Source organism: Mucilaginibacter ginsenosidivorans (genome assembly GCF_007971025.1).
Taxonomy (GTDB): Bacteria; Bacteroidota; Bacteroidia; order Sphingobacteriales; family Sphingobacteriaceae; genus Mucilaginibacter; species Mucilaginibacter ginsenosidivorans.
Genome location: NZ_CP042436.1, coordinates 3,114,264 through 3,171,934, shown reverse-complemented (window position 1 = coordinate 3,171,934; position 57,671 = coordinate 3,114,264). Strand labels below are relative to the sequence as shown.

Below are 57,671 nucleotides of genomic sequence, written 5' to 3'. Positions count from 1 at the left end.
TTTATATACTGGGTATCCCGGACAAAACGTACCTGGCCCAAACCTATGGAAAAGAACTGGGCAAAGCGAGTGTGACCGGGTATTGCATCAAGTTCAAAAACTTAAAAGATATAAACCTTAACGTACTGGAAACAGCGATACGCGATGGGGTGAAAATCACCGGCGGCGACCCGATTTCAAACTAACACATTCCAGCCGTTCAAAAGGGAAAGACTTCAAAATATCTTTACTAATTTTGCAGCATGCCAAAAATTTCAAAAAAGGGGCTGCATATGCCGGCCTCGCCCATACGCAAGCTAACCCCCTTTGCCGATAAAGCTAAGCTCGACGGCAAGAAAGTATATCATCTCAATATTGGTCAGCCGGATATTGAAACACCGGAGGGTATGCTGAATGCCATTAAGAACATCGACTTTAAGGTTTGGGCCTATACGGCTTCGGAAGGCACTTTGGTGTACCGCAAAAAGCTGACCGAGTACTATAATAAACTGGGCTATAATATCACCCCCGACAATATCCTGGTAACCACGGGCGGTTCGGAAGCTATTACCATAGCAATGATGACCTGCCTCGACCCGGGTGACGAGGTGATCATACCGGAACCGTTTTATGCCAACTATAATGGGTTTGCCTGCCAGAGTGATATTGTGGTAAAACCGATACTTTCCTATATCGAAAATGGTTTCGCCCTGCCCCCTATCAGCGAATTTGAAAAGCTGATAACCGAACGGACCAAAGCGATCATCATCTGCAACCCGAATAACCCAACCGGTTACCTGTATTCGAAAGAAGAACTGGATGAGCTGAAAGAACTGGCACTGAAGCACGACCTTTATATTTTTTCGGACGAGGCATACCGCGAATTTTGCTACGATGGCCGGTCATTCATTTCACCAATGCATTTGGACGGACTCGAACAGAATGTGGTGGTGATGGATACCGTAAGCAAACGCTACAGCGCCTGCGGCGCACGTTTGGGCTGCCTCATCACCAAAAACAAAGAGATATGGAACGCGGGGCTAAAATTTGCCCAGGCAAGGCTAAGCCCCGGTATGGTGGAACAAATTGCCGGTGCTGCTGCGGTGGATACCCCGGACAGCTATTTCGAAGCTGTAAATAAGGAATATACCCATCGCCGGGATACATTGGCAAGCGCGCTCAATAAAATGGAAGGTGTATTTTGCCCGAACCCGGGCGGCGCTTTCTACGTGGTGGCGCAATTACCCATAGACAACGCCGACAAGTTTTGCCAGTGGATGCTGGAGACATTCAGCTACAACAATCAGACGGTTATGATGGCGCCGGCGACCGGCTTTTACAGTACACCCGGCGCAGGACAAAACGAGGTACGCATGGCCTACGTTTTGAATAACGATGACCTGGAAAAAGCCATGACCTGCCTAAATGAAGCATTAAAGGTTTACCCGGGAAGGGTTGTTGAAGCTGAAAGCAAAAAGGCGAAAGCAGAAAGCTTTTGATAATACGAATGGGGTAAAAGCCGTATATTTGAAAGCTTTTAGCTTTATTCTTTCAGCTTTCTGCTCCAAATGGGGTCGACCGGAATTGACAGGATGGAGATAAGTAGGTAAGCATGCAGCGCGTTGGGTGAATTAGCGCTATAATCTGAACGCTCAAACTTACAAATGGCGAAAATAACTACGCCTTGGCTGCCTAATTTAGAATTAGCATAGCCTTTGTCCCGCCGGTTCTCCGTTTCATTGGACCGGCAACCGGGGCATCGAAAAATGAGACTGGCCCGCTGGCGGTGCGATAAGCGGGTAAGATAAAGCACCTAAGGAAGACGGTACAGGTGAGCCACTGACCTTCCCCTTCCCGACAACCTAACAGGGCTAAGCATGTAGAAAGCTTACCTTATACCATGTTTGGACGAGGGTTCGAATCCCTCCGGCTCCACTTAAAAATAAAGAGACTGGCCTGGAAGGTCGGTCTCTTTATTTTTTATATGAACTTGATGATTCGAACCCGGCAAGGAGGGTTCGAACTCTTCTCTTGAGCGGGTCGTGCCTGGACGGCGGGTGCGAAAACTCCCTCCGGCTCCACAAGTTTAAACCAGGCGCCGGGCAAGCGCGATTCCTTCCCACGGGAAGGAGGAGGAAGGGGTCAGCCGATGTAAAAGGTCACCCTCCGGCACCCCTCCCCCTAAACCATGGTTAACATGGTTAACACATTTTCACCCTTTTTCAAGTTATATAACTGAATATCAATCAATTAATAAAAATAGGTGTTAACCATGATATTGCCACCTCTTTTTACTAAATAAATTAGTAAATTTAAAATCTATTGCTTATCTTTATAGTCAACACCGGGCAACTCTGCGCCCGAAAACGCCTCCTCTTCTTTTACTTCTGTTAACAGCCGCCAAATTAATGGCAACAACAGGCAACACTATTTTCAAAATTTACGCATATCATAAAAAAACCTGGACAAACCACCATGACAAACCTTCCCGCTACAAAAGTCGAACACCTGCTTTCGCTCGAAAAGATCACCACCCACGACATCGGGGACCTAAACCAGCTCGAACGCCAGCAGCTTGCCGAAACCGCCACCCAAACCCTCGCACAGTTAAAAGGTACCGAACGCGACGACTTTCTAAACAAGATCGACCTCATTATTCCCGCAAGCACTAAACAGGATATCTGGGAATACAACCACTCGCTCATCAACGCCGCCGTTGCCCGTTATATGGGCCAAAACGGGGTAATGCCCGATAAAAGCACCATCGCCCGCGAAACCGGGCTCAGCCGCCAAACCGTGGCCAAACATTTTGCCGCTTATCAAAAGCACCCCGGCCATGCCGCCCAAATGGAGCAATTTAAACTGATGGCCCCCAACGTGCTGGCCCATGTTTTCAAACACGCCCTCAATGGCAATATGCGCGCCGCCAAACTCTACCTCCAAATGGTGGGCGCAACCCATAAACCGCCCGCCGGCGCCATCATCACCGAGCAAAACAACTACATACAGGTAAACAACACCATCCTGAGCCAGGAAAACCTCGCCAACCTAAGCGCCGACCAGCTAAACCAGATAGAAAACATCATCCGGAATAATGGTTAAAAGGGGTTTTTGACCGGGCCGGGCTCGCGGGTGTCATATATCCTGCCGTCGTTGCTGTGTCAAAGAAATTTTAAAAAGCGGTGGACGGTGCGATTCCTTCCCCCGGGGAAGGGCAGGAAGGGGTTGACGCGTCGGCTACAAAAAGTCGGAACGCCCTCCCCAAATCCAAGTGCCACTGCAACTAAAAAAAGAAGGGCGTTCCCCGCGCGCTGTCACGCTGAGGGCCCTCGAAGCGCGGGTCAGGCTATCCGCTTATACTGCGCAGGCATTAGCCACAGGCCGGTATACCTGCCTGCCGGCAGGCAGGCACTCCTATCCTTAACGCAAAATATGTCTTTAAACCACCGCTGTCCGAAGTTGCAAACTTCGGATAGCGGGTAAGTTGAACGGATGTTTGGCTTACGTTTTTTTGTTATTAACTACAACATATAATTATATTCGTACTATATCAAGAAGGCCAAGAATATATACCTAAATCATGCATGAACATATATGAGTTACGATTTACTTTTTTACAAACAAAAAGGCAATGAAATTTCAACAGATAAAATTTCTAAATATTTGTCAGATAATTTGGTTCCTGTAGATGAAGGTGGCACACAATGGTTTTTTGAAAACAAAGACACAGAGGTTTATTTTTCATTTGACTACAATGAACCCGATGACGATTATCAAGTTGAAGAAGATGTGGTGCCTATTGATGATTTCGATGACACAAACTTTTCCTTCAATCTAAATTTCATGCGTCCAAGCTTTTTTGGGAGTGAAGCTTTCATTTTTGTAGAACAATTTTGTAAAGATTTAAATCTATTTGTTTTAAATCCCCAATCTGATTCTGAGAATCCTTATAAACCAAATAAACAGGAGCAATTTGACATTTGGAACAAAACAAATTTGTGGGCAAGTAAAGATCATTTCAGCGAAATGCAAAGTTGTTACTTGGGTGAGCAGGAATGTTATAAAGTTTGGGAATACAACTTCAACAGGCAGAAATTGCAGCAAAAACTTGGAGATGGTTATTTTGTTCCGAAAGTTTTCTTTTTTAAAATCAAACAAAACAATCAGCCGATTACGTTAGCCACCTGGACTGAACACATCCCTATCATTTTGCCAGCCACCGATTATATTTTATTAGTCAGACAATACAAGAAACTTTTCCGAACAGTTAAAGACACCGTTTTAGTTTCCCGGGACAACCTTTTAAATGAGTTTGGTAACTACTTTGACGAATACGATTTTCCTAACTGTAAGATAATACATCAACGCAAAGCCGATCAGGTCAAAAACAAATTCAATTCGATAAAGCCAGAAAAGGAACTTGGCGAATTTGCGGAAAGATTAGCGATGGAACACTTATTCAATGCTAAACCTGAATAAAGCGTTAATTATCAATGATGACTTTCCGGCGCTGTTCGACGTCCCCCCCACTCGTTTAAGAGTTTAGCGAAGCGACTCTTAAATGATCAAGCAAATGCAGCACTCCGTGCGGTTCCCCTGCACAAACATCGTTCAAACTAACAACACCACCGGCAATAAGCCATTCTCCTGCCTGTAATAATCAATGGCGCTGCTATATTTATAATCAGCAGGCTCCCAAACCAACCCGGCTTTAACCGGGTTATTATGCAGATAGTCCAGGCGTTGGTCCATCATTTCCTTAATTCTTAACTCGATAGGGTGATTATCCTGCTGCCAAAACTGATTCTCGTTATTATTACTGTTTTTCGCAGCTGCACTTTTAAACAACCACAACATCCAATGTTTACGGCTTTCCTTCGAGCTTTCCTCTATCGCCTTAATTATCATGCGGCTCGTAAATTTCTTTACATCACGCATAATGCCGCTAAGGTCGTTCCCTGGCTGTGCGGATATGACCAGGTGAACATGGTTTGGCATAATCACCCAGGCATGTACAATTAGCCCTTTATTTTCAATACTATACCGAAGGCTGTCCACCAATATCTGTTTGTAATCTTCACGACTAAAAACATCTATCCATTCCACAACCGAAAAAGTGACAAAGTGGGCGCGCTCGCAATCGCCAAAACGGTATCTTGTTGCCATCGTGGCCGAAAGATAATCATTCACCGAATAATATTGTGCTTCATTAACCGCACGAGTGCTTGTTTTACTTCCCTGATTTTTTCGCTTTTGTTTGTTTTTAAAAGCGCTCAAGAGGGCTACGCCGTTAAGAGCGCTGCGCTGAACTCTTAAACCAGAGAGGGAATTTCGTTATCGAAACAATCTTTAATTTCTATCTTTAGTGGCTTGTAATGTTCATATGGACTTAAACAAAATCGGGTATTTGGTTAATGAGGGTCTTTATTACCCGGCGGTGCTTAATGAAGTAGGCAAAAACGGTGTACCACTTCAGCCTTTGTTTGAAGGTTTTACCAACGCTATTGAAGCAATTGCTGGATTGACGAGCCCTGCATCTCAACATCAGATTACAGTACGGGTTTATTATGATCCTGATCTGTTCGACGAAAAACAGATGAATCAGATTATTATTGAGGATACAGGTATCGGTTTCAATGACCAGGAATTCCAGCGCTTTCTAACCTTTAAAGATACTCGTAAAGGATTTCACAACCGAGGTTCTGGCAGGTTGCAACTTATCCATTTCTTTTCTAGCGTTCAATACAACAGCGTTTTTGAAGAGAATGGGGTATTAAAAGCAAGAAAATTTCATCTAAGTAAAAGCGCACCTTTCCTGAAAGTAAATGCAATTGCCTACCTCGATGAATACGGTTTAAGTGAAGATTCGTATTCACATACTTCGTTAAGTCTATCAGGGTTGTTGTCCGCAAAGGACCAGGCTGCCTACAATATGACGTTAGCGAATTACAAGGAGGCGATTATCAATAGATATATCCAATATTTTTGTATACATAGGAATACCTTACCCAAAATTATATTACAAGCTTACAAGGGGAATGTACCGGATGAGCTACTCGAAATAACCGCCGCCGATATTCCGGCACTTGATTCGCAAAAGGATTTTTCTTTAAATTATCAAACGCTTGACGGCCTTCGGTTCCAAGAAAAAACGGAAGAATTTACTGTCCAGGCATTCCGGATTCCCAAAACAAAACTTGGCAAAAATGTAATTACTTTAACAAGTAAGGGGGAAATTGTAGAGGAGAAAGATTTCCAGTTAACACTTGACATCTTAAGGCCTGAAGACCATGTCGGGGACAACCGCTTCTTATTCCTTGTCTCCAGTCCTTATATCAATGATCGAGACTCCGATATCCGTGGTCAACTGCGCATCCCTTGGCGTAACGACGACCTTTCTCTATTCGATGGAGACATCATCTACATGGATGATATTGAGTCAGGGACTAATGAGACGATCGTAAAGATGTATGATGAGTTAGCAGATAAGGCGGAAGAAAAGTTGGCACGGCTGTCGGCTTTAAAAGAAATGTTTTTATTAAACGATCATTTCCTGAATAGCCTGAATATTTCTATTAACGATACTGAAGAAAAAATATTAGAGAAGGTTTACGTACACGAATCAAGACTGGCAGCAAAAGGTGATGCCGAACTGAAAAAGCAATATGATCAACTGACGCTGTTAGACCCGAAAGCCAAAGACTACGACAATGAATTGAACCGGATCGTCAATCAACTAGTCAAAGAAATCCCTCATCAGAATCGGGCGGCGCTAACTCATTATGTGGCTCGCCGGAAATTGGTTTTGGAGCTTTTCCAACAAGTACTGGACAGAAATTTAGAAATCCAGCAGAAGGGCCGGAATGAAGACGAAAAGTTATTGCATAATATCTTATTCACCCAAGGCGGAGAGGCGGCGGAGCAAAGTGACCTTTGGATCCTGAACGAAGACTTCATTCTATTTAAGGGTGTTTCCGAAACAAGATTAGAAGATATAACTATAGCGGGCGAAAAAATCTTTAAAGAGACACGTACTGCCGAGGAAGAAGCTTTTGTTAATGCCAATCGGGAGAAAAGGCTGACTAAGCGCCCGGACGTTTTGCTGTTTCCAGCTGAGGAAAAATGCATCATACTTGAATTTAAAACACCGGATACAAACGTGGCGGATCACTTAGCAGAGATCAATTATTATGCATCCCTAATCCTGAATCTGACCAAGGATCAATTTCCGTTTAAAACATTTTACGGTTACCTTATTGGCGAAACACTAGAACCTTTGGACATAAAATTTAATGATTCAGATTTTCAGGACTCGGCTCATTTTGATTATGCGTTTAGGCCCGCTAAACGCATACTGGGCGTATTTAAGAACTTTCAAGGATCGCTATATACGGAGGTTCTTAAATATTCAACATTGTTAAGACGAGCCAATAAAAGAAACGAAGCTCTGATAAGCAAATTATTTCCTTCAGCCGACGATAACGATGAACCTTTTTGATAAACCTCCTTCCCCCACTCGTTTAAGAGTTCAGCGCAGCGACTCTTAAATGCAATATGAGATACAGCACTCCGTGCGGGTGCTTTGAACAAACACCGTTTATCGCCCCACCATCACTCGTTTAAAAACTTAAGCACGGCGACGCTTGAATGCAATAAATATTTTCATTTTCCTTAAAATGTTTTTCCATCCCGCCCGTCTATATCAATATGGAAACACATGACAACCTGCAGAAAAGGAATTTTACCTTCCTGCCTGCTTTTACTGATACCGATAAACAGCTGCTGATGCTGTACCATGATATATGCGATTACTTTGGCTGGCCTGCGGGCCAGGATGAGCGGGTTGCCCCAAACCCAAGTGATCCGGCCAACCAGCTCGACTACCTGCTGGCTATTTCCGGCTAAGCATACTTTTACCCTGCGGTGGCACACGCGCGACGAAGTCTGCCCCATTATTCCCTACCTTTGCCCCACCATGAAAAAGATCGGATTCCTATCATTCGGGCATTGGTCAAACCACCCCTCCTATAAAACCCGTACCGCAGCCGATACCCTGCTTCAGTCTATCGACCTGGCCGTTGCCGCCGAGCAGATCGGTCTGGATGGCGCTTATTTTCGCGTCCACCATTTTGCGGCGCAGCTGGCATCGCCGTTCCCCCTGCTGTCGGCCATAGGCGCCAAAACCAGCAAAATAGAGATAGGCACGGGCGTTATCGATATGCGTTACGAAAACCCGATGTATATGGTGGAAGATGCCGGCGCTGCCGACCTGGTATCGGGCGGGCGCCTGCAACTGGGCATAAGCCGCGGCTCGCCCGAGCAGGTGATAGAGGGCTGGCGCCATTTCGGGTACGAACCTTTACCCGGCGAAACCGATGCCGATATGGGTCGCAGGAAAGCGTTGGAATTTTTGAATAAACTGGACGGTGAAGGCTTCGCCGAGCCAAACCCCTATCCTATGTTCCCCAATCCGCCGGGCCTGTTACGTTTAGAGCCCCATGCCGAAGGATTGCGCGAACGCATCTGGTGGGGAGCCGCATCCAACGCAACCGCGGTTTGGGCTGCCGAAAATGCCATGAACCTCCAAAGCTCTACCCTCAAATTCGACGAAAGCGGCAAACCTTTTCACATTCAACAAGCCGAACAGATAAGACTTTATAAGGAGGCCTGGAAAAAAGCAGGCCATCAGCGCGAACCGCGGGTTTCGGTTAGCCGCTCTATTTTTGCGCTGGTAACTGATCTTGACCGGGCTTACTTTGGCCAGGCCAAAGGCGCCGACAGTTTCGGTTATATCGAACCCAACAAACGCGCCGTCTTCGGCAAAAGTTATGCCGCCGAACCCGACCAACTGATCAAAGAATTAGCCGGCGACGAAGCCATCCGGGAGGCGGACACCCTGTTGCTCACCATACCCAATACCCTCGGCGTGGATTATAATGTGCATGTGCTGTCAATGATACTGCAGCATGTGGCACCGGCCCTGGGCTGGCGTTAGGTTGATGCCGGCAGTGTACGGACGTAAAGTTATTGTTTTATCAGCCCTTCCAGCCGTTTGATGCCGGTTTGGTATTGTTCCGACCGTTCTTTATAATCATCAGCATTTTTATCCAGGTTTGCCAGGGCTGTTTTGAGCGCCGATATGGCAGCCGGATAATTTTTCAGGTTTTCTTCTGCTTCGCCCAGGTCTTCGCTATAGCCGCTGCTGCCCGGTTTCATTTCCACCGCTTTTTTTAGATACGGCAGAGCCTCCGCGTATCTTTTTCTCAATAAAAGCTGCCCGCCCACATTGTTCTGGATACGGTCGTCGGTTGGGTCCTCGTCAAACCCATACAATTTTTTGATGAGCGCGTTCCTTTGGTTGTTGGCGGCAACAGGCTCCACACTTTTATCATAAAACAGGCCCCGGTACCATTTGGCAATATCCCAGTCGGAAAATACAAAGCCGAAAGCGTCGAGCATAGTGTATAACGGTGTGTTGTTGTGGTATTTGCCGGGCAGATCAACATATTTATACTTTAGGAGTGGATTCGGGTTATCCGCCAACAGTTTACCCAGCACCCCGGACGCCGGCCTGAATGTAACCTCGTTGATACCATCAGTGCCTGACGACCAGCAGAAAAACGTTTGCCTATCAAGCTTTGAACGAAGGGTTTTTTGCAGGTTGCTGAATAAGGTGCTGTCGCGGTTCATCTCCAATGCCGGGCTGAAGGCCACAATGGCATTAAAAAATCCCGGGTCTTTGGTGAAACTATTCAGCAAAAAAAGTCCGCCTAAGGAGTGGCCTATACCAATTTTAAAGTCCTGTGTCCGGTAGTTCTTTTTTAATTCTGGCAAAAGTTCCTCTTTCAAAAAATCAAAAAATTTATCACCGTTTACCTTACTGCTGTTCGGGTTTGATTTTACGGCATAAAGCGGCCCGAAATCCAAAGCCCGGTTTCTTTGAATAATCCCCACTATAATGCAGGGCGGAATCTCTCCTGTTTTGGTTAGCTGGTCGGCATCAAACAAAATTAAGTTCCTTAAAAACTGTTCATCGCCGTCAAAGAGGAAAATTATAGGGTAGCGGTCGGTGGTCTCGTTGTAGTCTTTAGGCAGGCTAACCCAATATTTCCTGACGGTGGGGATCATTTTGGGTGGCATTTCATAATCTTTGGGCTGCTGGTACATCATTAATTCCTGGGCATTAACGCCGGCAAAACCGAATAAAAGGCAGGTTAGGGTGATCTTTAAAAGTAAGTTCTTCATATTTTCCTGCACAAAATAGCAAATCTGCGCACATAAACCGGGTTCAAAACACCGGTTTTATAAACTGTAGCGCTTATACGCTAAAAGTCAGCGGATTGAGCACAAACTGTCATTACAGGTGGGTATTCTCTGTTTGTCCGATTATGAAAAATAAAATTCCGGCTCTACCCCAAAAAAAAAGCCCTCGGAGAATGACCCCGAGAACTTAAAAAAGAAATAAACTTAGTCTTGCGACATCGTAAAAACACGAGAAATTTCGATAAGTTGCCTTGCTGCTGTTCTTAACTCTAACGAGCGCTATACGTTTTCACGCTTCGCGTAAACCCCAACCAAACTATATACCAAATCAAACAGTATAAAGATAAGTTTTTTTTAAATTATCAAGAAATTTAGACATCAAAAATTCTGCTCTGATTGATCCTGTAATAATAGGAAAGGGACCCATCGCCAATTACTGTTGCACCATCGTGAAGTAATACAAATGTCCCCCCTTTCGGAACACCGCCGGTGTACTCCAAACCGGCAAGATCCTTAAGCACAACTATTTTTTTCACATTCGGATCGTTAACTTCAACAAGCGCATCGTTATACCCTTTAATCAGGGCCAATACCTTATCTTTATTAACAGCAGCGTTATATTTGGCTATCACATTCGGATCGGACAATGGATTGGTAGCGGTGCCGGCAGCAGCGGGCTTAGCCAAACCCGGCTTGGCATTGCCTGCATTGTAAAACACGTGCGAATAGGCATTCAGATTGTCTACAATACCCTTTATCTTGTCCGGTTGACGATAGCTGGTTTCTAAATTGTTGGCCACCATTTTTTTAAACGGGTCATAAGCATAAGTTGTTTTAGGCTGATTCGGGTCTGCCATTGCTGCCTTTAACGCCTTTAAACTATCATTTAAAAAAACAGAGAAATCGTTATACCAGTTGTTCCATGAGGTGGGCCCCTTGTAATTCACGTTGCAATCTATCAATTGAATTGGCAAATCATCGGCTACTATCATTTGATTTAACGCAGAAATAACGGCGTCCTTTTGAAGGCCAAGATGGCCCTCTATCCTGAAAAAGCCCTGGTTTGTCCAATCGGCCATAGAAAGCTTCGCCGCCATATTAGGATTGGTATTTCTTGTCGGTATTTGCGCGTCGTAATAACAGAAAATATTCTGGAGGTCTCCGCTTTGGGGGTTCCAGTTATTTAAAATTTGATTATTGGCAACCAGCACATCGTAATAATAAGGAATAGCGCGGTGAGCAAGCTGCGAGTCGCCTGCAACAGACGGAATAGCCAACACTTTATTTATTTTAGCGGCCTGCGTTTTGATGATATCCTGTGTTACAAAATTATTCACCAGCGAAACGGCACGCATAAATAATTGCTTAAGGCGGTTTCTGTCAAATGTAAATGCCGGCTGATCGCCTGCGGGTAAAAAATAATAACGCCACTTATCAACGCTACCCTGCTTTAGGCCGCCAAGCACTAAAGCACCCTCTATCCTCGCCTGCGGATAGTTGGGATATTTTTTTGCATAATCATTGTAAAACTCAACCAGCTCATTTATCGCTGCTGATAGATCAGAGGCAAAAGCATTGTAATATTGCTCGCACTTGGCTGCATTTGCCGATGCAACAATGGCGGTAAACTTAGCGACGGCTGCCGTAAAGGCCGTTTTCTCGGCAGAATCGAGCAGCGTTGAAATAATACTCAGCTGTTTTCCTGAGCTTGCAACGGCAAAATAAGGCTGAAAGATTGTAAAATTTGTGCTCCATGCGGTAAACGAATTTTGATAAAAAGCAGCGGTACTGCCTACCTGCGAAAGTCCCTTTATGCGTGTTGCCATACATAAAGGCATCTGGGGGCTTAACGTATTTGATGGCGGAACCGGCGCTACGCTGAATTGGGCGGCAAGCACCAGGAATAATCTGGTCATATAACTTCTTTCGGTACCCCTGTCGTTACAATCGCCTTGCTGGCAATTATCATAGCTATCATCTTTTACAAAAACGCCCGCGAAAACGGTATAATCAGAAACAGCCTTTGCCGCCGGGATAGCCATAGAGTCCAGGGTATTTGAGCCGTCGGGCAGATCGGGCAGGTTACTTGTAACGTTAAATATTTCAATTGCATTCAATATTTTTTCGGTAGCGTTCAATTTATCCTTCACTTTATCGTAGTCGGCCTTCTCCATCAGCTGCTGAGAATTATCCGGCAAAGTAATTAAGCTTAGATCGATCGCATGACCTTTATCAAACACCTGGTTGCCGGTTTGCTGAATGATATAACCATCAACCGTGCAGCCGCTTCCTGCTGTAATGCTGATCTGTTTAAGCGAAACGCCATCTGTAAAGCTTAAAGCAAACCCTTGTAGTATGCCGTTCCCTTTCAGCAGGTATCTCGCAGCCTTTTCCTCCTGCCACAAAAAATCGGTTGTCTCATTAAGCTGTTTACTTGTAAGGTATTGGCTGCTTACATAAACAGGGAAAGAATTTGGTCGGGTTTCCATATTAAAAGTTTTAAATCAACATGAAAAAAATCAATTACTACATTGTTTTTTTAGCGTTTTTGATGTTGCCTTTTGCGTTTTGGCAGGTTTAACAACAACTATTTATTCAATAACTCAGGGCTGTTTTTTTTCAAAAACAAACCATTCTTCTTTACCATCGCTGCCAAGCGCCGAATAATCAAGTATAACCGGCACCTTTATTTTGTCTGCTTCTTCATTGTAATTAATGTCGTCACATTCGTCAAGGATAGATGGCAGGTACATATTTTTCAGTAAGCCCATCATGGTATAAACGTCGAGCAGGGCGGCATTAAAATCCGTAATATCCTGGGCAACAGGCACTGCTCCGGCAGCTTCTACTTTTGCCAGCGCGGTAAAAAACACCCCGGTTGTCTGCTCAAACAGGTACATCAGCGCCGGATCGAGCCAGCAAATTTTCAATGTTACGTGCGCCGGCGCCTCGGTGCGTATAAGGCTTTCGGTAAAGGCACGAAAATCCATATTGTTGCTGATAGAAAGCCATCCCGGTGCAACAATGGTCATCTGCATGCTATAATTATCAGGTGTCAGGCATTCCGCGTGTTCGTTATTTGTTCCGTTGCCGCATAATGGCAGCAATTTATCGAGCGGCGCCGTGCTTTTATAAAGGGGTCGTAACAAAATATGTTCTAAAACATGTATCCCGAAATTTGCGTCAAAATCGTCAAAACGATTATCGGTAATAACCAATTTATCCGCCGCCGTAGGTACCACCCCCGTAGCTATATTCTGCAGTAATAATTTATAGTCAACCGCATTGGTAGGTACCGACAGTTTTTTATTTTGGGAACTGATAATACCCAGCATTTTCTGGACCCTCAATTGCAGCCCGCACACATTATCTGCACTCTCATAAAAGGGTTTTGTATAATCAAAAGCGCGGCTTCGCCCGCAACTAATTTCAGGATACACGCTCAGGAACTGGATCTTGTCATTGATCAGCTCGTCTGCGGTCGCCTCATCAAAAAAATCGCCCGTCTTGTTCTGTTGAAATTTAAAAACCGAATAATCAACAAACAACTCGTTAAACCGTGCCAGTAAATGATCTAAAAGCCTGTTGCGCCTTTGCTTTTGCTGATCGGGGGTTTCAATTAATTGTGCATACGAAGTATAAGTTGCATCAAATTTGTTTGGATCTGTATCCGACTGAAGCAACATACCCAGATCTTTTATTATGTCCTCACTTAGCGGTAAAGGCAGCAATACCGGCGAGGTTACGCCCCCGCGCCATGTGAATATATTTTTAAGCTGATCCAGCTGTTTCAGGTAATCGGCAAGCAACTGATCAAAAAATAACAAGTAGGCTTTTGATTGAAGCCTTTGCGCTTTGCGAAGGTTGGTTTCCCCCTTGGGTATGCCATCCATACCGGTGTAATAAAATAAGGGGAAATCATTTTGTACGGAATAATAATTTAAAATATCCCGGTTTCCCCCCGCAGGTATCGGCAGATCGTTTTCAAAGCCGGCCGGTAACTCAGGATAGTCGATAAAGTCGTACGTGCTGTATTCCGGTTTTCTTTTGGGCGTAAAATAGATGAGCCCTTTAGAAAAGTTTATGCTATTAAATATTTTGGTTTTATCCTGCGCATCGGCGTCAAGCATAAATTGGAATACGGCATTTGAAGTATCCTGCAGATGTAAACAGTATTGCTGCGCATTTTGCAAAACCGAAAAAGTACCGTCACCGTTGTCCTTATAACTACTTAGATGTATTTTTTTTATTTGCAATATTTCGGGTATATCCATCAGCCGGTTAATAATATCGCTGACATATAAAACATCGAGGTGGCCGTGTGCATTGAGTTCGTCTTCGTCAATGAAACCGCGTGTGGCAGACGGCCCGTTGAAGATATCTTCGGTGCGCTTTTGCTTATCAATAAGCTCTTTAAACGAATAAAATTTGAGGTTGGGGTTTATATAGTTATATAATTCACTGTATATTTTAAGAAAAACAACATCCGCGTTTGCATCGGGCTTTAGTTCAATATCCGCGCATACCGCCACAAATTCCGCATTCGGAACATTGATTACTTCAAAGTCTTCGCACAGGTTACGGTTCTGGCTCAGCAGGTCCTTTACATAATTCTCTAAACAGATCTTATATTCGTCGGACTGAACCACTGCTTCTGTATGGGCCGAATCCTTATTCCGGAATTGCGCAAGCGTTGTTAAAAAGGGCTGATGATGGTCTACGATAGTTTGATAATCTTCCACCTCGATTTTAACAATGTAAAGCCCCTTTAACTTAATAATTTCAAAAGGATGGCTCACCGGTTGGGTAAGGGATGTATCTACCGTTTTTTCATCAAAATAAATGGCAGGATCATAATTTATATCATCCATCGTCTCCAGCCAAACATTACGTACACCAGGCGTGCGGTCCAGTATTAATTTTCTATAATCGTTGAGCGTGACGGGGCATGTTGTAAGTATCTTATCTGCGGTAAAAAAATCATCGGCGTTGGGGCCCTTTTCACCGGCGCCTGTCAGCAGATCAGCAACGGGGAACGAAGTGCGGTACGCAAGATCAGTTAAGGCATAACACAATAGCTCCCAAATGGTTACGCCGGGATCATGGATATTATAATCGGTCCATAACTTACCCGAAAATTGCTGTATATAACCCAGGCCCGTATTGCGTAACCACTCATAGTCCTCCGACTGTGTTACAGGCGTTTTGCTGATTACGATATTTCCATTGTCTGTCAGCATATGGCTTGTGTGTCAATTTGATGTGAAGAATGAGAAGTAAGGATAACATCTTCGCCGCTGCCGGTCGCAAATTCTTTCCAGCTTATTGTTTTGTTATTTTCTATTTTAAAGGCCTCAAAATTTGTTAAATAATCTATGTATGGCCTTTCTTCTATAAAATTGACGATGGATGATGCGTATATCTTACCCGAGAACGAGGGCGAAATATTTTTATTCAATATCCATGGGGCTATAAATTGCTGTATATCCGTATTTAGCTGCTCGCGGTAGAAACTCTCATCAAATCCCGGGTTAATTTTTACGCTGCATTTAACAATGATGGGCTCATAAACCGGGTTTATAAATTTCACATGGGCAAAAGTTGTCATAAAGCTGCTGATATATTCTTCGGCTTCTGTAAGGGTGCCCTTACTTATCCTTGGCTGCAGCAGGTCTTTTTCAGCAATGTTGACGGTAGCGGGGAGCGCTACGCACAGCACGTTCCCCGGCTCATACATACAGTCCTGGGTGGCATGTGAAATACATTTGATCTTGTATATGGCCGGAAACTTTTCAAGCACAAGGTGCTCATAGTCCCAAATGCTCCAGCTCCTGTTCTTATGCCTTAATCTTTCGCTTACGCGGGTAAAAAAATGTTCGGCCTGCTCGGCCATTGAACCGCCATAGGAAGCCGATGGCTGAGATACAGCCTTTACCCCATCTATTTTTACAACCGCCTTTGTAATGGTACCCGCAGGCAGCGGTATTTGCAAATGATAGGGGTCATTGTCGCGGTCATCAAACACAGCTTCAACCGCATTGGTATTAATATCAATTATAGAGGGGTACGCTGCTGCACTTGATGCCGAAACTACTTTTATCCAAACCAGGTTCTCGCCCATAAGCGTATTGGACATCAGTGCAGCTTCAGGAATGGCGAACGAAATAAAGCCGCTTTCAGTAAAATCAGTAGTTGTATTTACAACTATCTCGTCGAAATCAAACTGTATCCACTGATTGGACGCAAGGTAATACCATTGCGTTTTTTCATTGATCAGCGCATCTATCTCCTCGGTGCCATCGAGCCTTGAAAAATAGAGATTAACAGTTTGTGCAACAGGGCAATTGCTGAGGCCAATAAATAGTTGCCCGCTTACGTTGTAATCGCCCGAAACCAAGGTATCCTGGGTTGAAGTAATAACTGAAAACCCAAAGGGGTGAATTTGCATTAACTGGTGTTCGGGCCTGGTCACAACATCAAATGCATCTTTTTTTACATAATCAAGATGCAGGCTGTTAAACTCAGGTGTATAAGGCTGCGGAGGAATAGGAAGAATAGCCGCTGCTGTGGTAACTTTTGCATTATTGGTCACCGTATGGGTTAATACATTCGAAAAAATCTGGTGGCCAAAATCATATCCCACGGTTACTTTGGCAAAACCCCACCGCGACGTTTCCGTATAGTCGTTTGATTCTGTAATATCAAAATCGTTATTTATGATATTATCTGTATGAAACGTATTATAGCTCTTCTTTTTATCGGGGTTTATATAATTTGCCATGGCATCCTCGTTAACCTGGGTCCATTTGCCGCCGCTCAATAATTCAACTTTCCCGGGTACATTTCCCTGTTTAAGCGCTTCCCATTGCTTATTAAATGAATCAATCGTTTGCGGACTTACGGAGTTATCCGGAACGGTTTTTAAATACGTCTGGTAAGCCGAATAATACTTCTCCATATTACCGGGTGCACCCTTCCAGTTAATAGCAAAATGCAGGGTGGACAGGTATTTATTGAAAACCTCGGTACTTCCAATGGTAAAAAATGATTTGTTTTTTACAGGCGTATTGCCAAATGGCTTAAAGGCCTGTAATGGGTTCAGCTTTCCGTTATCGCCGGTGATCGTATACGACTTGACACCCTCAACATTCATTACAACCTCTTTTAATGCGCCTACGGTTAGTGTCGACAAAAAGCTGATCGCCTCTGGAAAATTTGCATCGTTATTGATCAAAAATTTTATAACAGGATACTTCGCTGGGTAATTAGATTGGTGCGTTTTTTCGTCGTAAGCTGCTATGGCGGGTAACGATTCATCAATTTTTACACGCAAATACGTTTTTGCTGATGTTCCGCTGCCAACCCCGGGAACAAGATCGACCGTTACACCCTTACTTATCCATCCCTTTGGCCCGGTATAGCTTGCTGTTAACGATACCGGCGGCAAATTTTGCACACTGTCAATTTCTATGGTCAGCCTGCGGCGGCCCTCTTTAGCTAATAAAAGCGGAGAGCTGAAAGCAAAGCCGACATTGGCCGGTGCATTATTAATTGACCCGAACGCCCGCCAGCTGGTAATGTTATTTTGTTTAAAACTGTTGTCGGTAGCCGCATCGCCGGCTGCATATAAGCCATTTATAATAGCCCCTGTTTTGTCTGCGAAAACCGTTTTCTTTTTAGCTATAGCTGCCTGGTTTACGATAATTTCGCGGGTAGTTTTATAAACAAGGCTTTTTTTTGCTGCGTCTTTGCCGGCATCCAACTCGCGCCCGGCTACTACCCTGGCGGCGACGGTATTTTTCTCCGGCTCAAACAAAACGGCTACCTTGTCGGGTTCCGCCGGCTTTTTTGCAAGCTGTAAAACATCCTCGTAATAAAAATCAACGTGGCGGCCGGTAAAGCCATTAAAGTTATCGCGTAAGGTTTGAAATGTTTTCAAAAAGGAAAGCAATAACCCAAGGTGCGGCGGAACGTCTCCCCGTTGCAGCAAACTATCGATATTCGCAAACTTTAAAGCCTTATTTTGATAGTCGTAAATAAAATCATAAAACTCCTGCCATCTTCCCCATTCATTCAGCGTAGTATCATAGTATTTTACAAAAGAAGCATATTCAGCCGCCTGCATTACCAGTTGTTCAATGGTACGGTCATCGGGCTGGTAAAAGCCTTGTTTTAACCCTGCAGGAAAGCGTTGCCACTGGTATGTGCCTTCTCTTTTTAACGGATGCGGTATGTTGCAACTACAGCTCATTCGGTAAATGATATTTAAAAATTACTTTTCAAATCAATGTTTACTATGCCCCGCTATTAATTACCAGGTTTCCTTCATCTAAATAGAAAGGAAATACAAGATTATGCCTTGAGTTGGTAGTGCGGATGGTGTACTCAACATCTACCAGCACTATTCCTTCTTCTTCTGTGGCCGTTACAGATACGTCTTCGGGATTGATCCTGGGCTCGTAATAGTAAATGGCCGTAAAAACAAGGTCCTTTACATAAGCGATCAATGATTCGTTGATCGCCTCAAACATTAACACATCCAGGTTACAACCATAGGAAGGCTGCATGATCCTTTCGCCGATCCGGGTTAAAAGAAGCACGTGGAGACTGCTTTGAATATCGTCTTCATCGCTTAACATTTCAACATTGCCGGTTGTCTTGGTAAACTGTATCGGGAATTTCCACCCCGTACCTAAAAATGATGTTAACATGTCCATATCGTATCTTATTTTACCCGCCAATTATTACCGTGGGGCAGCCAACAGCCGACATAGCCCCGCATATACACGCGTCTGTTGTTCTGATAGCAGCCACACCCCCGATCTTTACGGTAGCGCTCCCAACCGGGAAGATACTCGCCGTTATGTGCCCCGACGGAGGGGGTATTACACATACATGATTATCGCCCATCACACTGGCTGGCATACCGCCTATCAATACGGTGGCACAACCGGGGCCCACTATGGTACCACCGTGATTTGTAACATCTCCTACTCTGGCTGCTGCAGGCATATTTTAATTTTTATATGTTTTTAATTAATATTAACCGTGCTTCCTCTCACAATTGTGGTGGAGCTTGATGACAGCTCGGCACCACTCCCGCCCGACGCTTTGAACTGTGAGTTTGCCTTTAATTCGGAATTGGTCCCTTCAACAGATATATCGCCGTTTGCCTTTATCTTAAAATCTTTACTGCTTGTTATTTCAATACCATTATCGTTCATCACTACCTTGTTCCCATTTTCATCTTCCAGTGTTATCCCTTTCTGATCCTCGCTTATTAATATCTTGTTTCCTTTTGGCGTATCGAACAATATCTCCTTCTTGTCGTCATCAAATTGCCATCTCATTTTTTCGCGACTGTAAAATCCCTTGATCTGATTGGCATCTGCCGGGGTTATGGGCGAGGAGTTTTTGCTGCTGTGCATGCAGCCAACAATTACTGCGTGCAGCGGGTTATTATCAATAAAACCAACTACCACCTCATCACCAATTTCGGGCCTGAAATAACTTCCGCGGTCTTTGCCGGCATCAAGTGTTGCCATTCGTGCCCAAATCGCTTCATCGGCGCCGCCGAGGGTTGGCAGTTGTATCAATACCCTGAATTCGCTTAAAGGATCTGATTCAAGTTTGTTTACTATCCCGATCTGTAATCCATTAATACCAGGCATGTAGCCAAGCGCCGGACTGGCTGTAACATCATCGTATTGTGCGGCATAACTTTTATTTTTCCAGCCAAACTGAATATCAGTATCCCATTTTCCCTCGCGTATGCTGTGATGTACGCCGGTAACATAAGCTTTGCCATTAAAGCGGTCTCCTACCCCATTTAATTCAACTATATCACCCGGCCAGATAGTGGCAAAGCCAATGCATTGCGCCCTTCCGAATGTTTTACTTAAATGATGCCTGATAACGGCTGCCTTGGCTACGGTATCAAGATTATCTGTCACGGTATCGCCCTGCCAAAACATGTCGAGAGAGCTATTGCCAACGGCATTTGCAGCATCATTTGATGTAAAATTCCCGGGTTCTTTGCCGTTCCATTGATTACTCTCCGTGCTGTCTATCACCTTTTGGTCTGATGCGCTCCAGCCGCTTACCTTTACCTGGCTGTAACTGTTGCGCGCATCCATTTCAGCCTCAAATTCAAGAATAGATGAGCCGTAATACAAACTCAAAACAGGAGCGGCGTCAAGAACGGGGGCCTTTACCTGTATTTTATCATATTTTGGCAAAACAAACATGCCGTTTGCTTCGGCCCTTAAGTTTATGAAATCCCAGTCGGTACAAAACGACTGCAGTAAATGCTTGTGCTGGGTGGTGGTAGCATCAACATCGCTGCTTCCTGTTATCAGCGATTCGATTACTTCGCTATCTTTTTTATCTTTAAACGATGCATTTTTTCTATTGAGCGTGGTTTTGAAAATATCATGCTTGGCCACAATATTAAGCACCGACGATTGCCCCTGTAAAATTTTCACAGCCTGCTTTACCACCATCCCTTTAAAAATGGTGTCTTCCTGGCCATGATACCCCGCTTTGATCTCAATTTCCACACCCGGAATAAAATCGGCGCTATTACTTACTTCGAAGGTTGCAGTGCTAACATCCCCATCCAGTAAAACTATCTGGGCTTCGGGCACTTTATGCGCCATGTGGCTCACGGCGACGCTTAACACGCTATAATTGCCGGCGATAGCAGTTCCGTTTACCAAAATTGTTTTGGTAGGCAGGTCGGCAGGCGCCGGGGTTGGTACAACTCTGCTATTATTGTCTGGCATTTACGCTTATGTTTTTGATACAGGCGGAAAAAAAACCGTGGTCCCTTCCGGCAGATTTCTGAAAGTATTAAAGTTATTTGCCCTTGCAACTTCCAGGTAGTAAGTATTCTTTTTGTATATGAAATTGGAAACCCCTATCAGTTTATCGCTGCGCGTCAATTTTCTTTTATGCGTCAGGTCGGGCGAATTGGGGTTATTGATCATTTCACTCAGCTCCTGGTCAAGGCAGCTGGTAAAAACGGCATTTACCTTTGCACGCAACGGTTTTGCGGTTGAAGAAAAGAGATTGTAGGTAATATCTACCGATTTTAGAACACATTTAAGCAGCACAGAGCCGTAAAGAATTTTGACATACCTGTTCTGGTGTTCTTTCCCGTCGAATACATACACCACGGTTAAAAAATCGTTCACTTCTTTGGCCACCTCTTTCTTTGGCTCCCCGTTCGCCCCGGTGCCATCGATGATAAATTCGAACGTATAATCCTGCGGTTTAATTCTTTTAAACCTCATCGGGGCGCTTGTAGCGCCATCGGCCTGCGTTTCGTCCCTGTCAACCTGTAATTTGATAGCAATGTTGTTGGGGTTAAACATAACCGTATAGGCCTGCCCCAGGTTGTTATCATTGAGCACAAGTTTTCCGTCCTCAAATTTTACATCGTTGTAGGGAATGAATTTTAATTTCTGAAGGGCCCCGTCCTGTTGAATTAATCCAGCCATATCTATTTCTAGTAAATGGTTCTAAAAGATCTTCGGTATGATCACCGTTCTTCTTTTTCGTTAATTTTTTTCAACACCTCGTCCAGCAACTGCTGAATTTTCTGTTCGTTATCCGAAGCAGGCACAGCAGCCTGCCGGGGAGACTCAGGCGCCGTAATGCTGGCCCTGATCACCAATTCATTTATTTCTACAGGCATAACTTTTGGGGTTAAAGGTTATAAATGGCCGGCGCTATATCATAAAGATATCCCTACTGCCGAAGTAAGTTTATCAAGCAAACTTTCCCGTTTAAAAAACTGGTAGGCCAGCTCCATGCTTTCAATTAAAAAACCACTGTCTATCGCTTTAAAGTCACCCATGGTTAGTTTAACCGGATATGCATTTTTAAAACTCCATATTTGCGCCGGCATGTGCATGTCATTCAATAAGATCACCTGGACCTGGCAGGGCTTGATGTCGAAGTTTGCAATAGCATCGTTTGCCCATGTTATGAGCGGGGATGGCAACGAAGAAAAATAACCGCGCTTTAATACCAGGTTAGGATATTTTGCCCTTTGGGGTAGTTTATGCACAAACCTGTTTTCGCCTCCTTCTATTAATTCTTCGGTAGTAATTTCTGCTGCAAGCCCGTTAACTTCTGTCCATCGTGTATCTATATCTGCCGTACTCACTGAAACAGGCCCTATGCTTACACCCGATCCAATGCCTTCAAACCTTACAACAAAATGGAAACCTACAGAAGGATATTTAACCGCATCAAGTAATGCCATAAATGTTTACTTAATTATTATTTTCAACACTAATGCCTTCATGGGCCAGCTCAAGGGTTTCAATACTTACTTCGTTACCGGTTGCCTTAAGCGACCCTCCGTCGGTTTTAACGGGCCACGCATTACGCACACGCCATACAATAACCGGCTCATGGTTTTCATTAAGCAGGCTAATGGTTACGTCGCGCCGGTCTATCTTATTTAACTGGTGCGTATTCCACCAGCTGAAAAACTCGTTGTCGCCTTTAGTTACGCCCCGTTTTAAGGTGATATTACCGTATTTTTGCATACCGGGCATTTTGATAGTACTATAGTCCGGCATGCTTCCGTCGCGGTATTCAATAATTTGTGTTTCAATATTCAACCCGGAGACCTCAGAGAACCCGATATTCGTACCGCCCCATTCAACGCGGAAGTGGAAGACAGGTATAGGATATTTAGTTGCCATAAGCTTTTTAATTAAAAATCAATTTTATAAGTTAAATACCATAATAATTATTGCTGGAGTTTGTGAGAGAACCTCAGTATAACAAATTCAGCCGGCCTTACCGCAGCCATTCCGATCTCGACGATCAGTCGCCCCTCGAGAATGTCCTGCGATGTCATTGTAATTCCAAGGCCGCAGTTTATATAATATGCCTGTTCGGGCTTGGCTCCGGCCAGCGCGCCTTGTCGCCACTGGTTATTTAAGAAATTGTCGATCTGGCCGCGGATACGCGCCCAGGTGTTGGCATCATTCGGTTCAAACACGCACCACGATGTGCTTTTCTTACAACTTTCTTCAACAAAACTAAAAAACCTCCGTACCGATATATATCGCCACTCGTTGTCGTTACCGGCCAGCGTTCTTACGCCCCATACTAAAATACCTTTCCCGTAAAATGCCCGGATAGCATTGATTGACTTACCGGCATTAGGATCGACATTTAATCCTTCCTGGGTATCATCGTCAATAAGTTCGCTTACATCGCTGACGGAATTGATAGACACATTTCCGGGAGCTTTCCATACGCCCCTGTCCCTGTCAACAGATGCATAAACACCAGCTACCGCACCCGATGGCGGCAGGGTATTGATGGATGTATTCAGTACCGACAAAATTGAATTATAGATCGGCAGATCGGGCGTTAAAGCATCCTCAGTGGCCGATTCTAATGCTAAACCTATGCTGACAACAGAATCTAGACCGCTCTTCGCAGCCCGGAAAATTTGTGTCAGTGCGTTTAATGCCTGCGTTCCCTTATCAAGAAGGGTTGCACCGTTAATCAGGCCGCTATCAACGGCTGCAGCCGGCACCCATTTGGCATCTGTAAAAAGGGTAAAATCGACAACGGCCATGGAAGCAGCCGTATTGGAAATATCCGGTGTAGCTATACGATAGGCTTCGTTGTCAAGATTTCTGAACGTTTGTAAACTGGTTTTCAGGTTGCTGGCCAAAAAGTCCTCCACGGCTGCTCTTAAAACCGTCGACCCTATAACCCTGGTGATTATGGGCAGCGCGGCAGTAGGCGTTGCAGGTGTGGCCGTGTTTATTTTATTTGTTGGGGTAGCATGATTAACAACAAACCCTTCAAATTGCGCATACAGGTAATAGACAAATTCAAAGGCCGCTTTTAATTGAACCAATCTTGCGGCGTCATTCGCGGCTCCGTTAAATGCATTTACAATTGCCTGGTAACTGGCGTCCAGTTTTGAGCTGCTGAAAGTATCAGTGGCCGGCGCCCCCGTATAAACTGCCAGCCTCGAATTCATAAGGTCGTTGCTGGCGTATACAGTTGAAAAAGTATCAAGCTTTGTTTTAATTGGTGTTCCGCTTGCATCCTTGTCACTATCCTTAAAAAGCGATTTTAATGCCAGTGCCGTCCCCGTGCTATCGAAAAGGTTTTTCATTATATCACGCAGCCTGAATGTTTTATCGTAAATAGTTTTTACGTAGGGCGAATAGGCCGCACCGTATTTAAGATTATTCATCCCGATCTTGCTCCGGAAAAGATCCGCTTCTTCTTCCACCAGTTTAGTGGGGTCATCAGGCACGTCCAGCACAGCAAAGCGGTCGCCCAGGTCGCCGCATTGTTTTAATGCGGCCTGCTGTATGCCGGCAATTTTGTCCCAGTCGACAGCGCCGCCCGTTTTTATATTTACGGCATCGGGGAACAGCAGGATGGTTGGCTCATCAAATTTTCGTACTTCTGCCAGCCCTTCCGTAATTTTAGTGGCGCGTGTGGCATCATTATCGTTGCTGCTGTATTTATCTACCGAACAGATATAGCAAACGCCCCCGCCGTTATCAAAAAACAGCCTCATACTATCGTACAAATTGTAAATACTGTTGTTGACAACCGTTGTTGAAGTGTCGACCACGTTATTAATATCAAGCTGCACATGGATTGATGAATAAGATGGCCCCTGACCAAAATATTGCACATAGTCAAGCAGGCTTGATATCCTTGTGGGTTTTTTGATGAGGTCATCAGCAACAAATCTTTGAGCTTTCTCAGTATAGCCAATGAACGCCGGAACGGCTGTATCTACTTCGGCTACTGACGGCGGAAGTTTTGTAATTTCTTCCACATAAACATTCGGAGTTTTGTACGTACCTGCCATAATGAAATTGATTAAATAATGAATGTTATTATCTATTGCTGATCCAGCAATTTGTTTTTAGTATAAATAGCAATTTTATGCCTGCGGAATAAGCAAATCAAACTCGGCAAAGCTTGTATCCGCAAGGCTCGTCTTATATTCCAAAAAGTCATTTTTTAATACACGCACAAGCGAAATGCTGTCTAAAATTTCCGCATCGCTCACAATAAAAAATTTCTTTATGAAATTACCGGCTTTAAAACTATAAATTCCGGGCTCCAAGCCCGAAGCATCCACACTAAACGCAAACTCAGGTATAGCAGAAACTCCGTCAATGCTTTTATCATTGAGGAGTGTAGGAGGTATATTCAAATCAACAAGGGCATTTTTTTCATCCCGTATTTCAAGCGCAGCATAAGCCGAGGTAAGCCCGGTCTGCGCCTGGGTTACTGTAAAAGTAAAAACAGGGGTAATAATTTTTACATCTTCCTGTATTGAAACGGTAGGCGCGCCGCCGGAAACAGAGATCAAAGCGTTGTATAACACCGGGAAACCGATGTCTTTTGCTATGGTAGCCGTCGAATGAAATTTCAGGTTCTTTATTTTTTCCTTGTCGGAAAACCCGATACTCAGATAGAAATATTCGTCGGTATCAATAACGATAGCGGGCACACAATCAACCGGTGCATTTGCCGGCATCTCTTTGCCCTCGAAATAAATATTGGCCACATTACCCTTAAATTGTGGTTTTAATTTAAGATCGGACATGGTACCAAGGCTGAAAGCCGGCGCCGTTAGCGTAATTCCATCAGAAATAATACCTATACCCGCCAGGTTATAGGACGTTGTAAACGAAAAAAGAGGTTTGTAGCGGGTAACCATCGTTTTTAATTTTCAAATTTTTTCTGGATTACATCTATTCCAACCGCCCTTACCTCTCCTGATGTATCAAGCACTCTGTTTGCCTGTATCGCTATAACACGTATTTTATATAATAAACATGGGGAAAGTTTTTCGCCGAGCGCCTGCCACATATTGCTGTTTTGTTCAATAGTCTGGCTGTACAGGTCAACCACTATTTGTTGTAGTGGTTCATAAGCAGGCTTTATAAAATCCGGTTTTGTAAAAACATATTTCCCCTGTAAAACAGTTACCACATTGGCCAACTGCTTTAAAGCTTCCTCATAGTTTTTCCCATCATACTGATAGGTAACAAGAACGTATAAGTTTAAACGAATTTCGGGATTAACAGTAGAGTAAAAGTCATCCCCGGGGTTTACACGCCGGTTATGATTTACTTCTTTTAATATTTTTTCTTCTTCTATGTTTAAAAGAGAAAGGTGGATCTTGTCTTTCTCTATATCTGTATCCTTGGTTATGTTTCCTAAAACGACAGGGTTGGCCGGGCTGGTTATTTCCTGATTCAAGAAATCTCTCAAAAATTTCATTGCTACATCAAGCATAACAAAGAACAGGTTTATATAAACGAATCTAAATTAAAAAAAACTATTCTGCAATAGTTTTAACCTTTTCTAAAAAAAAATTAAATTAGATGAAATAATTATTTCAAAGGAAATAATAATGCAAAAACATCATATCAACAGGGTACTTTTGCACTTCTCGTTTGCTCCAGAGGAAAAAAACACAGCCCTGCTGCAAACAAAAAAAATTTTTTACGACAACACTCTTCCGCTTATCAGCTCCATTTTTGACAAAACAGAGAAAAATATTTACATCGACAAGCTGGAAATCGACGTCGGTAAAATAACCGAATCGGAGTTCTCAGAAAAATTTTCCGCGGCTTTAACCGAGGCCTTATCAAGGCTCTCTTTTCAAACCACTCATCAAAATAAATATGAGCCAAAAGCCGGCTTTAGTGCAGATGAAATTACGGGCCTGCTTGTTGAAGACCTGGTTTTCTTTTTGAAAAGCGGTTACTGGCCATGGTACGTTCAACGGAAACCGGAAGAAGAGATCAGGGAAATGATCATCGCTTTTTGGGAGCATAAAGAACTTGTTTTCGCATTATTCAGTAAGATCAAAGCTGATCATTTAATTAATGTACAAAGAATTACTTACCTGGCGGCAGATTCGAAAAAGCTAAAAAGCACATTGTATGAAGCATTTTTAATGATACACCCCTATTTGAAAGAAATTTCTTTTTTTTTCAAGGAGGTTTATTCAAAAGTTATTGCCGGCGATCAATACTTAAATGCAGCTTTCATTAATAAACTGTATCGTTACAGGTCGCTCGAAACCATTGGCGACTTTAAAAACTTTGTTGCCGAACTGCTTGAGAAAAATCTCAACAGCAGTATAAAATTGCCATTGCAGGTTCAGCAAACCGCAGGCAACATTAAACAGCTTTTGCTGCAGCAGGATGTGGTTGTAAAAGACAAATTATTGCCATTGCTTGAAAAGCTATTTTCAACAGGCAACAAATTTTACAATGCTGCCGAATCAACCAATCCTTCAAACAATACCGTTTTTCAACCGGGCACCGAAGAAGATAAAATAAGCATTGGCAATGCCGGCCTTATTTTGTTGCATCCGTATTTACCCTTCATGTTCAGAGAACTGGGCTGGGTTGATAAAGGGAACAATTTTATTGATCAGAAAGCGCAGCAAAAAGCTATCCTGTTTCTTCAATTTTTGATCAATGGTAAAAGCAGCCAGCCGGAGCATCTTTTGGTTTTAAATAAAATACTGTGCGGATGGCCAATTGACTTACCTTTAGATATAAAAAGACATCAATTCTCTGAAGCGGAAAAGAAAGAAGGGATGGAAATGCTGGACAGTTTGATCGAACACTGGTCGGCTTTGAGAAATACTTCGCGGAACGGGTTGATAAAAAGTTTTATTACAAGGGATGGGCTGCTGCAAAAAAGAGAGGACGGTTTCCTGGTACAGGTCGAAAAAAGCACCATTGATATATTGATCGAATTTCTGCCCTTTGGGATCCTTACTATAAAGTTACCATGGAATGAGTACATTATTTACACTGAATGGACATACTGATTTAAAAGGGCCGGATGTTGCTTTTGTAGAAAAGCAAATTGAATGGCTAAGCAATGTAATTGATACCAGGCTTAAGATATATTTTGGTCATGAAGCGTCGTGGGCCGAAATTGAAGACGTGCCGGATGAACAAAACGACTGGTACAAAACATTCTTCAAAAACCAGCAATTGTCATTTGCCGATAAAGTAATGCTATGGTTAAGCATGGCGCCCGTACTAAAGCCGCAGCTGCTTGATTTTTTTTATGTCAAAAACCAGGATATTGACACCCGCTTTTCAGAGTTCGGTGCTTTCAAGGCAGCCCAGCTAAACGGCCTGGTCCCAACCATGGATACGCTGTTGTTTATTTTAAGCGGCGACGATCTGCAAAAGCGCATTTTTTATCTCAATCATTTCGGGCGCGATCATTTTCTCTTTTCGTCACACCTTATACAATTAGAAAGCCCTTCTGCTGCCGAACCTTTCACCGCTTCGGTTATCGTAGCCGCCGAAGATCTGATCGAGATCATACTCAGGGGAAAAGAGTACGCCCCCGAATTCTCGCATTCGTTTCCTGCAAAAAGGCTTACCACCGAACAAAACTGGGACGAACTGGTATTGGAAAAAAAGACGCTTGTTCATATCGAGGAGATCAGGACGTGGATAGAAGTTGGCAATGAAATGCTGAATACCTTTGATTTGCGCAGCAAATTAAAACCGGGTTACAGAAGCCTGTTTTTCGGCCCTCCGGGAACAGGTAAAACTTTTACCGCCGCCCTGCTTGGCAAATACACCGGTTACGACGTTTACCGCATCGACCTTTCGCTCATCATCAGCAAATACATTGGCGAAACAGAAAAGAACCTTACCAGGATATTCGACAGGGCAGAACATAAAAAATGGATCTTGTTTTTTGACGAAGCAGATGCACTATTTGGCAAAAGGACGCAGGTAAAAGACTCTCACGACCGCTACGCGAACCAGGAAGTCTCGTTTTTACTGCAACGTGTTGAAGATTACAGCGGCCTGGTTATTCTTGCCACAAACCTTAAATCAAATATCGATGAAGCATTTGCCAGGCGTTTTCAAAGCATCATCGATTTTCATATGCCGTCGCCTAAAGAACGGCTATTGATATGGCAGAAGACATTTTCACAAAAAACAAAATTTGCCGATGACGTTGATCTTAGCCTGATCAGCGCTGATTTTGAGATCAGCGGCGGCAGCATTACCAATGTGGTTCGCTATTGTTCATTACTTGCAATAAAAAGGGAAAACAGAATTATTCATCATGCCGATATTATTGAAGGCATCCGCAGAGAATTTTTAAAGGAAGGAAAGACCATTTAAGGGTTTATACCTGGCCCGGGGCTTCTCCCTCTTCTATAATAAATAAGGCATATCAAAAAAAGCCGACTTAAAATAATAAAGGGGTATTGATTGAGAAATTATTTCCCTTTAATTTTAAATTAAATTTACGCCTGTTCTCATGCCAGTAAAAGCTGCTACGACAAAATCACGCGCAGTAAATTTATTGACCCCGGCAAAAACCGGTGGCGGCAGAGCTATACAACGTAAAACTCAGGTATCTCCCCTCCCCGCCACAATTCAGCGAAAAGAACAACCGGGCGGCTGGGCGCACCGCCGGCCGCAGAAAGCAGTTAGCGGCAGGTCGCTCATTCAACCCAAGGTAAACATCCACGCCGCAAATGATCATTTTGAAAAAGAAGCCGATCATGTGGCAGATAAAGCCACGGGCAACCAACCGGCATCTGCGGGCACGCGCATAACCAGTATTAAAAGCGGCACCCAAAGCAAGGGTGTTGAATGCCAAAGCAAAAGCATACAATCTAAAATAAACAATCCCGGGTCGCCCGACGTATTACACAGCGGCGATGCCAGCCCGCCATTGCCCGATATCCATACAACCCACCCGTTAACTGCTGTACTTTCTAACCAGAGTACGAGGGGAAGTCCTTTGCCGGCACCTGCCCGCAGGCAAATGGAAAACCGTATAGGTGCAAACTTTGAAAATGTTCGCATTCATACCGGGCAGGAAAGCCATGATGCCAGCGCATCTATTGGTGCAAGGGCATTTACCCAGGGTGCAAATATCCATTTTGCAAACGGACAGTTTAACCCAAACACAAGGTCCGGCCAGCATCTTTTAGCGCATGAGCTAACACACACCGTTCAGCAGGGAGCAAGCCCTGCAACCACCAGCACCGTTTCCACAATTCAGCGAAGCACCACCAGCCACGCTCCTTCCGACCCGGGCACCCTGCCTTCGGAGGCCAGGGGTCCGCCGCTTCAAACCAAATGCGGTGATACCACTATCCAATGTTCATTTGTAGATACCGCCATCTCAAGGATCGGCGACCTGCTCGACGACCTGCCTTCGATCACAGAAGGTATTGAAGGTGCGAAAAGATGGCTGATGGGAAAGGCACGCCGCTTTGCGGGCTTTATTCCGGGTTATAGTGCCTTAGGCGTAGTTATGGGACAGGACCCTATAACCGGCGAGCGCATTGAACAAAATGGAAGAAATTTTATTAATGCTGCGCTTGATATTATTCCCGGCGGCAGCCTTCTAAAACAAAAGCTGGAAGAACTTGGCGCCATTGACCGGGCAGCCGCATGGATTGACCAGCAGATACAAACCCTTAGCGGTATTGTTGCCAATATACGCAGTGATTTTACCACTGCCTGGAACGCCCTGGGCCTAACTTCTATCCTGGATGGCCCGCTGAATGTTCTCCGAAACCTTGGCGGTATTTTTGAACGGGCGATCACCGGTATCGTCGGCTTTGCTGAAAGAGCGGCATCGGAGCTACTTTCCATAGTAAAAGAATTCCTTCTCACACAGATCGTCGACTTTATAAAAACGCGCACCAATGCCTATGAATTGTTAAAAGTAATTATAGGCCATGATCCGGTGACGGGAGAAAATGTAGCGGCAAATGGCACCACCATACTGAATGCGCTGCTTGAATTGGGCGGCGAACAAGGCAGGGAGCAACGCAGGCAAATGGAAGATACTGGCTCGTTCCAGAAAGCGGCAGATTGGATTGACAGGGGCATCGCAGTATTTGGCAACCTATATCAAACTATAAGAGACAATTTCGGACTGATATGGAACGCCGTTTCTATAGACAGCCTGATGCATCCTGTTGATACGTTTAACCGGCTGTACGAAAAATTTGCCGAACCGGTAAGGCAGGTATTGAATTTTGTTGGCGAAACCCTTGTGGTAATACTCGGGTTTATCAAAGAAGCGCTGCTGGGACGCTTGTCTGCCTGGGCCCAAACGGTAAGGGGCTACGCATTGGTAACCGTGTTGATAGGTAAAGATCCGTTTACTAACGCTGTGGTACCAAGAAGCATCCCCAACATCATCCGCGGCTTTATGAGCCTGATGGAAGGCGGCGAGGAACAATACAGGCAAATGGAAGAAAGCGGCGCCATTGCCAGGACTACAGCGCGCATTAATGCAGCAGTGGCGAGGTTAAATATGACACCGGCCTCTGTTCTGCAGCTATTTATCGACCTGTGGAACTCGTTCAGCTTCAACGATCTTACCAGCCCTGTACAGGCCTTCCACAGGATCATTGACCGGTTTGGCGAGCCGATAGCAAGGCTGATCGCTTTCATTGTTGAGATCGTAAAGATCGTGATCGAAGTATTGCTCCAGGTAATGAACTTCCCTACCGATCTGATCAATAATATTATTACCCGGGCCATGGCGGCGTTTGAACGGATCAAGCGCGATCCTGTCGCCTTCCTCAGGAATTTGCTAAGGGCAATAAAACAGGGCTTTATCCAATTCTTCGACCATATTGGCACACATCTTATGAATGGCCTGGTAGGATGGCTGATGAGTGAACTACGGGATGCAAATATCCCTCCGCTTACAGATTTCTCGTTGCGGGGAGTAATCGGGTGGGTACTGCAGGTACTGGGCATCAGCATGGAAGCTATCTGGACTAAACTTGCGGCACATCCAAGAGTAGGGCCCGAACGGGTTGCCAGGCTGCGTAGTATGATCAATACCCTCGAAGGCATCTGGACATTTATCCGCGATGTCCAGGAAAGAGGGATGGCCGCTATATGGGATAAGATACAGGAACAACTGAGCAATCTGTGGAACACCGTATTGGATGCAGTAAAGAACTGGATCATGGAAAGGATCATTTCTCAGGTAACCGCAAGGCTATTGAGTATGCTCGACCCCACCGGCATTATGGCGGTTATCAACAGCGCTATAGCCATTTACCATGCCGTGCAAAGCTTTATCCGCTATCTGCGGCAGATACTGGAAGTGATCAATTCATTTGTAAATGGCGTGGCAGATATTGCAGAAGGAAATGTTTCTACAGCAGCCAATTACCTTGAAAGAACAATGGACCGTGCAATGCCTATAGTTATAGGCTTCCTGGCCAACCAGGTAGGGTTAAGCGGTATAGGCAGAAGAATTGGCGAAATGATAACCCGGGTGAGGGAGATGGTGGACCGTGCATTGACCTGGCTGGTGAACAGGGCGGTAAATACGGGAATGAACATACTTGACCGGGTAATGGCCGCCGGGCGAAGCGCTGTGCGTGCCGTTTTGGGATGGCTTGGCATAAGGAAAGAGTTCAGGGCCAACAATGGAGAATCGCATGAACTTTACTTTGAGGGCGCAAATGAACAAACATCCAATTTATGGGTGGCAAGCCGGGAACCGATGAGGTACTCTGTCTTCTTAGATAGAATTAATGCCGTAGCTTCAGGCGGCGACCAAACAAGAATTGCTCAAAAACAAGCAGCGCGGGCCAAACTCGATGAAATAGAAACCGCCAAAAACAGGCCTCTCGACAGTTCGGTGCCCGAAGAACAGGCAAGGTCGGCTAAATATGACATTGTCAACGCGAAAGTAATAGAGCTGAGTGTTTTAACTGCACCGCTTTTTGGCGGTCCGGCGCTGCCGCTGGTATTTAATTATAGTGGATTAAATGCCGAGGGCTTTGCCACCGGCATGACCATAAGGAACCTGAATAAAAACAACCGTCCGCCGGTTGGCAGTTCCCCCGGGGTGTCTAATGCCGCGTATGAAAAGCTTGATCACAGGAGGAGGCGCAATGGCAGCTATTACATAAAAGGACACTTATTGAATGGTTATTTAGGTGGCACAGGGTTGGATTTCAGGAACCTGACACCGCTGTCAAGAACAGGAAACGGCAATCACGAAAGAGAGGTTGAAAGAAAAGTCATTGAGAAAATAGACCAGGGTAAGACGGTAGAATATATTGTTACACCGGTGTATGGCTCCAGGTCTTTCCCAACAGACCTTCAAATTACAAATTCGACTTTGGATACGCAGCGAAAAGCAAGGCTGGGAGAAGTTATTTCTACGGAAAACCTTGTGCCTTTAGGATTAGAGTGCGTTGCCAATGTGTTAAATGAAGCAAGCGGGCAATACGATACCCCGATCGTGCACGAAACGGTAACAAATCCGGTTGAATCTACGGTTTCATCTTACGAGATACAGCCAAAACTGAAAAACGCTGTCTCGACCACGCATCATGAAAAAGAGGCAGATCGTGTGGCGCATAAAGTAGTGAGCCGCGAAATATCTGCACCGGTGCCTATCAGCAAGATTACGCCGGCTGCGCGCCCATCACCTGCACCGGTGGCACTGGCCGCTGCTGCGCCGCCTGCACGGGCAAGCCCATTGCCGGTTGATACCCGCAGGCAAATGGAAAAACACATGGGCGCCGACTTTAGCAATGTGCGCATCCATACCGGGGAAGCAAGCCAAAAGGCAAATGCAGCTATAGGTTCGCGTGCATTTACGCAAGGCGCCAATATTCATTTTGCACAAGGCGAGTTCAATCCGGGTACCCGGAGCGGCAAACAGTTGCTTGCGCACGAATTAACACACACCGTGCAGCAGGGGGCTGCTCATCAAAATACAACGGGTATTGCCGAAACGGGTAAAAAAGTAACCCAGGTTCAGGCCACGAAAAAAGATGCGGTGATTCCCGCAGCAAAACCGGTTGCCGATCATGGCGTAGCTGCGCCCGGTGATGCGGCCAAAGCGCCAGCAGGTAAAGCGGTCAAAAAGAAATCGCCGTCGTCGCCTGAAGAAGACCCTGCATTCCAGAGAACAGTAGGTAAGGCACATGCCAGGGCAAATGAACAAAGGGCGCATGCTCCTCCGGCAGCAAAAGCCGCAGATGCCCAAAATGCCGCAGGACCGGTGCCTTTTGAAGCGCAAAGCAAGGCGCAGAACAGGAAAGCGGAAAGCATTGAAGCTGCCGGCAAAGAAGAGAAATTATTTGATGCTGCTTCCTTTAAGAAAGACCTGCTGGCAAGGATAACCGAGGTTACCCCCAAGACGCTGGAAGAAGCCGATGATTTCAAGGAACATAACAAAATTGGTGAAGTAAAAACTGAAGTTGGGCAAAAGGTATCGGCTGAAAAGGAGAACACGACAGGGCCGATGACCCACGCAACCGCCGATCCGCTGCATGTAAACGAAAGCGAGAACAAGCAGCCTGTAACCCTGCCGCCAACCAACGCAGGAAGTAGTCCGGCGTCTATCGGAGCAAAAAATGCAGCTCCGAAAGCGAAAACGGACGATGAGGTTTCCATGCAGGAACAAAGCGCCTCTCTCGATGATGAGATGAAGCAAAACAATGTCACCGAGACCCAATTACAAGGCAGCAATGAACCTACGTTCCAGAACGCGGTAAAGGAAAAGAGAAATGCGCAAAAGGATGCCATAGAAAAACCCGCTCAATACAGAAAAGATGAAAAAGCAGAATTAAAGGCCGCTGAAAGCGAAGCCAGCTCAAAAGCAGCAGGCTCATTGGCGGGCATGCATAAGGATCGGGACAAAAACTTTGCCGCCGTTATTCTTCAGCAAAACGATTCGAAGAAAAAAGACGAAGACGCGCGGGCAAAGGTGGCAAAGGATATCAATGATAAATATGCCGCCACCGAAAAAACAGTAAACGACCTGCTTACACAGGCCGAAACCTTATCAGGAAGCATTTTCGACCAGGGCGCTGAAGATGCGCGTAAGATATTTGAAGATTATACCGATAGAAAAATGCGGGCCTACAAAAACGACCGCTATTCCGGTTTGCTTGGCGGGGGTTATTGGCTGAAAGACAAGTTTATGGACCTGCCCGATGAGGTGAATGTATTTTACGTAGACGGCAAACAACTGTACCTGGATAAAATGGACCAGGTAATAACCGACGTGTCCAATGTGGTAACTGATAAGCTGAACGCCGCAAAAAAAGCTATCGACGACGGTAAAAAAGATATTGACACCTATGTTGCCGCGCTTCCGGATAATTTGAAAGAAGTTGGCACCGAAGCCGCGGATAATATCAAAGATAAATTTGACTCGCTTGAACAGGGCGTAAAAGACAAGGGCCACCAATTGATCGACGGGCTTGCCAAAAAATACGTTGACAATGTTAAAAAACTGGATGACCGGATAAACGAACTGAAGGAAGCCAACAAGGGCCTTATCAGTAAAGCCATCGGCTTATTAAAGGAGGTTTGGAAGGTTATCAAAAACATTTACCAGTTATTCAAAACCATATTACAAAAATTGGCCCAGGTGGTCGGGATCATTATAGGCGAACCCGGCAAATTCTTCAGCAACCTTGGTGCTGCCTTCAGCAAGGGATTCGACAGGTTCAAGAGCAGGCTGGGCGAGCACCTGGAAAATGGGCTGATGGCATGGCTATCCAGTCAGCTTGGCGTTCCGGACCTTAAACTCCCCGACAAATTTGATATCGCCTCCATCTTCGGTATGGTTCTGCAGGTAATGGGTATCAGCTACGCGCACATCCGCGAAAGGGCCGTTTTGCAAATAGGTGAAGAACGGGTTGCGCTGATGGAAACAACTGTGGGTATATTCCAAAGAGTGTACAAAGAAGGGTTGGGCGCGATATGGGAAATTATCAAAGAGAAATTCACCGATTTTAAGGATATGATATGGGAAGCCATAAAATCGTTCATCAGGGATGCGGTAATTAAAGCGGCCCTGGTCTTTCTATTAAGCCTGCTTAACCCGATAGCGGCTTTTGTAAAAGCCTGTATGGCCATTTATGATTTCCTGATGATGCTGGTAAGATTGAAAGACCGTATCATCGAATTATTGAATTCAATTCTCGATGCGGTGTTGACAATTGCTACCGGTAATGTTGATGCTGCCGCTGCGGCTATCGAAATGGCATTTGCCAAATCAATACCGATCATTATCGGTTTCCTCGCAGCATTACTTCATTTAAACGACCTCGGCGCAAAAGTACGGGACATAATACTTCGTATCAGGGCGAAAGTTGATAAACTGATAGATTGGCTCATCACGAAAGCCTATGCATTTGTTGGCCCTGCCGTGGAATTGGCCATGTCATTAAAAAACAAGGGGAAGGCACTGCTCGACAAAGGCAAAGAGAAGGTGGTCGCTCTCGGAAAAAGTGCCGTCGGCAAGGTTGCCGGCTGGTTGGGCATAAAGAAGAGCTTTACCGCTGATAATGGCGAAACCCATGAACTCTATTTCAAAGGCTCGTCCGATGAATCGTCCGAATTGTGGGTTGCCAGCCGTGATCCAATGAAATACGACGAGTTCCTGGCTAATATCAAGAAGGTAAGGCCCGATGGCGATAAAAAAATAATGGACAAGAAAGCCGAGGCAAAGGACCAGCTCGAGGAAGTTGAAAAGGCCAAGAACAAGCCAATAGACCCTTCCATTCCGGAAGAGAAGGCCAGGGCCGATAAGTACGATAAAGTTAATAAAGAAGTAATTAAGCTAAGCGCCATAACGGCCCATCTTTTTGGTGGTCCGCTGGAGCCGCTTGAGTTTAACTTCGGCGGGTTGACCGATAGTGGGTTTGCTACCAAAATGACCATAAGATACCTTAACAAAAATAACCGCCCGCCCGTTGGCGGCCCGCCGGGCGTATCTAACGAGGATTATAAAAAACTTAACCTCCGGCGAAACGGCGACAAGCCTTATTATGTCAAAGGGCATTTACTAAACGGATTTTTAGGTGGAACCGGCAAAGATTTCAGAAATCTCACCCCGCTGTCCATTTCAGGTAATGGTGTGCATGAAGCAAGTATCGAAAGTAAAGTTATTGAGAAAGTGGACGAAGGAAAAACGGTAGAATACATTGTTGAGCCAGATTACAGCAGCCCGATAAAACCCCCAACCAGCGCCGAAATACAAAAGTCAAATTTGTCAGCAGCAAAAAAGGCAAAAATGGAAGAGATTGTGGCCGCAGAAAAGAAGGTCCCTAAAACAATGAAATGCGAGGCCAACATTTTGAATGAAAAGAAAGGCACATTCGATACCAGTATTGTTAACACACCCATTCCTAACCCGGTCGAAACCGATCTGAAATCATACGAGTTGTAAACTGGAAAAGAATAGCTTGCGCCGTGTTCCCTGGTTCAAAGGTGTAAACAAATCCCTGCTGATTCCCTGATTTTGGCATCAAGCCCATCCGTGGAGAACCCGGGTAACAATCCCGTATCTGCGGAATTTCAGTCTGCCGCATGCACCATATTTGCTAATTTTCCTATTAAAACACGGGCAATAATATGTTATTAATAAAGAAATATCTTTACTTTTGATATAATTTGCCCTTACCCGTCAAAAGCCGGGTCAAACCAAAAAAATTCATTCCAAAAGCAGCCAACGCGCACTTTCAAAAACCATGTTTCCTGCATGGCCCTGAGCCACGATTTTCTGAACCAAAATCAGGCGCGCTGCCATTGCACCACAGGAAATTTTACTGGTGGAAATAAAAGGACTTGAACCTTTAACCATCACCGTATAAGGGTGCCGCTCTAACCTGATTGAGCTATATTTCCTTTAATATCAGTAGGGTAACCCGGACTCGAACCGAGAGCCTCTCCGTTCCAAACGGAGTAATCTGCCAATTGATATACTACCATGCAAAAATGGCCTGAAAACAAAAAATCCCCTTAGATTTTCTAAGAGGATTCAAGTGTTTTTTGATATGTTAAGTCAATACATAGCTATCCTCTCTGAAACTTCAGTTGGGGTATAAAGCTTTGTATCGATTTTGTTTTCATGCTGCAATGATACGTATTATTTTATAATATCCAAAAAAATCTTTAAAAAATTCAATGCCGCTCCTGCGGGATCTTTTTTCGCCCCTGCTGATAAACCAACAACCCAAACATAACGGCACTAAAAGCGGCATAGGCATATTGGGTACGGGATACGCCAACGCCAAACGGGAACCAGATACCCTGGATGTGCAATTCGGATAGTTCCTGCGCAAATAATCCGGTCGAGATCAGCAATACCGCAGGTAAATAGAGCCACCCCTGTTTACCCTGCTGCCGGACACCCACCCCGATGATAATAGCCAGCACCAGGGCGAATAACAAGCGTGAATAGTTAGAGATAGCCTGGAAGACAGCATGAGGGACAGTATCAGAAACCCATGGCAGACTGAAAAGCTGGCCGCACATGTAAACTAAGGTAAGCGCCAGGATAACAGGCGGTATCCAAACCGGGCGTTCAACCCTGTACCAGTCCCGCCACGCCATCAGCCAGGAGCCAAGTACCAGCGGCATTAGTATAACGAGTGTTATGATATCAATTTGATGGCTGGTTTCTGCCTGTAACCAGTAGTAAAAAGCCTGGTTTGCCCGCACCAGGCCCAGCAAAACCAAAGCGATGATAAACCATGTATGCTGTTTAACCGGTTTGCGCAATAAGGCGATGGTTACCGCCAACAGGATAAATGTGGCAAATTCGGCCACCTCTACAATATATCCCTTGATGGTTTGCCTCCATCTGAATTTGTAGCGGGCTTCTATATCGCTTTTCTTTCCAAGTTCCGGTGCAATATGGATGCCGCCTAAATCGGTGCCCTGGCTCAGTGTGGCGGCACTTACCCATACCCTGAAAGCTATGGTGATCACCTTCCTGTTACTTATGCTATCCGGTAACCCGAACATGCGCGGCTGTATGCTGTAGGCAACGGGCACCGGGCCCGAAAAGTCGCCGGCGCTCCCCAGCAATCGTCCGTCAACAAATAATTGATAAGCCTCGTCAACCGCAGGCGGACCGGCTAACGCCAAAGAATTCCCTTTTAAACTATCCAATGAGACTTTCAGGCGATACCATGCATAGCCCGAATAATCAGCATGCCCCCTTGCCGCCCAGCCGGGAACATAACCGGTGAGCCCAACGTCGCCATCGTGTGATCCCGGAGGCGCGGTCAGGTCCACCGTTTCCCACCCTGCATCATTAAAATCCGGGGCGGCCCATTGCAAACTATCACCCGTTTTAAATTTCCATGGCCCGTTAAGTATTACCGTTGGCTGCTTATGGTTGACCGCGTGGGCATCGGTAAACGCCAATAGCAGCGCCAGCAGGGTAAAAATGATCAAGTTTTTCCGGTCCATTAGTCTAACGGCTGATGACTTAAAAATGCCTCGTTTTTTTGGCTCTAAAGAATAGTTTAAACAGATTGGTGCAAAAATTATATATTACGGGTGATTTCCTCAACCTTTACAATCCCCCTGCGCTTTAATAGTAACCGGTATCGCGTAGTCTCGAAAAGCTCTTTTGGTCACACAAACCCATCAATACAAATCCGCAAATTGTTTATTCCCCAGCGGTTCGCGTACGGTGGCGGGTAAGGTAGTGAAGAACCGGTAACCTGTGGCGCGTTCGATATCGCTTACCGTGCAAACGTATCTTCGCCAGTCGGGCGATACAGCTTCATCGTTAGGGGTGTCTATGGCTATTACATCCGTACCGGCATCTATCCGGTCCAGGTCATCGTTGTTGTCGGGTATCACCAGGGCTATCTTCCAGATATGCGCAGGCACGCGGATATGGCCATCGGCTATGTTTTCGCGGTAGCCCAGCCTGCCGGTTCCGCCCTTGCCGTAGCATCCCATAATGATGTAAACCTCGTTGCCCTGCCTCACCTTTTCGCGGCAGTAACTTTCAAAGTGTTCCCAGGTGTGCTGGTTATTGTTTTTGGCCTGCGGTATAATGTTATCCATCAAAAACGTGGAAGAGTTAGCTTCGGCGCTTGCGGTGCGGTCGCCGCTGGGGCAATTATGCCCTTTATCAAAACCCGAACCCCGGTAACCGGCATTATCCGCCGCGAACCATCCGCGGGGAAGCGTGGTATCCGGCCTGAAATCATTACTGCGGGCTACGGCGCCGATATCTCCGGCACACAGGTGCCAGCTAACCCAATTCGGTTCGCCGGTGCTGCGGTTGTAGCTTTCGATATAGTATTTATGATCGATGAGGTAATTGGCCGAGTCATGAATATCATTTGTTGCCAAACTCGGGTTTCCCAGCAGCATATTGTTATCGTCGCCCGCGTGCCGGGGCAATCGGGCCTCTGTTCTCCGCTTATAGGTATGGTGACGTTTGGTATGCTTCTGCGGCTGCTGACAAGCACTAAAGCCTAATGTTACAAATAATAAAAGGTGAGCGAAAGTGCGTAAGCTGCGGTTGATCATCACCGGGGCAATTTCCAATTTTTTAACGACATGCCAATGGCTTCAGTTGAAAACTGGAAATATAAAACCAACGGCTGCTGGTTCACGATAGCGAAAGCGCCTGAACTGGTGTGGCCCAAATCACAAATTCCCGGCCATGTGCAATCCTCTCTGTCGGGCAACAACAGACAAGTTTACACTGAAAAGAATATTGGCTAAGAAAAGAAATGAGAACAAAAAAAGCGATGCTCCATCCACTTTAACAAATCGTACAGAGCATACAAACCTGCTAATGCCGTTCCGACTGATAAAAGGTAACTTTGTACGACCTCGCGACAATGACGCGTCCGACTGGCTTTAAACTCACTCCAATAACCATCGAATTTTACACCCTTAACAGTCACTATATATAAATTCAATTTCTCTTCGAAGAATATATATCCATCTTCTTGAAGTTGATATAAAAACCTCTTAATCTCTGAATCCGATGCTTCGACCTTTTGATGTTTTAGCATTCCTTTTATCTCGTGTTCTGGAATACCTACTTCATCTTTTCTGAATAGACGTAATAGCGTGTCTATTTTATGTAATTGCTCTTTGGCGAACTTCGTCATACCCAAACATACCAATTTTTAAAAGGTATTTTACACTATATTTGGGGTATGGAAATTAAAGCAAAAGCAGGGATAGATTATAAAAAACTGGTTTTAGGTTTTTGTACCGAACATAGCATACCTAATCTTTGGGAAGTTCAGCAATCAAGAGAGTCGATAGATGGATATGTAACAGTTAGGGTTAATCAACCATTTGCGAAAAAGATGACGGAGTCTGATTTGGAAAAAATCAGTCAGTTTTTGCAAACTCTTCGCGCATAAAGTTATAGAAACGTTCCTTTGGGGTTGATATTAAGAATTGCGATTTGCCGTTTTTGATTATTTCGATTGTGCAATAGTCGTCACCAAGCCATATTTTTTGGTCACCTATTTCAAAAGAAATATCTATATCATCGGCATTTTGAGTATCATACGCAGGAATTTCCGGCATTGCCATTCACTAAATATTTAAGTTAGTGTAAACATACATGTTATTGCCCTCTGTCGATCCTACTCTATCAGCTTGGCTATCTTTTGCAGCGGTATCGTATCTGCAAAACCCAATATTTCGGTATCCGTGCAATCGTCGACCTTAAAGGTGATCATGGCGCTGCCTAAAGGTATCAGCAGTTCATAGTCATTTTTGTCGGCGGTACTGCCTGCCTGCTTTTCGAGCCTTGCCTTGTAGCCCTGCACTTTAACCGTCTTGCTTTTACCGTCACTCATCATGCCGCCCAGCATCGGGGTGTTCAGTATCGAATTGGTCATGGCAACCAAAGGCGAGTTACTAATGATAGAAATATCGGCCTTTTTGGCATCTTTTTGAGCGTAGGCGCGGTGTATGGTAGCGCCAACGTAGCCGATATTTGAAGTTACATTATCGTCCTTTGCTACAATTTCCATCGCGTCCATTTTTGTGGGCAGTAATTTCAGCACTTCCTGGCCCACCACCAGGTCAACTTCCTGCATGGCCTGTTGTAAGGCAAAATGAGTTTCCTCCAGCTTGCCCGCGTTGTAAGAGGTTTTGGCGGTGGCCATTGCTTTGGTAAAATCCTGCGCCTGGCTGTAGCCGGCAATAGTGATAAATGCGATGAATGTTAAAAAAGTCTTCATAAATATTTTTATTGCGTATCTGAAATTATTGTTCCCCAAGCATTTTTTTAATGCCATCTATATCGAATGAATTAGCAGCGGCCATTACTTCCTGCTCGTTGGCAAAATTGATGCATTCCCAAACTATCATGGAAGTTTGACCAAGCGACGCGATAAGGGTATAGCCCTTGCTGTCCTCGTATTGAATGATGGCTTTATTGCCCTTAACCCTCACCTGCTTAAAATTTTGTGTCGAACCGTTGGCCTGCATCATGCCCGCATTTGAAAAATACAGCGTGGCCAGGCCGGCATACACGCCTGCATTTCCGACCGTAACCGTCATTTGTTTATCGGCCGTATTTTTCCACACACGGTGAATGCTCAGGTTGCTCCAGCCCCATTGGGTGCTCATTACCACATCCTGCGCGGTGTCCACGTTCAATGCATCTACCGTCGGCGGTAACGATTTTAATATCTGCCGGCCCAACTGTATCTCCACGCCCATCAGCGCCTGCTGCAGCGAATACCGGGCATCGCTGTAATTTTTTGCAGCATGTGCCGTTTCGGCGTCCGCCATTTCTGCCTTTACATCGGGCGGAGCGGTATTGCTCAATCCGCCGCCGCCTTTGTTAACGGGCTTGCCCGACGAGGAACTGCTATTATCGGCAGATTGATTTTCGGGCGGAATGCCTGCCTTTTTATCGACTTCTTTATCTACCACTTTGTTCACTTTATCCTTGAGCTTTTTGAAGAGCCCTTGCGACGATGCCGTGTTAGCGGCCGTAAAGGCGATGAGGAAACAGAGACTGTATAGAACTTTTTTCATAATTGGATATTTGCACAGTTAGTAAATATAGGGTTCATAAGGTATTCAAAACTAATGATTTAAAATAATTTGGCAAAAAATATGCTGGCTATTTTTACTTGTTTTGGGCGAGTTTATGATATAGTTCACTGCATCTTTTCCGGCACGAACCATCACACAACTATACTAAACGCAGGTTGTTTGATCATCGAAAAACAGATAAAATTCTATACCAATTGCTCCGGGGATATCTTACCCGTTTGCAGATTCAAAGTCAGGAAATCGAAAAAGTTCCATCCCTCCGTTATCTTGCCTTCCTGTACCCGGGTTATAGACGTACCCATAAAATTAACGGGCTTGCCGCTTTGTTTATGCGTGGCCGTAACGGTACAAATTGCCGTTACATAGTCGCCATCCACCAGCATTTTTTCCACAGTTACGTGTATACCCGCATAGTCGTTGTTAAACGCCTCGTAAAATGGCCTGAAGCCATCCGATCCCACGATTGGTTCGGGACTGAGCCCAAAGGCGTTTGCTTCGGGGTGCATCATTTCGGCAATGGCTCCGGCATTACCGCTGTTCCAAACTTCGTTATACCAACTGCGGATCGTGTTACTTTTTTCATTCTCCATAACCAGCAAGTGTTATTTAACTGACATTTATAATCGCAAAAATACAAGGTAGTTATGCGTTATGAAATAGTAAAAACACCTATTCTGACGAGTAAAAACACCTATATCAACCAGGCGGTTGCGGGAGGCTACCGTAATGCACCAAAAAATTCTATCCTTTCAGCTTTGGGGGATTTTTGCCGGCGATGCTGTCGATATAGTTGCCAATAGTTCTTATCAGTGATGCATCGAGAAAGTCTTCGATACGCTGCAGCCATTCGTTACCGAATTTGTATAGCATGGCCTGTTTGCCGTCCATAAACTGAACCAGCCAAACCTTGAGTTTTTTAAAAGTGGTACGCATAATTTGTACCGGCTGGACCGATCCGTCCTTTAACCTGATTTTATGGATCATACGGCGCTAAGACTTTATTAAGGGTAGTATTTCCTTTTCTTTCGTTTCGAGCAGTTTACCTAAACGCCGGATATTTTGCTTGGTAAAAAATTTCATTTTCACCTTTTCCCCTATCCAGCCTTTGCCGGGCAGGCGTTTGATGATCATGGATTCGCCTTTATCGTTCAATGTTTTAACCAGGAAACTGTAGGGGGCCATAGCTAAAGGTGTCACCACCAGAGCTAAAGGTGAATTATAAATGTGGAGGATGATGGTGAAACTCGTCATGGCAACTATGGTAAAGCAAAAAATGAGTAATTGTTCTGATCATAGAAACGCAGCCTGGGTTATTCCAATAGGTTTTAAACGTTAATTGCGCCGAATAATTATACACAAATCAATTAAAAACCACGTAGGTTTGCGGTGATTGACATATCATAAAAAATGACGGTTAGTATTTTAGGCTGCGGCTGGTATGGCAAAGCTTTTGGCCGGGCACTTGCCGCAAAGGGTTTTACAGTAAAGGGGTCGTCTACTTCGGCTGATAAGCTAAGCGCACTTGCTGAATTTGGTATTTTACCTTTTGAAGTGCGCGCCGGGGCTGATAGTCTTAGCGCCGATCCGGCGTTCTTCGATTGCGATGCACTGGTCGTGAGCATCCCACCCCGGTTTCGCAGGGGCGAAACGGCTGATTATCTGCCAAAGCTTGGGCATATCATCAATACGATAAAACAGTACGGCATTAAAAAAGTGATCTACACCAGCTCGACGGGTGTTTACGGCGATACGAACAGCGAGGTTGATGAACTATCCAACCCGCAGCCCGCACCCGTCACAGGCGCCATATTACGGGAAGCTGAAAATCTTTTTGAGACTGAAACAGCTTTTAAAACCGCCATCCTGCGCTTCGGCGGACTGATAGGCGAAGGCCGTGAACCGGGCAGGTTTTTTGCAGGAAAAACCGGGATACCGAATGGCCGGGCCCCGGTTAATTTGATCAGCCTGGAGGATTGTGTGGGCATAACCGAAGCGGTAATCGCAAACGATGCCTTTGGATATGTGTTCAATGCCTGTTCGCCGGAGCACCCACCTAAGGCAGAATTTTACCGCGCCGCTGCCGCCAAAGCCGGGTTACCCCTGCCTGAATTTCTCAACGAACTCCTCAACTGGAAAATTGTGAACAGCGTGAATGTGCCGGAAATTTTAGGATATCGATTTACCGGTAGGCTTATCGCTTAACCCCTCCCGGTTGTAAGAATCAACCCGGCCGGAACGCTGAGTTACAATACTTTCTTTACATTTGATGGATATGACGAACCGCGTTCGGCAATAGTTATTACTAATGGGGTTTATTATTGACCGGCATAAGAAATGAAGAAAATTAAAGCGTACATCGAAAGCGGTAGCCTGGAGCAGCATTGCTTTGACCTATCCAATGCGGAGCGTGCGAAAGAAGTCGCTGAACTTAGCGCGTCACACCCCGAGGTCAGGCAGGAACTTAACGAAATTGAACAAACCATTGAATTACTTGCCCAAAGTTATGCCATTGAACCTGACGACCGGCTTAGGGGCAGGTTGCTGAATGTACTGGGCTTTGCCGGCGATGAGCAATTGGATATCAATAACCTGCCCACCACTGGCAAGTATTCCGATCCTGTTAGTTGGCTGAATGCAGTTGAGCATTTGCTGCCGGCCGAACCCTTTGAAGATTTCTTCCAGCATATTTTACGGCAGGACGAGCAAATAGCCCAAATGCTGGTCATAACCCGGCTGAACGTGCCACCGGAAATTCACGAGGACGTAGCCGAAAGTTTTTTCATCCTGAAAGGCCAGTGCACCTGCACCATAGGCGACAAGCGGGTTATCCTTACCCCGGGCGATCATCTGGATATCCCGCTGCATGTCAGTCATGATGTAAAAATAGATTCTCCCTACGTCATCGCCATTTTGCAACATCAATTTTCCTGATCCGATGAAAACTACCCCGGCTGAGCAGGAGCTGATCAAAGCGATCGCGCGGCGCGACGTTGCGGGTGCAGCGTCGTTATATGATCAATATGCAGGGAAGCTCTTCAAAATTATTTGTTGTTCTATTGCCGACCAACAGTTAGCCGTTGCAGTGCTGGAGGAAACAATGCTATACATCTGGAACAACTGCAAAGATTATCACAAGCAAGACTCGCGCCTGCTATTATGGATGGCAGGGGTTGCCCGGCAAATGGCCCGCAAAAGGGTCCAAAGTCAGCAAGGAAGCGCCTGATTAACGCCAGGTATATCTGCCTAAACACTCATCAATTCACAACAGGGAAAGCCGATATCCTCAACCTTGAGCCGCCCATAGGTACCAGGGTAATGCTGGTTTCAGCTTCATCAGTTTTTACCGGACTTTCGGGCAGCAGCCCGCACAAGCCATACTGATCTATTTTCCACCCGGGTATTTGTTTGCCTTTCGCTTTCAGCACTATTGGGGCCGACTTGTTAGTGAATGGATTATTATCTTTTGGCCAGGCCCTTTTTTCAACCTGGAATGACATGGCCGGATCTTTATCGTTTAGTTCCAGCCCATAGTTCCATGCCGAAGCGGGGTATATCTCGTAAGTCGGCCATTTTGCCTGGTCGGCATTCGGCTGCCATTTCGCATCGGCCACGGCGTTTTCTTTGGTCGAGGCTACTTTTACATATTTCTCGTCTATCTTCAGCGAAAATGTAAGCGGGCCATAATTCACGCTCACGCTGTTTTTATTCTTCTCCCACTCGCGCACCTGTATCTTCATTGGCAGGTGCAGGGTTATCCGGTCGCCGTTTTTCCAGGTATTTTGCAGTTTGATATACTCCGCCCCTTCCGAACTAACCGGCACTGCCCTGCCATTCACCTGTACGCTTGCATTCACACACCATTTTGGTATGCGCAGGTAGACAGGAAATTTATTAGGGGCCGCAGTTTGAATTTTAAGGTTGACGGTCTCGTTAAAAGGATATTTTGTTGTGGTAACTATGGTAACCGCCTGCCCGTTGCCCGCTTTAGCGGTAACAGAGCCTTCGGAATACAACTGGTCGGCCAAACCGTTATCAGGCGTAGCCATCCAGCTATTCTCCGCATAATATACCCACCCGGCCGAATGATTATGCTGGCAGCACCGGCTGCTGAAAGGGTTCATGTTCAGAAACGGACCGTCATTGTTTATACCTGGTGCGTGGTTCTTACTGTCGCTCACCACCATGTTTGGGGCGGTAAGGTAACGCAGGCTTTTATAATCCGGCATAAAGGCGGCAGGGAAGGTATTGAAGGCCACATCCTCGCAGTTATCGGCCCAAAAAGTATCGCCGGTAAATTGCAGCAGGAACTCGTCCGAGGTGATTTGCTCCACCATGCCGCAGGTTTCCACGGCCTGGCGGGGGTCGTCATAACCTTTGCGGGCATTCTCGTCGGCGCCAAACATACCACCCGGCACCTGCCCGTAAATATTGCGGATCAGTTTAAAGTCGTTATAGGATGCTGCCAGGTCGGCCGGGTTATTGCTTTGCATAAAATAAGTTGCCGGCTCGCGGAACGACTGTGCCACGTTTACATTGTGCCAGTTGGGCAGGTTATTGGCCTGTCGCCAGTTGGCCGTATTGCGGTCGATCTTGGTGGCCAGGTCGAGCAGCCATTTTTCGCTGGTACGGTTATAGAGCCAGTAGACGCTGATGAGGTTATCCCCGCCCCTGCTGTTCTCCCAGTAATCCTTCAAAAACAGGCTATCCGGTACAGTTTGTTCGTATTTGAAATACCGCGACATCAGCTTGAGCACCCTGGGATCGCTTGAGTATTCGTAATATGATTGCAGGCACCAAAGCATAGGCATATTGCCCCAAAGATCGCGCCGCCCGGGTTTGGTATAATTCAGCGGACCGAAATCGCCGTTGGCACGCTGGTTTTTGATGACGGTGTTGATCCAAAATTTCGTTTCCTTCAGCATTTTCGGGTCGCGCAGCATGTAGGCAATGTCGCCGTAACCTTTCAGCCAGTAAGGCAATTCCTCCCAGCCATATTTGCCTTGCCGCTTTTGTTTACCCAGGCGTTGTCTGTCTTCGAGAGCCATACGCTTATCTCGCCGAGGTTGCCGGTGAGGCCCCCGCGCTGCAGCTCCAGTTGCCTGCGCAGCCAGCCGCCGGGTTTAATGGCTGTTACCGGCAGTTTTACAAAGTATTGCGGTTTAAGAGGAGCCTTATTGGAGGTATAATAGGCGTTATGTCCTTTATCACTAATCTCTTTTATAGCGGTTGCCGTTTGAGCGGATGATTTGTTACAGAAGAATGCGGCCAGTATAAAACAGCCTGTTAAGGCGGCTTTGCGGGCCTGCGAAGTTGTGCTTTTCATAATCGGTCTAATTATCGTTGCGCAAATTATGAATAGACGGGTAATATGGCAAATAGATAAGGCCTTTTTCCTGCTTCGCGTAAAAGTAAATCCAAACGTCGCTTAATATGTTATCTATATAAGATCAAAAAATCCACCATGCAAAAGAAAACATTCCCTGGCGAAAAGGAAGAGATGCCCGTGACGCCGCATAAACCCGAAATAGAACGCCCCGGCGATCCAAAAACACCGCAGATACCCCAAGAGGATCCGAACCGGATACCGCCCGAGATAACGCCGCAGCAGCAGCCACCCCAGGAAGCGCCGCCCGGGCAATCAGGCAATGTCCCAGCAGGATGATTTGGCGGATTTGGTAATATTCGCTATTCTTGACGTTAGTGTCCCTGTTAATAGACCAACGGGATGAATAAGTATGGAGCTACAAACACCGGCGATATTAAAAACCAAACCACATTTTGAAATTCTCGATGGATTACGCGGGGTAGCTGCGCTATCAGTCGTGACCTTTCATTTTATGGAAATGGCCATTTCCGATTACAGTAAGAACTTTATCGGGCATGGATTTTTGGCTGTGGATTTCTTTTTCTGCCTGTCAGGTTTTGTGATCGCTTATGCTTACGACGACCGTATCGGGAAGATGGGTGTGATGGAATTTTTTAAATCACGGCTGATACGGCTGCACCCGATGGTAATTATGGGTTCGGTGCTTGGCCTGATAACTTTCCTGTTCGACCCGTTTGGCGGCCACCCGGAGTTGTACAGCACCGGGCGAATAGCGTTGATATTCCTTTGTTCTATCCTGCTTATCCCCTTCCCGGTGGTAACGGAACGGGCGTTTAACCTTTTCAACTTAAATGCACCGGCGTGGTCGTTGTTTTGGGAGTACATCGCCAATATTTTTATGCCTTTATTTTGAGCAAACTGCATAAACGCTGGTTGTTGTTGCTTACCCTTTTAATGACTGTTCCGCTTTGTTTTGTTTGTTACCGCACCGGCAACCTGATGGGCGGCTGGAGCGGCGGCACCTTTTGGGACGGGGGAGCCCGGGTAGCCTATTCATTTTTGGCGGGCATGCTGGTTTACCGTTTTAACTGGATCATCCGGTCGAAGCTTGGTTTCGGGCTTATGTTGGTACTGGTATTCGCGGCCTTTATTATGCCATTTTCCAAATGGAACTGGCTGACCGAACCTTTAGTAGTATTGTTCTATTTCCCGCTGATAGTTGCCCTGGGTGCCGGCGCCAAACTGAGCGAAGGGCTTAGAAAAATATGCGTGTTCTCCGGCAAAATATCATACCCGCTGTATATGACCCATTATGCGGCGCTATGGATGTTCGGGAACTATTATGCATCGCATAAACCAGGCACTACCGAGTTTTCCGTGGTTGTAATTACCTCTGTCATTTTGCTGGTTGGCGTGGCCTGGCTGGTCATGGTATTTTACGATATACCGGTGCGCAGGTATTTGGGGAGGAAGAGAATTGCAGACGGATAAATTTTCTCAGGTACATCACCAAATATATCGGGAAGATCTAAATCCCTCCCTCGGGAGGGGTGCGGCTGGAAAGTGACGAGACCGGGAGGGGTTTCGCCGCTTTATTACCCCTTCCTCCCCTTCCCCAGGGAAGGAATCGCACAAGCCCGTTTTTATTCTTATTCTTACAGGCGCCCAGGCCGCAAGACCAATAAAGCCGGCATTCCTATAAATTTCCAGATCGGCTGAAAGCCATAAAACAAAAAAGCACCCGCCGTATGGCGGATGCTTTACGAGTAACTTATAGTGATTGCTTAAATAACTTTTACGTTTACTGCGTTTAGGCCTTTTTTGCCTGTTTGCTCTTCGTACTGTACGCGGTCATTTTCGCGGATGTCGTCGATGAGTCCTGTTGAGTGAACAAAGATGTCTTCTCTGTTGTCACTCGGTGAAATAAATCCAAAACCTTTAGTGTTGTTGAAAAATTTCACTGTTCCTTCTTTTTGCATTATGCTTCTTTTTAATTAAGTGCGCAAGGTAGGCATTAATATCGGCATTATTTTCATTTTGGTAAAATATATTAACAATGTGTTAAGGAGCGCGTATTCGGGTAGCGTTAAAAAGTCTTAGATCGTATTGGGGCGACTGACATGTTCCGTACCATAACCGAACGCCCTACTGTCCGTTTTCGATACAGGATTTTATTACAACCACCATTCACACCAATAAGGAAAGCAAATTTTCTATAATTTTTATTACTGATAATCAATAAGTTATAATTAACTGATTATAAATACTAATCAATTAGTATTTGTCCTAATAGATTAGTATTGTTTTTGCTGAACTTTAGCGATCATCAATTAAAAAAATAAATCGCATGAACAATTCAACTATACCGGCCCTTTTCCGCAAGTGCCTTTTGGCAGCAGGCAGCCTGTTGCTTTGCACCACAAGTGTTAACGCCCAGGTAGTTACAACGGTAGCACCCCTGGTTAGTCCTGTTGTTACCGCAGTTATTGCACCGGTACATCCTGTTATACCGCCGGTAAACCCGGTTATCGCAGATATCAGCCCGGCAATAAACATCGACCCGCAGGTAAGCGTAGATGATATTGACGTGGGCGACATTGATGTAGATGTAAACGTTATTGGCCCCGATATGACCGAAGGCAAATGGTTTGCCACAATTAAAGGAGACAAGATCAGGATAGAGTTCCGGGCGGACAGCGACGATAATCATTGGTCGAACGATGCTGACTTCGCGCTGAGCGAATTCCCGAACCTGCCGAAAGGCCAGAAAGGTGAATTCTCGTTGACGCGCGACGCCGGGACAATTGTTTTTAACGGCAAGTTTGATGACGATATGGGTTTTGGTACTTATAAATTCAGCGCCAACAAAGCGTTTGACGATTATATAAAAAGCTCGGGCGTTACCGATGTAAAGGACCGCGACGCATTCTCGTTTTTCATGGTCGACCTGAAAAAAAGCTATGTAGACATGCTGGCTAAAAACGGTTTTAAAGATATTAAGTCACATAATTTGGTTGCCATGTCGGCTATGAAGGTGGACGAATCTTTCATACAGGGCATCAGGTCGGCTGGTTATAGCGACATTTCCGTTCACCAGCTTATCGCCATGAAATCAATGAATATTACGCCTGCTTATATCAATGAACTTGCCGCTATGGGTTATAAGGATGTACCCGCGCATGATGTTGTTGCCTTTAAATCGATGAATATCGATGCCGCCTACATCAAAGGTTTCAATGACATTGGTTATACCAACACCCCTATCCATTCGCTGATCTCTTTTAAATCGATGGATATTACGCCGGAGTTTATCAAGGGACTTAACGATATGGGCTATAAAGATGTAGCGGCCCATGATATTATCTCGTTCAAATCAATGAATATAACAGCCGCCTACATCAAAGGCTTTACGGATATCGGTTACACTAACATTCCCATCCGTTCGCTGGTAGCTTTTAAATCGATGGAGGTTACCCCTGCTTTTATCAAAGGCTTTATGGATATGGGCTATAAGGATATCGATGCGCATAACATTATTGCCTTGAAATCGCTGGATATCAAACCATCGTTCGTGGATGGCTTTAAGAAACTTGGTTTTACCGATATCCCGCTGAACGAACTGCCCGCATTGAAATCGAACGGCGTTACGCCCGAGTATGTTGCCTCGATGCAGCAAAAAGGATTCAAATCCACCAGTCTGCGCAAGTATATACAGATCAAGAATTCGTTTAATTAAGGTGGTGAATGGTGAGTGGTGAATAGAGACTAAAAGCAATAAGAAAATTTTAAAGATGAATAAGAAAACAATCATAAGCTGCTTTGCGGTGCTTACTTTAAGCACTTCATTTGCGGGTACCGCATTCTCTCAGCAAAAGGCGAAATCAGAGGACGAAGAGCAGGACAGGTGGGGGCATTCGCCCGGCACATGGGACGCTGTGGTGAAGGACGGGATAGTGAATATCCAATTTTATGGCAGGCATTGGAGTAACGGCCGGAATTTTACGATGGCCGAGTTGGGTACACTGCCTGCCGGAAAGATAGGCGAATTTACACTAAGCCGCGAATCGGGAAAGATGACCTTCAAAGGCGTGTTCCAGGACCACTGGGGCCACGGCTCTTATACGTTTGAGCAAAATGCATCATTTAAATCGTACCTGGAGCAAAAGGGCTACAGTGGGCTTGACGATGAGCTGATGCTGGCGGTTTTCTTCACCGACATTAATAAGGCATATTTTGACTTTATGAAGGATAATGGCTATCCCTCCATTTCAAACGACCAGTTTAAGGACCTGGCCGAGCAAAACATGAGTCGGAAAGTGCTGGAAGATTATTTTACTATGTTTAAAGCGGAAGGATACGGGCACCAGCCGATAGACAAATTGGTGGAACTAAGGGAGCATGGGGTGACGGCTAAATACATAGCCAGCATCCACCAGATGGGATATAAAGGCTTTTCGCTGGACAAGGCGCTGGAACTGCGCGACCATGGCGTTACTGCGGATTATATTGCCAGCCTCAAAAAAATGGGCGATCCGAATGTAACACTCGACCAGGCACAGGATCTGCGCGATCACGGCGTGACTACAGAATATGTTGCCAGTTTGAAAAAGCTGGGTTACCCTAACATGACGCTGGATAAGGCGCAGGAATTGCGCGACCACGGCGTTACTGTAGAATATGTGAACAGCATGCAGAAATTAGGCTACAAAGATATCACCCTCGATAAGGCCCAGGACCTGCGCGATCACGGTGTTACCGCCGGGTTTATTAAAAGCATCAACGATCTTGGGTTCAAAAACATCAGCCTTGAAAAAGCTGAAGACCTGCGCAACCATGGTGTTACAGCCTCGTACATCAAAAAAATGAAAAGCAAAGGCATCAAGCTGGATACGCTGGACGATTTTATCAAACTGAGAGATACGGGATTTGACGATTGAGATAGTAAATGATAAAATGCAAAGAAAAGTCCCGGCGTACCGGGATTTTTTTTGCATAGGCAGGGAAAGCTGGAAAATATTTTGACTTTACTATTACCGGGAAACTTCCGCACCCTAACATTGCGTTACTTACTTTTACAGCAATGGAAATAAGATCACGCCTGGCGGAGGTGTTCCCGATGTTACAACGGCCCGACCTGGAACGGGAAATAATGGAGCATGCCACCTTCATTACCGCAGCCGCCGGCGAGGTTATCATACGCGAAGGGCAATATCTGAAAGTGTTGCCGCTGGTTATCAGTGGATCACTGCGGGTATCGCAGCAATCGGACGGGCGGGAGATATTGCTATATTATGTTCAGCCCGGCGAAACGTGTATCATGTCGTTATCATCATGTTTTTTCAACGTCGAAAGCCCGTCGACAGCTATCGCAGACACCCAAACCGGGATACTTTGCGTACCCACCCGCTTTATCAAAGAATGGCAGCGCCGGTATGACCCCTGGAACGAATTTGTGATCCGCACCTTCCAAAGTCGCTATAATGAATTGCTTGACCTTTTCCGAACCGTAGCATTTGATACCATAGAGGTACGAGTTATCAATTACCTTAAAAGCTATTCTTCGCGGGAAAACACCCGAAATATACCCATCACTCACCTCGCACTGGCAAACGCGTTAGGCACAACCCGGGTTGTGATCTCGAGAATATTGAAGCGTTTTGAACAGGAAGGCAAATTGCAATTGCTCCACGGCAGTATCAGGATTACGGGGCTATAATTCGGGCTTGTATCAAAAGATACCTTTTTGAGGGATAAGACGGCCGTAGTTTTGTGTTGAACAACAATATCAATACAAAATGAATACGGTAAAATTAGTGCGCCTGCACGCTTCGGTCCTCATCATTTGCAGCATGGTTGGCCTTTTCGGCTATTATTTTCAATTCGGTTTTTTCCAGGTTACGGCGTGTATACCGGCTACGGTAGGTATGGTGCTGATGATCATTTGTTCCATGCAGTTCAGCAATCCCACGGTTAAATATGCGATCTTGTTCCTGCTAACGCTCGCTTTCGGCATTATGCTGACGAGGATGTCCATTAAATTCATTCCACAACAATTTCAGCCGTTACGCAAAAGGATATACTTTCCTGTGATGGCTGTTTCCTCTATCATCACGATCATCGTCATGATCAGGAATTATTACCGGTACCGCTCAAATTAATTTATCCCGGTTGTATCTTTTGATACCTTTTTGCGGTCCGTGGTCAAATTAGTTTTGCCTAATAACATTAAAACAAAAAAAAATTATGAACCCAAAAGATTTGATCGCAGAAATTGAATTTGAAGCAACTTCAACCAGGCGCCTATTAGAACGAATACCGGCAGAAAAATTAGCTTGGGCGCCGCATGATAAAGCTATGCCACTGGGACAACTCGCTTTCCATGTTGCTACCATTCCCGGCAATAACCTGTCATTTGCCAATGATGGCCGAACCAATGTGGAAGTTCTGACGGCCCACCACATACCAGCCTCAAAAAACGAGATACTGGAAAATTTCGAAACCAGCCTGGCCGGGGCACTACAGTTGTTAGGCCGAATAAGCGATGATTGGGGCGCGCAAAAGTGGGACCTGATAAAAAACGACCATAGTATTTTTTCCATATCCAGATCGTTATTTTCAAGGCTGCTGGTACTAAATCATTTTTATCACCACCGCGGCGAACTGGTAAGCTATCTCAGGATATTGGATGTACCCATTCCTTCCGTATATGGGCCAAGCGCCGACGAGGACCCATTTGCCTGATCGTTACCCCTCTTAATCAAAAAAGCTAAAACGCCAAATCAGCGTTTTAGCTTTTCATTTGAGCTTATTTTATAAACTTGCCAAAGTCGTTTTTAGCAGTTTAACGGCATCGGTATTACTGTTACCGTTGGCAAAAACATCGCTGGCGGTTACATTATCGCCGTAGTAACCTTTTATAGCATCTTTATCTATGTTCAAACTGGAACCATTGATGCTAACACCGGCAAAAAGCCCCCGGCTGCGGGAATAAGAATAGATCTCGGCCTCTAATTTGTAATCTGTGTTAGCGGAGGTTGTTCGCCCAACCGGTCCTGCGGCGGCCGATGCATCACCTCCTATGGTAAAGTCACCGTCTTCGACTTTGGTTAACACCCCCTTATGCTTAAAAACCATCACCAGGTCCACCGACTGTACACCGATCTGCGGACCGATACTGCCACCTGTCAGGGTAATAAAAACCGGGTTGCTCCAACTGCCGTCAGCAAGTTTTACAATGGCCACACCTTTTCCGCGCTTACCACCTATCCCCAACCCGGCGTTTATCAGTTTGGGGATTATCACAATACCTTCGTAAGATTCTATCAGGTCGTGCGGGATCTTTTCTTTCATGGTGCTAAAGTCTTTTAACACGTTTGCCGCTGCATGTATCCGCTCGGTCTCCTTATCGCCTATGGGCTTAGCCGATGTCATCAGCAGGAATAAACTCAACATTAATGGGATACCTAAAAATTTGATCGTTTTCATAGTCTGTAACTTGATATTTCCTAAACGGCAAAGTTACCTACTTGTTTTGTCACGGGATTTTCAAAGTTATACATGCCGTCATGGCCGCCAAACTTATCCCATTCGGGCATCTGTATATTTTCACATTTGCATATCTGCACATCCGCCTATCTTTGCACCATGGATAAGCCTAACAAACAGCAGGTATTTTCGATAAGCAACAACCGGCAATTTATTGATGCAGCCTTGCAGGTATTTCGCTTCCAGGCCAGTTCTTGTCTTGTTTACAATGATTTCATTACCAATCTTGGTGTCGATGTAAATTCGGTTAAAACAGTTGAGGACATACCCTTTCTGCCTATCAGTTTCTTCAAATCGCACGATATATTAAGTACAGATGAAGAGGTGCAGGTCACTTTTACAAGCTCCGGCACAACCGGGATGATCAACAGCAAACACCTGGTTACCGATTTAAGCTGGTACGAGGGAAGTTTCCGCCGCGCATTCGAAATATTCTATGGCGATATTAAAAATTACTGTGTACTGGCGCTACTGCCCTCCTACCTCGAACGCGAAGGTTCTTCTCTGATTTATATGGCAAAAGACCTGGTAGAAAGCTCTAAAAATTCCGATAGCGGTTTTTTCCTTTATAACCATGATGAGCTGTTCGCACAGTTGAATAAGCAAAAGACTATAAATAAACCAACCTTGCTTATCGGGGTTACTTTTGCGCTGCTTGATTTTGTGGAGAATTATCAAATAGATTTCCCGGAGCTGATCGTAATGGAAACAGGCGGCATGAAAGGCAGGCGAAAGGAAATGATACGCGAGGAACTGCATCAAACGTTGTGTAAAGGCTTTGGCGTAAAGTCAATTCATTCAGAATATGGCATGACCGAATTACTGTCGCAGGCTTATTCAAAAGGTGAGGGTATATTCAATTGCCCGCCATGGATGAAGATCATCACCCGCGATACAAACGACCCGATGTCAGTTCTCAGTAATGGCCAAACCGGCGGTATTAATGTTATCGACCTTGCCAATATCAATTCCTGTTCGTTCATTGCCACGCAGGACCTTGGCAAGCTTTATGCCGATGGATCGTTCGAAGTATTGGGGCGATTTGATAATTCGGATATACGCGGTTGTAATCTGCTGGTCAGTTGATCAGTTAAGTAGTTGATTAAGTTAAAAATAAAATCGCAGTAGCATGGTTCAACTTAATCAACTTAATCTAACTTATTCAACCATACCAATACAATTAATCATTATTTTTGCGTTCACATCAAAAATTGATGAATGTTATGATGGACAAATTTTTGAACGACCAGCAGGACCCCAAAGCGGTTGAAAAAGTATATACACGATTAGTCGACCTGCTGACCACGGGCGAGGAGATAATTTACATAGCTACGCAAAAGAAACCGCTGGTAAATATATTGCCCGATTGCGTGGCGCTGACCAATAAAAGGGTCTTGTTTTTTACGCCGGCTAACCTTGGGCTTTCTATAAAATTCATAGATTTTGTGTGGAAGGATATTGTGGATGTCTTTATCAAGGAAGAGATAATCGGCGCTATATTTACGGTAAAAACCACCAACCAGGCCGAAATGGGCGTAGATTACCTGCCCAAAGTTCAGGCCCGCAAATTGTACCAATACGCACAGGGTCGCAAAGAAGAAGAACGCGAACTGCGCCGCCAGCGCGAACTGGAAGAAAAACGTGCCGAATCCGGTTCATTTAAT

52 protein-coding genes, 2 tRNA genes, 1 other RNA gene and 1 pseudogene (2 of these 56 cut by a window edge) are annotated in these 57,671 nt (G+C 45.2%); 26 read left to right on the top strand and 30 right to left on the bottom strand.

Features of this window, described 5'->3' with window-relative positions:
- The 6 genes from FRZ54_RS14500 to FRZ54_RS14480 all read left to right on the top strand — a co-directional run.
- Positions 1–185 carry the end of a DUF1801 domain-containing protein gene (locus FRZ54_RS14500; RefSeq protein ID WP_147032305.1) on the top strand. 259 nt of this gene lie to the left of the window's left edge, so the window shows 185 of its 444 coding nt (coding positions 260–444); its start codon lies off the left edge, out of view; its stop codon occupies positions 183–185.
- Positions 186–242: 57 nt separating this feature from the next.
- On the top strand, positions 243–1,478 hold the full coding sequence (locus FRZ54_RS14495) for a pyridoxal phosphate-dependent aminotransferase (protein WP_147032304.1): 1,236 nt from the start codon (positions 243–245) through the stop codon (positions 1,476–1,478).
- 71 nt (positions 1,479–1,549) lie between these two features.
- Positions 1,550–1,917, top strand: a transfer-messenger RNA (tmRNA) gene (ssrA, locus tag FRZ54_RS14490).
- Between the two features lie 537 nt (positions 1,918–2,454).
- On the top strand, positions 2,455–3,081 hold the full coding sequence (locus tag FRZ54_RS14485; protein WP_147032303.1) for a hypothetical protein: 627 nt from the start codon (positions 2,455–2,457) through the stop codon (positions 3,079–3,081).
- A gap of 169 nt (positions 3,082–3,250) precedes the next feature.
- Positions 3,251–3,403, top strand: a complete 153-nt coding sequence (locus FRZ54_RS24750; RefSeq protein WP_228462497.1) for a hypothetical protein — start codon at positions 3,251–3,253, stop codon at positions 3,401–3,403.
- A gap of 170 nt (positions 3,404–3,573) precedes the next feature.
- Positions 3,574–4,458, top strand: coding sequence for a hypothetical protein (locus tag FRZ54_RS14480; RefSeq protein ID WP_147032302.1), 885 nt, complete (start codon positions 3,574–3,576; stop codon positions 4,456–4,458).
- 132 nt (positions 4,459–4,590) lie between these two features.
- Here the strand turns inward: FRZ54_RS14480 and FRZ54_RS14475 are convergent, their stop codons facing one another.
- On the bottom strand, positions 4,591–5,145 hold the full coding sequence (locus tag FRZ54_RS14475) for an REP-associated tyrosine transposase (protein WP_147032301.1): 555 nt from the start codon (positions 5,143–5,145) through the stop codon (positions 4,591–4,593).
- A gap of 217 nt (positions 5,146–5,362) precedes the next feature.
- Between FRZ54_RS14475 and FRZ54_RS14470 the strand changes: the two genes are divergently transcribed.
- The 3 genes from FRZ54_RS14470 (at position 5,363) to FRZ54_RS14460 (ending at position 8,974) form a co-directional block, all read left to right on the top strand.
- On the top strand, positions 5,363–7,477 hold the full coding sequence (locus FRZ54_RS14470; protein ID WP_147032300.1) for an ATP-binding protein: 2,115 nt from the start codon (positions 5,363–5,365) through the stop codon (positions 7,475–7,477).
- Positions 7,478–7,686: 209 nt separating this feature from the next.
- Entirely contained in the window at positions 7,687–7,884 is a 198-nt protein-coding gene (locus tag FRZ54_RS14465; protein ID WP_147032299.1) for a hypothetical protein, read from the top strand.
- 70 nt (positions 7,885–7,954) lie between these two features.
- Entirely contained in the window at positions 7,955–8,974 is a 1,020-nt protein-coding gene (locus FRZ54_RS14460; RefSeq protein WP_147032298.1) for an LLM class flavin-dependent oxidoreductase, read from the top strand.
- 29 nt (positions 8,975–9,003) lie between these two features.
- Here the strand turns inward: FRZ54_RS14460 and FRZ54_RS14455 are convergent, their stop codons facing one another.
- The 14 genes from FRZ54_RS14455 to FRZ54_RS14395 form a co-directional block, all read right to left on the bottom strand.
- Positions 9,004–10,224 carry an alpha/beta hydrolase-fold protein gene (locus FRZ54_RS14455; RefSeq protein WP_147032297.1) on the bottom strand — a complete coding sequence of 407 codons (1,221 nt, stop codon included), beginning with the start codon at positions 10,222–10,224 and terminating at the stop codon, positions 9,004–9,006.
- A 389-nt stretch (positions 10,225–10,613) separates the two neighbouring features.
- Positions 10,614–12,731: a hypothetical protein gene (locus tag FRZ54_RS14450; RefSeq protein WP_147032296.1), complete on the bottom strand. Its 2,118-nt coding sequence runs from the start codon at positions 12,729–12,731 to the stop codon at positions 10,614–10,616.
- 114 nt (positions 12,732–12,845) lie between these two features.
- Positions 12,846–15,482 carry a hypothetical protein gene (locus tag FRZ54_RS14445; RefSeq protein WP_147032295.1) on the bottom strand — a complete coding sequence of 879 codons (2,637 nt, stop codon included), beginning with the start codon at positions 15,480–15,482 and terminating at the stop codon, positions 12,846–12,848.
- Positions 15,476–18,493, bottom strand: a complete 3,018-nt coding sequence (locus FRZ54_RS14440; protein ID WP_147032294.1) for a baseplate J/gp47 family protein — start codon at positions 18,491–18,493, stop codon at positions 15,476–15,478. Before FRZ54_RS14440 ends, FRZ54_RS14445 begins: the two co-directional genes overlap by 7 nt.
- 43 nt (positions 18,494–18,536) lie before the next feature.
- Positions 18,537–18,959 carry a GPW/gp25 family protein gene (locus FRZ54_RS14435; RefSeq protein WP_147032293.1) on the bottom strand — a complete coding sequence of 141 codons (423 nt, stop codon included), beginning with the start codon at positions 18,957–18,959 and terminating at the stop codon, positions 18,537–18,539.
- Positions 18,960–18,972: 13 nt separating this feature from the next.
- On the bottom strand, positions 18,973–19,254 hold the full coding sequence (locus FRZ54_RS14430) for a PAAR domain-containing protein (protein WP_147032292.1): 282 nt from the start codon (positions 19,252–19,254) through the stop codon (positions 18,973–18,975).
- Between the two features lie 20 nt (positions 19,255–19,274).
- Entirely contained in the window at positions 19,275–21,026 is a 1,752-nt protein-coding gene (gene vgrG, locus FRZ54_RS14425) for a type VI secretion system tip protein VgrG (protein ID WP_147032291.1), read from the bottom strand.
- A 6-nt stretch (positions 21,027–21,032) separates the two neighbouring features.
- Positions 21,033–21,743 carry a CIS tube protein gene (locus FRZ54_RS14420; protein WP_147032290.1) on the bottom strand — a complete coding sequence of 237 codons (711 nt, stop codon included), beginning with the start codon at positions 21,741–21,743 and terminating at the stop codon, positions 21,033–21,035.
- 41 nt (positions 21,744–21,784) lie between these two features.
- Positions 21,785–21,940: a DUF5908 family protein gene (locus tag FRZ54_RS24505; RefSeq protein ID WP_187359631.1), complete on the bottom strand. Its 156-nt coding sequence runs from the start codon at positions 21,938–21,940 to the stop codon at positions 21,785–21,787.
- Between the two features lie 39 nt (positions 21,941–21,979).
- Complete coding sequence (locus tag FRZ54_RS14415; protein ID WP_147032289.1) at positions 21,980–22,513, bottom strand: phage tail protein; 534 nt, start codon at positions 22,511–22,513, stop codon at positions 21,980–21,982.
- A 10-nt stretch (positions 22,514–22,523) separates the two neighbouring features.
- On the bottom strand, positions 22,524–22,961 hold the full coding sequence (locus tag FRZ54_RS14410; RefSeq protein ID WP_147032288.1) for a phage tail protein: 438 nt from the start codon (positions 22,959–22,961) through the stop codon (positions 22,524–22,526).
- Positions 22,962–23,008: 47 nt separating this feature from the next.
- The gene (locus FRZ54_RS14405; protein ID WP_228462496.1) at positions 23,009–25,117 is read right to left on the bottom strand and encodes a phage tail sheath C-terminal domain-containing protein; all 2,109 of its coding nucleotides are present in this window, start codon (positions 25,115–25,117) and stop codon (positions 23,009–23,011) included.
- Positions 25,118–25,192: 75 nt separating this feature from the next.
- On the bottom strand, positions 25,193–25,978 hold the full coding sequence (locus FRZ54_RS14400; RefSeq protein ID WP_147032287.1) for a hypothetical protein: 786 nt from the start codon (positions 25,976–25,978) through the stop codon (positions 25,193–25,195).
- A 5-nt stretch (positions 25,979–25,983) separates the two neighbouring features.
- Positions 25,984–26,559, bottom strand: coding sequence for a DUF4255 domain-containing protein (locus FRZ54_RS14395; RefSeq protein ID WP_147032286.1), 576 nt, complete (start codon positions 26,557–26,559; stop codon positions 25,984–25,986).
- 118 nt (positions 26,560–26,677) lie between these two features.
- Here FRZ54_RS14395 and FRZ54_RS14390 point away from each other — a divergent pair, with 118 nt between their 5' ends.
- From FRZ54_RS14390 to FRZ54_RS14380, 3 genes are all read left to right on the top strand, one after another.
- Complete coding sequence (locus FRZ54_RS14390) at positions 26,678–28,114, top strand: contractile injection system tape measure protein (RefSeq protein ID WP_147032285.1); 1,437 nt, start codon at positions 26,678–26,680, stop codon at positions 28,112–28,114.
- Positions 28,080–29,444 (top strand): ATP-binding protein, encoded by a 1,365-nt coding sequence (locus FRZ54_RS14385; protein ID WP_147032284.1) that lies wholly within the window; start codon positions 28,080–28,082, stop codon positions 29,442–29,444. The genes FRZ54_RS14390 and FRZ54_RS14385 overlap by 35 nt, the downstream gene beginning before the upstream one ends.
- A 139-nt stretch (positions 29,445–29,583) precedes the next feature.
- On the top strand, positions 29,584–37,515 hold the full coding sequence (locus FRZ54_RS14380; protein WP_147032283.1) for an eCIS core domain-containing protein: 7,932 nt from the start codon (positions 29,584–29,586) through the stop codon (positions 37,513–37,515).
- Between the two features lie 380 nt (positions 37,516–37,895).
- Here FRZ54_RS14380 and FRZ54_RS14375 read toward each other — a convergent pair.
- From FRZ54_RS14375 to FRZ54_RS14360, 4 genes are all read right to left on the bottom strand, one after another.
- A tRNA-Ile gene (locus FRZ54_RS14375) sits at positions 37,896–37,973 on the bottom strand.
- Between the two features lie 11 nt (positions 37,974–37,984).
- Positions 37,985–38,057: transfer RNA gene (locus tag FRZ54_RS14370), tRNA-Pro, on the bottom strand.
- Positions 38,058–38,249: 192 nt separating this feature from the next.
- Positions 38,250–39,545, bottom strand: coding sequence for a glycoside hydrolase (locus tag FRZ54_RS14365; protein ID WP_147032282.1), 1,296 nt, complete (start codon positions 39,543–39,545; stop codon positions 38,250–38,252).
- Between the two features lie 180 nt (positions 39,546–39,725).
- Positions 39,726–40,643 carry a DNA/RNA non-specific endonuclease gene (locus FRZ54_RS14360; protein ID WP_147032281.1) on the bottom strand — a complete coding sequence of 306 codons (918 nt, stop codon included), beginning with the start codon at positions 40,641–40,643 and terminating at the stop codon, positions 39,726–39,728.
- Positions 40,644–40,661: 18 nt separating this feature from the next.
- Between FRZ54_RS14360 and FRZ54_RS24500 the strand changes: the two genes are divergently transcribed.
- Positions 40,662–40,823 carry a hypothetical protein gene (locus tag FRZ54_RS24500; protein WP_187359630.1) on the top strand — a complete coding sequence of 54 codons (162 nt, stop codon included), beginning with the start codon at positions 40,662–40,664 and terminating at the stop codon, positions 40,821–40,823.
- Here FRZ54_RS24500 and FRZ54_RS14355 read toward each other — a convergent pair.
- Positions 40,820–41,218: a hypothetical protein gene (locus tag FRZ54_RS14355; protein ID WP_147032280.1), complete on the bottom strand. Its 399-nt coding sequence runs from the start codon at positions 41,216–41,218 to the stop codon at positions 40,820–40,822. The two genes, FRZ54_RS24500 and FRZ54_RS14355, sit on opposite strands and share 4 nt — an antisense overlap.
- 48 nt (positions 41,219–41,266) lie before the next feature.
- Between FRZ54_RS14355 and FRZ54_RS14350 the strand changes: the two genes are divergently transcribed.
- Positions 41,267–41,479, top strand: coding sequence for a trehalose-6-phosphate synthase (locus FRZ54_RS14350; protein WP_147032279.1), 213 nt, complete (start codon positions 41,267–41,269; stop codon positions 41,477–41,479).
- Here FRZ54_RS14350 and FRZ54_RS14345 read toward each other — a convergent pair.
- The 6 genes from FRZ54_RS14345 to FRZ54_RS14320 all read right to left on the bottom strand — a co-directional run bounded on the left by FRZ54_RS14345 (position 41,448) and on the right by FRZ54_RS14320 (position 44,387).
- Positions 41,448–41,654 carry a hypothetical protein gene (locus FRZ54_RS14345; protein WP_147032278.1) on the bottom strand — a complete coding sequence of 69 codons (207 nt, stop codon included), beginning with the start codon at positions 41,652–41,654 and terminating at the stop codon, positions 41,448–41,450. The genes FRZ54_RS14350 and FRZ54_RS14345 overlap by 32 nt on opposite strands.
- Positions 41,655–41,707: 53 nt before the next feature.
- Positions 41,708–42,310: a hypothetical protein gene (locus tag FRZ54_RS14340; RefSeq protein WP_147032277.1), complete on the bottom strand. Its 603-nt coding sequence runs from the start codon at positions 42,308–42,310 to the stop codon at positions 41,708–41,710.
- Between the two features lie 25 nt (positions 42,311–42,335).
- Entirely contained in the window at positions 42,336–43,115 is a 780-nt protein-coding gene (locus tag FRZ54_RS14335) for a hypothetical protein (protein ID WP_147032276.1), read from the bottom strand.
- A gap of 206 nt (positions 43,116–43,321) precedes the next feature.
- A complete protein-coding gene (locus FRZ54_RS14330; protein ID WP_147032275.1) occupies positions 43,322–43,726 on the bottom strand; it encodes an ester cyclase in 405 nt (134 codons plus the stop codon).
- Between the two features lie 151 nt (positions 43,727–43,877).
- Positions 43,878–44,120: a hypothetical protein gene (locus FRZ54_RS14325; RefSeq protein ID WP_147032274.1), complete on the bottom strand. Its 243-nt coding sequence runs from the start codon at positions 44,118–44,120 to the stop codon at positions 43,878–43,880.
- A gap of 6 nt (positions 44,121–44,126) precedes the next feature.
- Positions 44,127–44,387 (bottom strand): hypothetical protein, encoded by a 261-nt coding sequence (locus FRZ54_RS14320; RefSeq protein ID WP_147032273.1) that lies wholly within the window; start codon positions 44,385–44,387, stop codon positions 44,127–44,129.
- A gap of 156 nt (positions 44,388–44,543) precedes the next feature.
- Here FRZ54_RS14320 and FRZ54_RS14315 point away from each other — a divergent pair, with 156 nt between their 5' ends.
- The 3 genes from FRZ54_RS14315 to FRZ54_RS14305 all read left to right on the top strand — a co-directional run bounded on the left by FRZ54_RS14315 (position 44,544) and on the right by FRZ54_RS14305 (position 46,359).
- A complete protein-coding gene (locus FRZ54_RS14315; protein ID WP_147032272.1) occupies positions 44,544–45,338 on the top strand; it encodes an SDR family oxidoreductase in 795 nt (264 codons plus the stop codon).
- A 132-nt stretch (positions 45,339–45,470) separates the two neighbouring features.
- A complete protein-coding gene (locus FRZ54_RS14310; protein WP_147032271.1) occupies positions 45,471–46,067 on the top strand; it encodes a cupin domain-containing protein in 597 nt (198 codons plus the stop codon).
- 4 nt (positions 46,068–46,071) lie between these two features.
- Positions 46,072–46,359 carry an RNA polymerase sigma factor gene (locus FRZ54_RS14305; RefSeq protein WP_147032270.1) on the top strand — a complete coding sequence of 96 codons (288 nt, stop codon included), beginning with the start codon at positions 46,072–46,074 and terminating at the stop codon, positions 46,357–46,359.
- Positions 46,360–46,390: 31 nt separating this feature from the next.
- On the opposite strand, the gene FRZ54_RS14300 is transcribed toward FRZ54_RS14305, so the two are convergent.
- A complete protein-coding gene (locus FRZ54_RS14300; protein WP_228462495.1) occupies positions 46,391–48,181 on the bottom strand; it encodes a beta-L-arabinofuranosidase domain-containing protein in 1,791 nt (596 codons plus the stop codon).
- On the bottom strand, positions 48,100–48,459 hold the full coding sequence (locus FRZ54_RS24745; RefSeq protein ID WP_228462494.1) for a hypothetical protein: 360 nt from the start codon (positions 48,457–48,459) through the stop codon (positions 48,100–48,102). Before FRZ54_RS24745 ends, FRZ54_RS14300 begins: the two co-directional genes overlap by 82 nt.
- Before the next feature lie 138 nt (positions 48,460–48,597).
- Between FRZ54_RS24745 and FRZ54_RS14295 the strand changes: the two genes are divergently transcribed.
- Both FRZ54_RS14295 and FRZ54_RS24990 read left to right on the top strand, forming a co-directional pair.
- Entirely contained in the window at positions 48,598–48,798 is a 201-nt protein-coding gene (locus FRZ54_RS14295) for a hypothetical protein (protein ID WP_147032269.1), read from the top strand.
- A 73-nt stretch (positions 48,799–48,871) separates the two neighbouring features.
- A pseudogene (locus FRZ54_RS24990) lies at positions 48,872–49,953 on the top strand (acyltransferase family protein).
- A gap of 293 nt (positions 49,954–50,246) precedes the next feature.
- On the opposite strand, the gene FRZ54_RS14285 reads toward FRZ54_RS24990, so the two are convergent.
- Positions 50,247–50,441: a cold-shock protein gene (locus FRZ54_RS14285; protein WP_147032268.1), complete on the bottom strand. Its 195-nt coding sequence runs from the start codon at positions 50,439–50,441 to the stop codon at positions 50,247–50,249.
- Between the two features lie 368 nt (positions 50,442–50,809).
- On the opposite strand from FRZ54_RS14285, the gene FRZ54_RS14280 reads away from it, so the two are divergent.
- The 5 genes from FRZ54_RS14280 (at position 50,810) to FRZ54_RS14260 (ending at position 55,203) form a co-directional block, all read left to right on the top strand.
- The gene (locus FRZ54_RS14280) at positions 50,810–52,198 is read left to right on the top strand and encodes a hypothetical protein (protein ID WP_147032267.1); all 1,389 of its coding nucleotides are present in this window, start codon (positions 50,810–50,812) and stop codon (positions 52,196–52,198) included.
- 55 nt (positions 52,199–52,253) lie between these two features.
- Complete coding sequence (locus FRZ54_RS14275; RefSeq protein ID WP_147032266.1) at positions 52,254–53,399, top strand: hypothetical protein; 1,146 nt, start codon at positions 52,254–52,256, stop codon at positions 53,397–53,399.
- 143 nt (positions 53,400–53,542) lie between these two features.
- Positions 53,543–54,178 carry a Crp/Fnr family transcriptional regulator gene (locus tag FRZ54_RS14270; RefSeq protein WP_147032265.1) on the top strand — a complete coding sequence of 212 codons (636 nt, stop codon included), beginning with the start codon at positions 53,543–53,545 and terminating at the stop codon, positions 54,176–54,178.
- A gap of 79 nt (positions 54,179–54,257) precedes the next feature.
- Positions 54,258–54,620 (top strand): hypothetical protein, encoded by a 363-nt coding sequence (locus FRZ54_RS14265; protein WP_147032264.1) that lies wholly within the window; start codon positions 54,258–54,260, stop codon positions 54,618–54,620.
- Positions 54,621–54,705: 85 nt separating this feature from the next.
- Positions 54,706–55,203, top strand: a complete 498-nt coding sequence (locus FRZ54_RS14260) for a DinB family protein (RefSeq protein WP_147032263.1) — start codon at positions 54,706–54,708, stop codon at positions 55,201–55,203.
- Positions 55,204–55,272: 69 nt separating this feature from the next.
- On the opposite strand, the gene FRZ54_RS14255 is transcribed toward FRZ54_RS14260, so the two are convergent.
- Entirely contained in the window at positions 55,273–55,947 is a 675-nt protein-coding gene (locus FRZ54_RS14255) for a lipid-binding SYLF domain-containing protein (RefSeq protein ID WP_147032262.1), read from the bottom strand.
- Between the two features lie 159 nt (positions 55,948–56,106).
- Between FRZ54_RS14255 and FRZ54_RS14250 the strand changes: the two genes are divergently transcribed.
- The gene (locus tag FRZ54_RS14250) at positions 56,107–57,093 is read left to right on the top strand and encodes a LuxE/PaaK family acyltransferase (RefSeq protein ID WP_147032261.1); all 987 of its coding nucleotides are present in this window, start codon (positions 56,107–56,109) and stop codon (positions 57,091–57,093) included.
- 137 nt (positions 57,094–57,230) lie between these two features.
- A protein-coding gene (locus tag FRZ54_RS14245; protein WP_228462493.1) for a PH domain-containing protein crosses the window boundary here: on the top strand, positions 57,231–57,671 show its 5' portion. It continues 216 nt past the right edge of the window; only the first 441 of its 657 coding nucleotides appear in the window; it begins with the start codon at positions 57,231–57,233; its stop codon lies off the right edge, out of view.

Coding starts and splice junctions, on each gene's coding strand:
- FRZ54_RS14495 (WP_147032304.1), top strand. CDS start 243: ATGCCAAAAATTTCAAAAAAGGGGCTGCATATGCCGGCCTCGCCCATA.
- FRZ54_RS14485 (WP_147032303.1), top strand. CDS start 2,455: ATGACAAACCTTCCCGCTACAAAAGTCGAACACCTGCTTTCGCTCGAA.
- FRZ54_RS14480 (WP_147032302.1), top strand. CDS start 3,574: ATGAGTTACGATTTACTTTTTTACAAACAAAAAGGCAATGAAATTTCA.
- FRZ54_RS14475 (WP_147032301.1), bottom strand. CDS start 5,145: ATGGCAACAAGATACCGTTTTGGCGATTGCGAGCGCGCCCACTTTGTC.
- FRZ54_RS14470 (WP_147032300.1), top strand. CDS start 5,363: ATGGACTTAAACAAAATCGGGTATTTGGTTAATGAGGGTCTTTATTAC.
- FRZ54_RS14465 (WP_147032299.1), top strand. CDS start 7,687: ATGGAAACACATGACAACCTGCAGAAAAGGAATTTTACCTTCCTGCCT.
- FRZ54_RS14460 (WP_147032298.1), top strand. CDS start 7,955: ATGAAAAAGATCGGATTCCTATCATTCGGGCATTGGTCAAACCACCCC.
- FRZ54_RS14455 (WP_147032297.1), bottom strand. CDS start 10,224: ATGAAGAACTTACTTTTAAAGATCACCCTAACCTGCCTTTTATTCGGT.
- FRZ54_RS14450 (WP_147032296.1), bottom strand. CDS start 12,731: ATGGAAACCCGACCAAATTCTTTCCCTGTTTATGTAAGCAGCCAATAC.
- FRZ54_RS14445 (WP_147032295.1), bottom strand. CDS start 15,482: ATGCTGACAGACAATGGAAATATCGTAATCAGCAAAACGCCTGTAACA.
- FRZ54_RS14440 (WP_147032294.1), bottom strand. CDS start 18,493: ATGAGCTGTAGTTGCAACATACCGCATCCGTTAAAAAGAGAAGGCACA.
- FRZ54_RS14435 (WP_147032293.1), bottom strand. CDS start 18,959: ATGGACATGTTAACATCATTTTTAGGTACGGGGTGGAAATTCCCGATA.
- FRZ54_RS14430 (WP_147032292.1), bottom strand. CDS start 19,254: ATGCCTGCAGCAGCCAGAGTAGGAGATGTTACAAATCACGGTGGTACC.
- vgrG (WP_147032291.1), bottom strand. CDS start 21,026: ATGCCAGACAATAATAGCAGAGTTGTACCAACCCCGGCGCCTGCCGAC.
- FRZ54_RS14420 (WP_147032290.1), bottom strand. CDS start 21,743: ATGGCTGGATTAATTCAACAGGACGGGGCCCTTCAGAAATTAAAATTC.
- FRZ54_RS24505 (WP_187359631.1), bottom strand. CDS start 21,940: ATGCCTGTAGAAATAAATGAATTGGTGATCAGGGCCAGCATTACGGCG.
- FRZ54_RS14415 (WP_147032289.1), bottom strand. CDS start 22,513: ATGGCATTACTTGATGCGGTTAAATATCCTTCTGTAGGTTTCCATTTT.
- FRZ54_RS14410 (WP_147032288.1), bottom strand. CDS start 22,961: ATGGCAACTAAATATCCTATACCTGTCTTCCACTTCCGCGTTGAATGG.
- FRZ54_RS14405 (WP_228462496.1), bottom strand. CDS start 25,117: ATGGCAGGTACGTACAAAACTCCGAATGTTTATGTGGAAGAAATTACA.
- FRZ54_RS14400 (WP_147032287.1), bottom strand. CDS start 25,978: ATGGTTACCCGCTACAAACCTCTTTTTTCGTTTACAACGTCCTATAAC.
- FRZ54_RS14395 (WP_147032286.1), bottom strand. CDS start 26,559: ATGCTTGATGTAGCAATGAAATTTTTGAGAGATTTCTTGAATCAGGAA.
- FRZ54_RS14390 (WP_147032285.1), top strand. CDS start 26,678: ATGCAAAAACATCATATCAACAGGGTACTTTTGCACTTCTCGTTTGCT.
- FRZ54_RS14385 (WP_147032284.1), top strand. CDS start 28,080: ATGAGTACATTATTTACACTGAATGGACATACTGATTTAAAAGGGCCG.
- FRZ54_RS14380 (WP_147032283.1), top strand. CDS start 29,584: ATGCCAGTAAAAGCTGCTACGACAAAATCACGCGCAGTAAATTTATTG.
- FRZ54_RS14365 (WP_147032282.1), bottom strand. CDS start 39,545: ATGGACCGGAAAAACTTGATCATTTTTACCCTGCTGGCGCTGCTATTG.
- FRZ54_RS24500 (WP_187359630.1), top strand. CDS start 40,662: ATGGCTTCAGTTGAAAACTGGAAATATAAAACCAACGGCTGCTGGTTC.
- FRZ54_RS14355 (WP_147032280.1), bottom strand. CDS start 41,218: ATGACGAAGTTCGCCAAAGAGCAATTACATAAAATAGACACGCTATTA.
- FRZ54_RS14350 (WP_147032279.1), top strand. CDS start 41,267: ATGGAAATTAAAGCAAAAGCAGGGATAGATTATAAAAAACTGGTTTTA.
- FRZ54_RS14345 (WP_147032278.1), bottom strand. CDS start 41,654: ATGGCAATGCCGGAAATTCCTGCGTATGATACTCAAAATGCCGATGAT.
- FRZ54_RS14340 (WP_147032277.1), bottom strand. CDS start 42,310: ATGAAGACTTTTTTAACATTCATCGCATTTATCACTATTGCCGGCTAC.
- FRZ54_RS14335 (WP_147032276.1), bottom strand. CDS start 43,115: ATGAAAAAAGTTCTATACAGTCTCTGTTTCCTCATCGCCTTTACGGCC.
- FRZ54_RS14330 (WP_147032275.1), bottom strand. CDS start 43,726: ATGGAGAATGAAAAAAGTAACACGATCCGCAGTTGGTATAACGAAGTT.
- FRZ54_RS14325 (WP_147032274.1), bottom strand. CDS start 44,120: ATGATCCATAAAATCAGGTTAAAGGACGGATCGGTCCAGCCGGTACAA.
- FRZ54_RS14320 (WP_147032273.1), bottom strand. CDS start 44,387: ATGACGAGTTTCACCATCATCCTCCACATTTATAATTCACCTTTAGCT.
- FRZ54_RS14315 (WP_147032272.1), top strand. CDS start 44,544: ATGACGGTTAGTATTTTAGGCTGCGGCTGGTATGGCAAAGCTTTTGGC.
- FRZ54_RS14310 (WP_147032271.1), top strand. CDS start 45,471: ATGAAGAAAATTAAAGCGTACATCGAAAGCGGTAGCCTGGAGCAGCAT.
- FRZ54_RS14305 (WP_147032270.1), top strand. CDS start 46,072: ATGAAAACTACCCCGGCTGAGCAGGAGCTGATCAAAGCGATCGCGCGG.
- FRZ54_RS14300 (WP_228462495.1), bottom strand. CDS start 48,181: ATGGCTCTCGAAGACAGACAACGCCTGGGTAAACAAAAGCGGCAAGGC.
- FRZ54_RS24745 (WP_228462494.1), bottom strand. CDS start 48,459: ATGAAAAGCACAACTTCGCAGGCCCGCAAAGCCGCCTTAACAGGCTGT.
- FRZ54_RS14295 (WP_147032269.1), top strand. CDS start 48,598: ATGCAAAAGAAAACATTCCCTGGCGAAAAGGAAGAGATGCCCGTGACG.
- FRZ54_RS14285 (WP_147032268.1), bottom strand. CDS start 50,441: ATGCAAAAAGAAGGAACAGTGAAATTTTTCAACAACACTAAAGGTTTT.
- FRZ54_RS14280 (WP_147032267.1), top strand. CDS start 50,810: ATGAACAATTCAACTATACCGGCCCTTTTCCGCAAGTGCCTTTTGGCA.
- FRZ54_RS14275 (WP_147032266.1), top strand. CDS start 52,254: ATGAATAAGAAAACAATCATAAGCTGCTTTGCGGTGCTTACTTTAAGC.
- FRZ54_RS14270 (WP_147032265.1), top strand. CDS start 53,543: ATGGAAATAAGATCACGCCTGGCGGAGGTGTTCCCGATGTTACAACGG.
- FRZ54_RS14265 (WP_147032264.1), top strand. CDS start 54,258: ATGAATACGGTAAAATTAGTGCGCCTGCACGCTTCGGTCCTCATCATT.
- FRZ54_RS14260 (WP_147032263.1), top strand. CDS start 54,706: ATGAACCCAAAAGATTTGATCGCAGAAATTGAATTTGAAGCAACTTCA.
- FRZ54_RS14255 (WP_147032262.1), bottom strand. CDS start 55,947: ATGAAAACGATCAAATTTTTAGGTATCCCATTAATGTTGAGTTTATTC.
- FRZ54_RS14250 (WP_147032261.1), top strand. CDS start 56,107: ATGGATAAGCCTAACAAACAGCAGGTATTTTCGATAAGCAACAACCGG.